The sequence below is a fragment of the Streptomyces sp. NPDC018000 genome, from assembly GCF_044328025.1.
GTDB lineage: Bacteria > Actinomycetota > Actinomycetes > Streptomycetales > Streptomycetaceae > Streptomyces.
This window is the reverse complement of sequence record NZ_JBIRGM010000027.1, coordinates 1-55,869: the sequence shown is the minus strand read 5'-3', so window position 1 is coordinate 55,869 and position 55,869 is coordinate 1. Positions and strand designations below refer to the sequence as shown.

Below are 55,869 nucleotides of genomic sequence, written 5' to 3'. Positions count from 1 at the left end.
GGGGTGCCCAGCATTGGCAGAAACCGCTGGCCACCCCGCACCGCACCATGTCCCGTCACGATGCCGCGGGCATCGCGATCGGACGCCGCGCCCTCGGACACCCGGTCCGGCGTCGGACGGCACCGCCCCCACACGACCGGAGTGATCGTGCAGGGCATCGGACCGTCCAGGCCGAACGAGGTGACCCGGGGCGTGAGGGAACCCGCCTGCCCGCAACGGACCGGCCCCCTGGAGGGCCGTCGCCGCGCGGGAAGCGAAAGCGGGAACCCAGTGCATCCAACACCGTTCGGGATGTGCCCAGTACGCAACAGTGGGTCCAGGACCCACTCATGCACACTGGTTAGGAACGGTGCGTCAGCCAGCGGTTTCGGCGCCGGGGCGCAGGCTCGGGACGTATCAGGATCGGGATGTCTCAGGATCGGGACGAAAGGTATGAATCAGGGACGACGGCGACCGGGCAGGGCGCGTAGTGCAGCATCGCGTGGTTCACCGGGCCCAGATGGAATCCACGCCATCCGCCGGTCCGCCGGGCGCCGACGACCAGCAGTTCCGCACCTGCGGCGGCTTCGATCAATTCCTGGTGCGCCGGTCCCTGCACCACCGATCTGTGGATGGTGACGTCGGAGGAACCGGACCGGTCCAGCGCCGCCAGTACCTCTTCGAGGTGTTCCTCGGCCTGTTGGTGGTGCGCGGAAGCCGGGGTGCCCGAGAGGAGCGGATGGCTCACGACCTCGTGGGCGGGGGAGCGCCAGGCTCGTACGGCGATCAGCTCGCCGTGGCGCGATGCCGCCTGGTCGAGTGCGAAGGCGACGGCTGCCGAGGGTCCTGTGGCGCTGCCGATCCCGACGACGACACGGCCGGACTCCGGCGGGGTGCTCGGCGCCCTTGCCTGGACCACCACGACCGGGCAGTGGGACCGGGCGGCGAGCGCAAGGCTGACGGACCCCAGGAGCATCCCGGCGATCCGGCCCCGGCCGCGGGAGCCGAGGACGACAAGGGCTGCCTCGTGGCTCTCCCTGACGAGTGCGGCCACCGGGTCCTCGGGCTGCACGGAGGTCGCCACACGCATCTCGGGGCCGAGCCGTTGCGCGCGTTCCTGGGCGGCGGCGACGAGCTGCTCGGCGAGGATCTGCTCGGTGGGACGCTCGGTGTCGAAGGTGGGGCGCCTGCCTTCGTAGCGCTCCCACAGCGACGCGTGGACGACACGCAGGGGAAGCCCCGAGCGTGCCGCCTCCGCCGCTGCCCAGTCCAGGGCACGGAGACTGCCGTCCGATCCGTCCACTCCGACGACTACGGGGAGCTGCATTGCCACCACCGCCTTCCGTGCTCGGTCCACCCCGGGTTCGGGCGTATTGCTCGTGCGTATGTACGGGTGTTTCTACGGTTCGATCGTCAGTACCTGGTCCAGGGGGCGGCGTGGCGTACGCGGTCCTGCGGGCCCGTATCCCAGACGGACGATCATCTGCGCGTATCCCGTGCCGAAGACCGGATCGCGCAGGACCCAGCGGAGGTCCGGCCATTCGACGGGCTGGGTCGCGAACGAGGTGGACACATTGTGGAGCGTGGCGGTGAGCAGTACGCGCTCCAGCGCCTGACCTGCGCTCAGCCAGTCCATGGGCTGGTCGCCCCGGGTGCTCAGCAGGGCCAGTTGCGGCCGCTTCTCGAACTGGACGCGTGCCCGGCCCGGGAGGACGCCGGTTCCCGCGAAATCGCGGGTGGCCGCTCGTTCGGAGGCGTCGCGGGGGCCGAAGGCGTAGTCCGGGACTCCATCGACGGGTGCCTCGGCCGTTGTGTCCCGGGTCCAGCGCTCCTGCTCCGCCTTTCGTGCCGGATCCCCGCGGTTGTACGCCTCGGCGTCCCGGATCAGTTCGAGCACGGTCTGCAGATGCGGCGGGGCCAGGAACACGAAGTCCGCGCCCTCGATACGGGCCGCGTCGGCGAACTGCGCGCGGATGTCCTCGGGGATCACCTGCTCGTCGAACGGATAGCGGCTGGTGTGCCGTTCCCGGATCGTAGGGTGGAGAGCGGCGAGCGCTTCATCCGCGGGTTCCCGCGCAGCGCCGGGGCGGACGCCGAGCCGGACGGTGGCCAGTACGGCCGGGGCCGACGGTTCGGGCAGCAGCGCGGTGACCGCGTCCAGGCCGTGGTGGGCGGCGGACACCCGCAGGTTCAGCAGAGCCGCGCCGCAGCCCACGTGCAGTGCACGGGTGGCGGGATCGGCCTCCGGCATCGCGCGGTCGAGGTCCGCCACGAGGGTGAGGGTCCGGCCGGCGCGTGTGTAGCGGAATTGCCAGGGCTGGGCGTTGTGCATGGACGGGGCGGCGGTGGCATCGGCGACGAGGTCGGCCAGCATCGCGTCGTCGAGTGACTGGCTGGTCATCGGAACTCCCGGAGATCGGGAACGGTCGATGGTCTCTTCAGGTCGATGGTCTCTTCAGCATGGAGCAGATGTTGGCCCGGTGGCATGGGCCTTTCGTCCCCCGGTCGCGCCCCGGGGGTCCCGCGCCCCGGGACCGTTCAGGCCTCAGGGGCCTCGGCCTGGGGGCCGTACAACTGCAGCAGCCTTTTCCGTGTCCCGTACAGGCGTTCCGCCACCGTCTCGGCGACGTACTTGTACACCGCCCGGCCCAGTACCGCATCGGCCTCGCACAGCCGGCGGACGGCAGCCGCATCGAATTCCACGGCCTGTCCCGCCCGGATCACGCGCGCACCCATGTGCCACACGTGCGGGGAGAACAGCCAGGACCAGCCCAGCAGATCGTCCTGGCCCAGTGTCTCGATGACCGCCGCACGGCGGCCGGGCACATGGATGTCGACCTCGACCTGTCCGGAGCGGATGATCCAGAAGCGGTCGGCCCGTCTGCCTTCTTCGAATAGGCGTTCGTCGAGGGTCAGAGGCACTTCGGAGGCCGCCTCGTCGAGCAGGCGGGTCCGGCCGTCGGGCGGGATCACGTCGAGCAGACTCCTGGTCGTTGACATGGTTCCTCCGTCCGTGGCGGGTCCCTGGAAGGCTGTGCGGTTGCCGCGTGTGCCGCGTGTGCCCGACTGCGGCTGCCTGCTGTGAACGACGCGACTGCCTGTTCTGAACGACGCGACTGCCTGTTGTGAACGATATGCGCGGTTCCGGGGGGACGCTCGGCCGCGATGTCGTACGCAGCCCACGCCGCGCCCGTACGCCGGAACCGTGCTGCCATGGAGAAGAGCCCCTGACGAAGGGACCGCCCCGGTCATGGCAGCCGCACCGTGCCTGTGGCCAGGCCCTGCGGCCCGAGCGTCCTCTGCAGGTCAGCCATGCTCGGCAGCCCCCAGCGCCTTTTGGGCACGGCTGCGCTCCGTTCGTACCGGAGGCAATCTCCGACTCGACCCGCACCACCCGGTGATCAGCGGCCAGAGCCCACTTCGTCAGCCGGGCGACCTGCCGTTCCAGATCGTCCTTCTGGTCGTGGGACGAAACACGGGCATACAGACCCAGGCCCCGGGCGGCCCCGGGCGTGGTGTTGGCCTCGATGTTCACCAGGATCGTGCGCGGACCGACCCGCTGGTTACGCTCACAAACCCGACTTCGAGGATCAGTAGCTGAAGACCCCACCCGTAGCCAGAGCGACCCGCCCCGCTGACCTCCCGCTTTCCCCGTGTCCCAGGTGACGCCTGCCCGGGGCTGTTCGGCACGCGCACATTCGACCCAGGAGATTCTGTTGTGAGCTTTTCATCCGCCCCCCGGCAGTGCGAACGTTCGCCCGCCCGAACCAGGACCGCTTGCGGACAGCCCCGCGACACCCCGTCACCGAGCACGAGATCCTTCGGCCGGCTGTTCCTCCGGAGGCTGTTCCTCCGGCTCAAGCCCGCCGACCGCGAGGTGCTGTGGCTGTACCTGCTGACCCGCGCAGGCATCTGGATCACTGCCTACTGCACCCGCTGGCTGTTTCCCGACGACCGCCAGACCCGCCACGCCGCCTCATTCTTCTCACCGTGGCAGCGGTGGGACTGGTGGCACTACCTGCACATAGCCCAGGACGGCTACTTCCCGGGCCAGTCCGGCCCCTGGATATCCGGCTGGGACAACAGGGAAGCCTTCTTCCCCGGCTTCCCCCTCGTGCTGCGGGCCGTCCACACCGTCATCCCGAGCTGGCCCGCGGCCGGTGCGCTGATCTCCTTCGTCGCCGGAGGCATCGCGGTACTGGCCCTGGCCCGGATCGCCCGGCTGCACCTGTCGCACGACAGCGCGGGCCGGCGCGCCGCCCTGTTCTTCCTGCTCTCCCCGTGCGCGGTCTTCCTGGCGGCCGGCTACACGGAAGCGCTCTTCCTCGCCCTGGCCCTGCCGGCCTGGCTGGCCGCCCAGCGCCTCAACTGGCCGCTCGCAGCCGTCCTGACGTGCCTGGCCACCACCGTCCGTGTCAGCGGCCTCTTCCTCGCCGCGGCCCTCGCGGTCCACTTCCTGGTCACCGCGCGGACCCCCGCCGACTGGCGCCGTCTTCCCTGGCTGGCCCTGCCCGCCCTCCCGCCGTTGCTCTACAGCTGGTACCTGCACGCGCACACCGGCGACTGGATGGCCTGGAAACACGCCGAGGAACGCGGCTGGTACCGCGACTTCCACGCCCCCTGGGAAGCCTGGCGGAACACCTGGCACGCCGCCTTCGGGCACTCCCAGAGCACCGGGTACGCCCTGATGAGCCAGGCCGAACTCCTCGCCATGCTCGTCGGCATCGTCCTGTGCGGCCTGCTGATCCGACAGCGACGCTGGCCGGAAGCCGTCTACATCGGCGTCAGCCTGTGGGCCCTGGGCACGTCCTACTGGTACACCTCCATCCCCCGCGCGACCCTCCTGTGGTGGCCCCTGTGGACCGGCCTCGCTGCCTGGAGCCTGCGAAACGCCCACGTCAAGACCGCCTACCTCGTCATCGTGGCACCCCTGATGACCGTCTTCGCCGTCACTTTCCTCTCCGGACGATGGGCCGGCTGACCCGCATCCCGCGGAAGCGGCGTCGAGCGGCTTGAGCACCGAGTCGCCCCTGAGCGGGACGACCGGCCAGCAGTTCAACAGCGGGGCCAAGCAGGGGCTGTTCCTGGCCGGCTACGTGGTTGACGGGGAATCGGTGGAGGATGTGGCAGCCGATCTCGAACGTGTGGCGGGCTGGTTCTCGGACAACACCCGGTGGGGGCCCGCCGATTCTTCCGGAGGTACCGCATGAGCGCGACGACATCCCCCGACACCGCTCCCGCCGCGCTTGCCGGCCCGCTCGTCGGGGCCGACCGGCTGGCCGCATGGCGCAGGGAGGGCGTGGTTCTCTTCGACGCCTCGGTCGGCGCCCACCGGGGCGCGGCCGTACGCATCCCCGGGGCCCGCCCCTTCGACCTCGACGGGGAGCTGTCCGACCACACCTCCGCCGTGCCGCACACCATGCCCGGCGCCTGGGAGTTCACCGAGGCTCTGCGCTCGCTCGGGGTGCACGATGCCGACACGGTCGTCGTCTACGACGCACAGGGGATCTACTCCAGCGCCCGTGCCTGGTGGATGCTGCGCGCCATGGGCTTCGGCAAGGTCGCCGTCCTCGACGGCGGCCTGCCTGCCTGGATCGCGGCGGGCCATCCGGTCGAGCTGTCGCCCGCCGCGTACGACGGCCCGCGTGGCACCTTCACCGCCCGGCCCCGGCCAGGACTGATCGTGGACGCCGATGCTGTCGCCGCTGCCCTCGCTGCCCCGGCCGCCGCCGTCCTCGACGCACGCACCAGTGGACGGTACGCCGGCACCGCGCCCGAGCCGCGCCCCGGCCTGCGGAGCGGCCACATGCCGGGTGCCGTCAGCCTCCCCTTCGAGGAGCTTCAGCGGGACGGCGGTGTGATGCGGCCGGCGCACGAGCTGCGCACGGAGTTCGAGGCGGCGGCCGGGGATCGTGACCGGCTGTACTTCAGCTGCGGCTCCGGGGTCACCGCCTGCGTTCTCGCGCTCGGGGCCACCCTGGCCGGCTACCGCGACCTCGCCGTGTACGACGGCTCGTGGAGCGAGTGGGGTCTGCCCTCCGGCCGGCCGGTGGTTACCGGCGAGACCCTCGACGAGAGCAGCCTGCGGTGACCGAACCAGCGCCCGGGGAGCGGCACGGCAGCGTGCCCCGGCCGCCTGAAGGGCTCTCCCCGGCACTGGTGTGGAGGGGGTCCGGAACCCCCACCCAGCCTCCAGAAAACCAGGTCAGGGCCACACCAGGCAGTACGGCTGATGTCCCGCGTCATGCAGCCGATGGCTGAAGTCCTGCCACTCGTGCAGCAGTTGGTAGACGTTGTACGCGTCGCGCGGGCCGCCGCGGTCCGGGACCGTGGACCAGATGAAGGCCGCGGCACCCACCGACTCCTCGCCGACGCCGCGCAGCGGGTCGACAACCGTCATCGGGAGCTTGACCACCGCGTAGTCGGGGTGGAGTACGACCAGTTCCAGCGGGGGGACCCTGTGCAGCGGTATGCCCTGGATGCCGGTGAGGACCATTGCCGCCACCGTCTCCGGCTTGATCTTGGTGAACATGCCGCCCATGCCGAGTTCGTCGCCGCCGAGCTCCTCCGGGCGCATCGAAATGGGCACGCGTGCCGCGGTCGCCCCGTCGGGGGCACCGAAGTACTTGTAGGTCACCCCCACCCGGCCACCACTCCTGCTTCCGGCTCCGACACCCTGCGTCCCACCGGCCTGTATGCCCTGCTTGCGTTCCGCCTTGCGCCGGTGCCGGCCTCGCCGGGAAGGCTCGGGCCCCAGATCGTCGGTCCCTTCGCCCACTTCGCCACCGCGATGCATATCTCATCCACCCGACTACTACTTAGGAGACACAGCCCCCGCCGCGCAACCCGATCATCGTGTCAGTCACCTCCCCCACGGGCGTGCGGTGAAACACCTGTCCGCAAGACCGTCCGTGGCTCCGACACCATGGTTTGTGTGAGCTTTCCCTTTGCCGCCCAGTTTCGCAGACGTGAGGGGGTCGACGCCCGGTCGTCGCGCGACGGATGTGTTCGTGGGGCTTTCGATGGCCGGGATCTTTCGCGCCTGGCTGTACAGGAGCGCTGTCCTACCCTGGGGAGGTCACTAGCCCCCGGAGTCGGAGAAGTCGCAGGTCATGACCGAACTGCCTTATCGATATGAAGCCCCAGTTTCGCAGACGCTTTTCGACCGTGCGTCCCTCGTGACGCCCGGCGGCGTGAACTCTCCCGTCCGTGCCTTCCGGGCCGTGGGCGGTACGCCCCGCTTCATGGTGTCCGGTACCGGTCCGTACCTCACCGATGCCGACGGCCGTGAGTATGTCGACCTCGTGTGCTCGTGGGGACCGATGATCCTCGGCCACTCCCACCCCGAGGTCATCGCCGCAGTCCAGGAAGCTGTCTCCCGCGGCACCTCGTTCGGTACGCCCGGTGAGGGCGAGGTCGCGCTCGCCGAGGAGATCGTGGCCCGGGTCGAGCCCGTGGAGCAGGTGCGGCTGGTGTCGTCCGGCACCGAGGCGACCATGTCCGCGATCCGTCTCGCGCGCGGGTTCACCGGCCGGGCCAAGGTGGTGAAGTTCGCCGGCTGCTACCACGGCCACGTCGACGCGCTGCTCGCCGCCGCCGGGTCCGGCGTCGCGACCTTCGGCCTTCCGGACACCCCGGGGGTCACAGGCGCGCAGGCCGGCGACACGATCGTGCTGCCGTACAACGACCTGGACGCCGTGCGGGAGGCGTTCGCCGCGCAGCCCGGCGAGATCGCCTGTGTGATCACCGAGGCGTCGCCCGGCAACATGGGTGTCGTACCGCCGCTGGACGGTTTCAACGCCGGGCTCAAGGAGATCTGCGCCGCCAACGGCGCGCTCTACATCTCCGACGAGGTCATGACCGGTTTCCGTACCTCGAAGGCCGGCTGGTTCGGCGTCGACGGGGTGCGGCCCGACCTGATGACCTTCGGCAAGGTCATGGGCGGCGGCTTCCCCGCCGCGGCCTTCGGCGGGCGTGCGGACGTGATGGCGCACCTCGCCCCGGCCGGTCCCGTCTACCAGGCGGGCACCCTCTCCGGTAACCCGGTCGCCACCGCCGCCGGTCTCGCCCAGCTGCGGCTGCTCGACGACGCCGCGTACGCGAAGGTGGACGCGGTCTCCGCGGAGATCCGCGGTCTGGTCAGTGAGGCGCTCGCCAAGGAAGGTGTGACACACACCGTGCAGGCGGCGAGCAACATGTTCTCCGTCTTCTTCACCGACCGGCCGGTGAGGAACTACGAGGACGCGAAGCAGCAGGAAGCTTTCCGCTTCACCGCCTTCTTCCACTCGCTGCTGTCGCAGGGCGTCTACCTGCCGCCGTCCGCCTTCGAGTCCTGGTTCGTCTCCACCGCCCACGACACGCAGGCCGTCGAGCGCATCGCCGCCGCCCTGCCCGCCGCTGCCCGCGCCGCATCGGAGGCCACCGCATGAGCGAGAACGGAAGCCGCAAGGACATCACCGTCGTCCATCTGATGCGGCACGGCGAGGTGCACAACCCGGAGGGCGTGCTCTACGGGCGCCGCCCCGGCTACCACCTCTCCAAGCTCGGCCGGCAGATGGCCGACCGGGTCGCCGAGCACCTGGAAGGCCGCGACATCACCCATGTCGTCGCCTCCCCGCTGGAGCGCGCCCAGGAGACGGCCGCACCGATCGCCAAGACGCACGGCCTCGAGCTGGCCACCGACGAGCGGCTCATCGAGGCCGCCAACGTCTTCGAGGGCAAGACCTTCGGGGTCGGTGACGGGGCGCTGCGCAAGCCGGACAACTGGAAGCACCTGACGAATCCGTTCCGGCCGTCGTGGGGTGAGCCGTACATCGAGCAGGTCGTACGGATGATGGCGGCCCTGGACGCCGCGCGTGACGCGGCGCGCGGGCACGAGGCGGTGTGCGTCAGCCATCAGCTGCCGATCTGGATCGTGCGCAGCTTCGTGGAGCGGCGGCGGCTGTGGCACGACCCGCGCAAGCGGCAGTGCACGCTCGCGTCGCTGACCAGCTTCACGTACCAGGGCGACAAGATCGTGTCGGTCGGGTACACGGAGCCGGCGCGGGATCTGGTGCCGGCGCATCTGCGGGCGGGCGCGAAGCCGGTGAAGGGGAATTCGAAGGCGTTCGGCGCGTAAGGGCTGTCCCCGGCGCCCTGCCGTCCGGTCTCCCCGGTCGTCCGGTTGCCAATGTGTCCTCAATCGCCGGACGGGCTTGATTTTCTGCCCGTCCGGCGGCTTTTTGATGCCGCCCCTGGACTGCCGCCCCTGGACTGCCGCCCCTGGACTGCCGTCCCGGGACTGCCGCCCCGGGACCGGCGTCCCGGGACCGGGGTTTGATCCCCGTCCGGCGTCCGGTATGCGCTCGGTCGGAGCCAAGGCCTGGTCGCGCGAAGAAAAATATGCTAATCAGCGGAACTCCTGCGTTGCTTTTCCCATCTAAGCCCTTGTCAGTTTGTAGTGACTTGAGGCAAAACGACCGCAGATGGGGAACTCATGCGAGACATCAGCCGAAGGGGTTTGCTCGGAGCCGGGCTCGGAGCCGCGGCGGCCATCGGTCTGGCGGGGTGCAGTTCCTCCGGTTCGGGCCGGTCGGTGGCGGACGCGGGGACCGCGGGGGAGAAGAATGCCGACGGGCACACCGGGGGGACCGGGTCTGCCAAGAAGGACGTGCGCGAGATAGGGGACGGTTCCACCGCGGACACCGGGAAGCAGCCGCACCAGCCTTCCGCGCCGGTTCCGCTCGAACCCGGGCAGACGCCGCCGCAGTTCGTGATCTTTTCCTGGGACGGAGCGGGCGAGGTCGGCAACGGGCTCTTCCCGCGCTTTCTCGAACTCGCCAAGGACCATGAGGCGGCGATGACCTTCTTCCTCTCCGGCATCTATCTGCTGCCCGAGTCGAAGAAGTCCATGTACCGGCCGCCCAACAATCCGGTCGGTGCTTCCGACATCGGTTATCTCACCGATGGACACATCAAGGAGACGCTGAAATACGTCCGTCAGGCCTGGTTCGACGGGCATGAGATCGGCACCCACTTCAACGGGCATTTCTGCAGCGGTTCCGGATCGGTTGCGAACTGGTCAGCCGCCCAGTGGCGGAGCGAAATCGATCAGGCGGTCTCCTTTGTCACCCAGTGGCGCACCAACACCGGCTGGACCGACCTCGATCCGCTGCCTTTCGACTACCGCAAGGAACTGATCGGCGGACGCGCCCCCTGTCTGCTCGGCCAGGACAATCTGCTGCCCACAGCGAGCAAGCTGGGCTGGCGCTACGATGCCAGCTCGCCCGGCGGCACCCAGGTGTGGCCCCGGAAGCGCCAGGGCATCTGGGACCTGCCGTTGCAGGCCATGCCGTTCCCCGGGCACACCTTCGAAGTCCTTTCGATGGACTACAACATCCTCGCCAACCAGTCGCAGAATTCGACCAAGGGCATGCCGTCGCGTTATCCGGGCTGGCGGAAGCAGGCCACCCAGTCGTATCTCGCCGGTTTCGACCGCGCCTACACGACGAATCGCGCGCCCTTCTACATAGGCAACCACTTCGAGGAGTGGAACGGCGGCATCTATATGGACGCGGTCGAGGAAACGATCAAGAAAATCGCGGGGAAGCCGGATGTGCGGCTCGTCTCCTTCAAGCAGTTCGTCGACTGGCTCGACGTCCAGACCCCGGCCGTGCTCGACAAGCTCCGTACGCTGGGCGTCGGTCAGTCGCCCGAGGGCGGCTGGAACACCTTCTTTAAGCAGGCCTGACAACGGGCTTTACGGGCACCGAGGGGGGCGCCCGAGACCGCCGGAACTGCCATGCGAAACTTTTCACATGAGCTATGGCCGCGCACCACGACGCCGCTTCACCCTGCTCGCCGCCCCCGCAGCGGCCGTCGCACTCGCACTCACGCTGACGGCGTGCGGCGGGGACGGCAACAAGGCCGGCGGTGGTGGCAACACCAACTTCGTCACGGGCAGTGGCGGAATCTCCACCGTCGCCAAGGCGGACCGCGTGGCCGCCCCGAAGCTCGACGGTGAGACCCTCGACGGCAAGCAGCTCGATGTCGCCGACTACAAGGGCAAGGTCGTCGTGCTGAACGTATGGGGCTCGTGGTGCGCGCCCTGCCGTGCGGAGGCCCAGCACTTCGCGAGGGTGGCGAAGGAGACGAAGGACCAGGACGTCCAGTTCGTCGGGATCAACACGCGCGACGCCCAGAAGGGCCCCGCGCAGGCCTTCGAGAAGGAATACGGGATCCCCTACCCGAGCCTTTTCGACCCGAACGGCGAGCTCCTGCTCCGCTTCCCCAAGGGCACGCTCCGTCCGCAGGCCATTCCGTCGACCGTGGTCCTGGACAAGGACGGGAAGATCGCCGCCCGTTACCTGACCGCGCTCGACTCCGAGAAGCTGCACAAGATGATCGACCCGCTGATCGCGGAGAAGTGATTCCGTGCTCACCCTCGCCGCCGTCGCGGACCAGAACGAGACCGTGATGAGCGGGGCGCTGCTCGTCGCCCTGCCCGTCGCCGCGCTCGGCGGACTCGTCTCGTTCTTCTCGCCGTGCGTCCTGCCGCTCGTGCCCGGCTACCTCAGTTACGTCACCGGCGTCAGCGGCACCGACCTGGCGCAGGCCAGACGCGGGCGCATGGTCGCGGGCGCCTCGCTCTTCGTGCTCGGCTTCACCGCCGTGTTCGTCTCCGGCGGCGCGCTCTTCGGCTTCTTCGGCCAGACCCTCCAGCAGTACAGCGGGACGCTCTCCAAGGTCCTCGGTGTGCTGATGATCCTGATGGGGATCTTCTTCATGGGCCTGATGCCGTGGATGACGCAGCGCGAATTCCGTATCCACAAGAGGCCGGTGACCGGGCTGACCGGCGCACCGCTGCTGGGAGCCCTCTTCGGAATCGGCTGGACCCCGTGCCTCGGCCCGACGCTCAGTTCGGTGAGCTTCCTCGCGATGGAGCAGGGCACCGCCTGGCGCGGGGCGATACTGACCGTCGCCTACTGTCTCGGTCTCGGTCTGCCCTTTGTCCTCGCCGCGGTCGCCTTCCGCAAGGCGCTCGGGGCGTTCGGCTGGGTCAAGCGCCACTACGCATGGGTCATGCGGATCGGCGGCGTCATGATGATCACGACCGGGCTGCTCCTGCTGACCGGCGTGTGGGACACCATGATGCAGGAAATGCAGGGCTGGTCCGGCGGCTTCACTGTGGGGATCTGAGTTCCATGAGCAACACCAAGTCCAACCCTGCCCCGGAGCGCGAGCGCCGTGACGAGCGGGAGATCCGGGACGAGCAGGACCGGGAGAACGCCGGCGAACTCGGTGCGGCCGGCTCCCAGCTCTCCACCGCCCCGAGCGAGGAGAGCGCGGCCAATCCGCCGGCCATGGGCGTCGTCGGCTGGGCCCGCTGGTTCTGGCGGCAGCTCACCTCGATGCGGGTCGCGCTGCTCCTGCTCTTCCTGCTGTCGCTCGGCGCCATCCCCGGCTCGCTGATCCCGCAGAACAGCGTGGACGAAATGAAGGTGGAGTCCTTCAAGAAGGCCCACACCACCCTCGCGCCGATCTACGAGAAGCTCCAGCTCTTCGACGTCTACAGCTCGGTGTGGTTCTCCGCGATCTACATACTGCTGTTCATCTCGCTCATCGGCTGCATCGTGCCGCGCACCGGCCAGTTCATCGGCCAGTTGCGCGGCCGCCCGCCGGGTGCCCCGGGGCGCCTGACACGGCTGCCCGCGTACACCACCTGGCGCACCGAGGCCGAGCCCGAGCAGGTCCGCGAGGCCGCGCTCGCCATGATGCGGGGGCGCCGCTACCGCGCGCACATCGCCGGGAACGCGGTCGCCGCCGAGAAGGGCTATCTGCGCGAGGCCGGGAACCTGATCTTCCACATCGCGCTGATCGTGATGCTGGTGGCGTTCGCCTGGGGGCAGCTCTTCAAGTCCGAGGGCGGCAAGCTGGTCGTCGAGGGCGGCGGTTTCTCCAACGCGCTGCCCATGTACGACGACTTCAAGTCCGGTTCGCTGTTCGACAACGACTCGCTCGTCCCGTTCACCTTCGAGCTCGACGAGTTCATCGGTACGTACGAGCGCAGCGGCCCCCAGACCGGTACGCCCAGGACCTTCGAGGCCCATGTGACGTACTCGGAGGGCGCCTACGGCAAGCCGCAGAAGTCCGTCATCAAGGTCAACGAGCCGCTCGACATCGACGGCACCAAGGTCTATCTGAACGCGCACGGCTACGCGCCCGTCGTCTCCGTCAAGGACGGCCGGGGCAAGGAGGTCTACCGCGACGCCGTGCCGCTGCTGCCCTTCGACAACAACGTCACCTCGAACGGTGTGATCAAGGTGATGGACGGCTACCGCGACAAGAACGGCAAGAAGACCCAGCTGGGCTTCCAGGCCTTCTTCGTGCCGACCTTCGCGGGCGAGGGCAAGGGCACGATGTACTCCCAGTTCCCGGCCGCCGACAACCCGCGGCTCGCCCTCAACGGCTACTACGGGAGTCTCGGTGTCGACTCCGGACTGCCGCAGAACGTGTACCAGCTGGACACGTCCAAGATGGAGCAGTTCAAGGACAGCGAGGGCAACCAGCTCAAGCAGCGCCTGGCGGTCGGCGAGACGATGAAGCTGCCCGACGGCGCCGGCTCGATCACCTTCGAGGGCGTCGAGGAGTGGGCCAGCTTCCAGATCTCCGAGCAGCCCGCCAGCGGCTGGGCGCTCACCGGCGCCATCGCCGCGATCGTCGGACTCGCGGGCTCCCTGTTCATCCAGCGGCGCCGCATCTGGGTGCGGGCCGTACGCGGTGCGGACGGCGTCACCGTCGTCGAAATGGCGGGTCTCGGCCGCAGCGAGTCCGCGAAGCTTCCCGAGGAGCTGGCCGATCTCGCGGTCACGCTCAACGACGTGGCGCCCACAGCGCCCGGCCCTGACACCGACCCCGGATCCGAACCCGGCTCCGTCGAAGAATCCTCCGAAGAACCTGCCGAAGGGGCTGAGAAGTGAATCTCGCCGCCGCAACCAACGAGAACCTGGCAAACACCAGCAATGTGCTGATCTATTCGTCGATGGCCGTCTACACCCTGGCCTTCTTCGCGCACATCGCGGAATGGGTGTTCGGCAGCCGCAGCAAGGTCGGCCGCACCGCCGCCGCGCTCACCGGGACCGAGGAAGCCGCGGCCGGCGCCCCGGTGAAGGTGCAGGTCGCGCGGAAGGGCGGCGGCACCGCCGTACTGGACCGCCCGAAGATCATTACACGTTCCGCAGCCGGTACCCGTGACGTCCCGGACGGGCCCGGCGCGGCCGGCGGCACGTTCAAGGGCGACCTGTACGGACGCGTGGCGATCTCCATGACCGTGCTCGCCTTCGTCGTGCAGGCCGGCGGTGTCCTCGCCCGTGCGCTGTCCGTGCAGCGTGCCCCCTGGGGCAACATGTACGAGTTCTCCATCACCTTCTCCACGGTGGCGGTCGGCGCGTACCTGACCCTCCTCGCGCTGAAGAAGAACGTCCGCTGGATGGGGCTGCTCCTGGTCACCACCGTCCTGCTGGACCTCGGCATCGCGACCACGTGGCTCTACACCGACAGCGCCCAGCTGGTGCCCGCACTGCACTCGTACTGGCTGTGGATCCACGTCTCCACCGCCATCCTCTGCGGCGCAGTCTTCTACATCGGCGCGGTCGCCACCCTGCTCTACCTCTTCCGCGACAGCTACGAGAGCAAGCTCGCGAACGGCGGGCAGCCCGGTTCGTTCGCCCAGTCCGTGCTCTCCCGGCTGCCCGCCGCCGCCTCGCTCGACAAGTTCTCGTACCGCATCAACGCCGCCGTCTTCCCGCTGTGGACGTTCACGATCATCGCGGGCGCCATCTGGGCGGGCGACGCATGGGGCCGCTACTGGGGCTGGGACCCCAAGGAGGTCTGGTCCTTCATCACCTGGGTCGCGTACGCCTGCTACCTGCACGCCCGCGCCACCGCAGGCTGGAAGGGCCGCAAGGCCGCCTACCTGGCACTGATCGCCTTCGGCTGCTGGCTCTTCAACTACTACGGCGTCAACATCTTCGTCACCGGCAAGCACTCCTACGCCGGCGTCTGACGGTCCCGCCCCGTAACGACCTGGGGGCGATAGCGAGTGGATCAGGGAGCGTCGCAGGGCGGCGCGAGCCCGCTCTCTATCGGCCCCAGGTCGTAAGGGTGCGGATCGCACACCACCGGGCCACGCTGGAACCATGACCGATGCGACTCCCGTCATCGAGCGTGGCACCAGCGAAACCCACGGTGACCGGCACACTCTGCGGTTCACACTACGGCTGCCCCACCCCGTCCCACGGGTGTGGGCAGCCGTAGCCAGTTCCAGGGGACTGCCCGGCTGGCTCGCCGCCGCCGACGCGTTCGAACCGCGCATCGGCGGAGCGATCACGCTGCGCTGGCTGAACACCGACCGCGACGGGCATGCCACGGTCGCCTCCGGCACCGTCACCGCCTGGGACATCGAACGGGTCGCCGAATACACCCTCGAAGGACCTCACGGCCGCATCCGCTTCCACCTGGAGCCACCGCGCGGCGATCATGTGCTGCTGCGCTTCACCAACGAGTTCCAGGGCGACGACGAGCTGCGCCTGGACTGCCTCGCGGGCTGGCACGACCACTTCCGCTACCTCGTGGACGCGCTCGACGGATACCCCGCCGACTGGTCGAAGTGGACACCGGTCCGGTGGGCGGGGCTCCGCGAGGAGTACGCGGCGGCCGAGCAGTGACGCGGCGTCACGGCGCCGAGGAGGGCGGCAGACACTTCGGGTCCGGCGGCGTTCCTTCCGGCCAGGCGATGGACACGAACCGCTGACGGGCGTCCTCGGGCGCCAGCTCCACCACCGGCACCGCCTTGTTGTACGGGTTCCCGTGGTTGTCCAGACAGATCCAGCCACTGGCCCCCGACACCCGCAGCGACCCCTTCACCCGCGGCCACTGCTCACCCACATCCGCGGGCTGCGGCAGCTTCTTGCCGTCCCCGCTCGCCTGCCGGATGGCGTGCACCGCCAGCATCATCGCGTCGTACGCGATGATGGCGTGGCCGTCGGCCAGCTCCTGGTGACCGGTCGGACCGACCGGGCCCGCAGGCTTCTTCGCCCCTGTGGCCAGCAGGTCCAGGAAGCTCCGGTAGTCAGCCGGGGAACCGCCCGTCGCCGCCCCGCCCTTCTCCTTCGCCGCCGCCCAGGCGTCCGGGTGCGCCAGCGAGGCGTAGCGGACCGTCACCTTGCGGCGCAGCGCGCTCCGGTCGAGCTTCTTGTCCTTGCCGAGGTACGAGCCCTCGTCGCCGGTGAGGATCGTGAACGGGCGGCTCTGGCAGCCGCGGGCCCCCAGGGCGTTGATGAACTGGCGCAGCTGGGTGTGGCGTCCGGCGAAGAACACCGTCTCCGCATCCGTGTCGCAGATGAGGTGAGTGATCTGCTGGAACGTGTTGGCCGTGGTGCCCTCGTCGTTGGGGTCATCGCGCGAGGTGAACAGCTGCGGCTCGTACCGCGTGCCCTTCACCAGCGAGGTGAACGCCGCCCGCAGCGTGTCCGTGTAGTGGTCCCCGGTGCGGGTGTCCTGCACCAGCAGCGCCTTGTCCGCCCTCACTTCCCCGAAGTGCGCCAGCGCACGCGCCTCGTCCCGGTTCGTCGGCGACACTCGCGCCAGACCGGGGAACGGGTCGCCGGCCGGGCCGTTGGCGATGTCGTCGGCGGTGATCGTGGTACCGACGACCGCGATGTGCGCGGCGGTCAGCTCCTTGACCGCCGACCTGACCTGGGTACTGCTGGTGGCGACCCCCGACACGGCCCGCAGATGGTCCGGGGCCCCGGTCATCTTCTTCAGCCGGTCCACCGTCGGCTTCCACAGCAGGTTGTTCTTCCCCGTGTTGGCGAGCACCAGCCGGATCTTCGGCACCTGCTCGTTCGACAGATGGTTGGCCCGGTACTGCTCGGCGAACGCGCCCTGCAGCTCGTGCCGCATCTTCGCCTGCATGGCCTCGTCCGTCGACGTCAGCGGCAGCAGCAGCGCGACCGTCGCGTACCGGCCGGGCTTCAGGGTGTCGTTCTCCCGGCCGATGGCCGCGGCGACCTCGGCCAGCTTCGACTGCCCGAAGTCGTATCCGTCGCCGGAGACGCCTATGCACTCGTCGCTGCCCTGCGGCCGCTCGACCCCCTTCGCGCAGGAGCGGTCCTCGGGGGCGGTGATCCGGCCGATGCCGTACCAGCCGGACGTGACGGCCAGTGCGCCCACCACCACCGTGGTGACGGCCTTCTGCCTCGCCGTGTACCAGACGCGATATCGCAGCGGATTACGCATCCGAGCCTCCGTTTCCCCGCCCCTGCCCGCTTCCGCCCGTGTCCGGTGGTCCGGGCGGCATGGAAAGCGGCCGCCAGGCCCTGATGTCCTGCGGCCAGTACGTCGCCGCGTCCCACAGCACGCTGTTGCCCGTCGGATGCCTGCCGGACAGTTGTCGCAGTTCGTGCGCCATCTTGTCGATCACCTCTTCGTCCGGCAGAGCCAGTGGATCGGACAGCAGCCATACGGCGTGCAGCAGCCGACGCAGCTGCAACTGGAGCTCCACGGCCCGCTCGCCGAGCCCCGCGAGCCCCGTCTCCCCGTCCGGCAGCGAACCGGCCGCCTCCCGGCCGAGCGCGACCGCCTGCCGCGGATCGGGGCCGGCATGACCGGGCGGACGCGGATACGGAGCCGAGGCGATGAACCGCAACGAGCCGAGCCACGCCGTCACATCCCCGTCGGTGAACCGCTCGCGCAGATGTGTCACACAGTCCCTCGTCCTGCCCAGCACCAGCTCCTGGTGCAGCCGGTGCGGGACACTCGGGCAGCGGCCCCCGGGCGCGTACGCCGTGCGCAGCGTCTCGTGCACCGCACGCCACACCGCGTAGTGCGGATGGTCGTCGTCCTGGAACCGGAGCCGGTGCAGAAGCAGCGACCGCAGCAGCGGATCGGCGACGAAGTACTCGGGACCGACCGGCCAGTCCTGCTCTCGCAGCATGTCCCGCACCTGCAGGGCCACATCGCCGTCCAGCGACCGGCCGCGCAGCCGGGCCGTGGCCAGCAGCCGCGCCGAGTCCTCACCGTGCGCGGCGGCCAGCACGCTCAGCACGTCGAGCTGCTGCCCCGGCAGCAGTTGCGCCAGCAGCTCGTCCGCCACCCGCACCGGCGCCCGGCCCTCGCGCAGCTCAACCATGCGGTCCAGCAGCGCCCCAGGCACCAGCGTCGCCTGAGGAGCCTGAGGAGCCTGAGGAGCCTGAGGAGCCTGAGGCCGGGGCGTGCCGGGCTGCGGGGCTCCCGGCACCAACGCCTTGCCGGCCGCCTGCGCGAACAGCGCCACACCCAGCGGGCGCCCACCCGTCAGCCGGTGCACGCCGCGCGCCAGCCCGGCCGGGGTGCGGCCCACCGGATCGTGCCGGTCGAACGCCGCCTGCGCATGCGCCGGGCCGAGCGCGGTCAGCTCCACGGCAAGAATCCCGGACGTCACCTCCGAACCACGCACCCAGTGCGAACCGTGTGCCACCTCGGGCAGCCGCTTGCGCACGGCATGGCTCAGCCCCTCGTGGTCACGGGCACGCGAGGAGGCGAACACGGCGATCTGATCGCGCACCCCGGAGGCCCGCTGCCGCAGCACCGGCTCGACCAGCTGCCTGCCCAGCACCGTGTGCGCGTTGTCCAGCAGCAGCACCGGACGGCCCCGGCGGGCACCGCGCGCCAGCCCCCCGTACGCCCGCACCACATCCGTGACCAGCGCGAGCACCAGATGATCCTCGGCCCGGCGGCGCAGATCGCCGCCGCGCTCGAAATCGACCGCCAGCTGCCTCAGCCCGATCCTGCCGTTGCCGCCCGCGTGCGGATAGCTCCCGTACCAGTCGGCCGAACGCCGCTGGAACCGGCTGAACGTCTCCTCCAGCACCGTTTCGACCGTGGCCTCCGCGACCATTCCGGCCAGCGGCACCACCGAGTCGAAGGCAGCCGAGGCCAGCTTCGCCAGCACCTTGGTGACCCAGCCCGCCGCAGCGTCCCCGCGGGTGTCGACGGTCGCCAGCACAGGGCCCAGCGACTGCAGATCCCGCTGCGCCTGCGTCTCGTCCTCCCGCGTCCAGGAGATCGAGGCAACGGCCACCAGGCCGAGACTCAGCCGGGGAAACTGCACCGGCCGCGCGGCACGTACCTTCGCCGTCAGCTGGGTGGCGAGTTCGGGCAGTGCCCCGGTGACCGGAGTCCAGCCCGGCCCCGGGTCCGCGGGCGGCACGACGGCCTCGCAGTCGACCAGTGCGACAGGGGTGATCTCCCGGTACAGATGGCGCAGTTGCTTGAGCACGGCCGTCTTGCCCATGCCACGGCCCCCGGTCAGCACGGCGACCGGCGGATCGTCACGGTGCTCGTAGGCGACCCGGGCGGAGCCGTACGGAGTGAGACCGGTCAGGCGCGCCGCAAGTCCGTCATTGCCGAAGATCGCCTCGCGCCCGTGCAGCTCTCTCTCCACAGCACCCCCAGCGCCGATGCCCCATCCGATCTGTCACACCGTCAACTCAAGGGTATCGACAGGAAGTTGGAGCATGGTGAAGTTTTTCGAACGATCAGGGGCGCGGAGCGGTAACGGCCTCGTAAACCAGCCGATGCCCCTCAATCGTCGGAGGGGCTCGTGTTTCCCCCGCTCTCGCGGCGCTTGAGCTCCTCCTCGCGGCGGCGCAGATCCGCCTCCCAGTCCTTGAGGAGCGACTCGTCCTTCTTGTTCTCTTCCTTCAGGGACTTCAGGAACTCCGGGTTGTCGTCCGGCGCCACCCACTGCGAGCGGTGACTGCGGTGCCATTCGGACGGTGTACGGCCCCCGGCCGGCGCCCGGCGCATCTTGCCCGCGGCCAGCCAGACGATCGGGCCCACGATCCAGAACAGCAGGATGATGAAGACCCAGGCGATCTTCGGCAGGTGTTTGGCCTCGTCCTCGGGGGTGTTCAGGCAGTCGATGAACGCGTAGATCGTCAGCGCCAGAGGCACGAGGTACATCAGGGCCCGGAACATGATGGAAAGGTCCCCCTGCGGAGAGTTGGCGGGGCTTGTCCCGCCCCGGTTCGGGCCCAGGGTAACCGGTGTCAATGGCGTCCCACGGCTAGCAGGTGGGAACCGGCGGCCAACAGATCGGGGTATGCCTCCGCCATGCGGGCGGCGGCCAGGACGGAGGCGAACATCCGCGATTCGACGAGGGACTCCCCGGTGTGCTGTTCGGTCGCTTTCAGCAGGGCCCAGGAAGGGCCCTCGACGCCGTACACCCGGGTGTCGGCGAGGCCCGCCTCGCGCATTTCGGCCTCCAGCTCGGGGCCGGTGTGGAAGTGCGCCTCGGTGAATCCCTTCCTGCCGTCGTGCGAACCGGTGGCCAGGATGCGGCTGATGCCCTCCTGGAGGGACGGGCGGTCGAGGTGTGCGAGGGCGGTGTGTTCGAACAGCGAGGCGTACCGGTTGATGCCCGCCGCGGCGACCAGCCCGCCCGGCCGGACCACTCGGCGGGCCTCGGCCAGGGCGGCCCGGCGGTCGGCGGGGTCGACGAGGTGGTACAGCGGCCCGAGGAGCAGGACCACGTCGTACGAGTCGTCCCGCGCGGTCAGGGCTCGCGCATCCCCCAGCTCGACACTGCACCCGGCGCTCTCGGCCTCCGCGATGTGACGCGGCACCGGGTCGACGAGGTGCACCCGGTAGCCGTCCTCGGAGAGCCAGCGGGCGTGGGTTCCGGGACCGCCGCCGACATCGAGCACGAATGCCGGTGCGGGCGGGAGGTGGCGGCGCAGGAGCTCCTGGGTGCGGACCATCTCCAGGACGCCGTCGGCGGGTACGGACAGCCGGTCCGCCTCGTTGATGGCCGAGGTGTAGAAGTCGATGATCGCCTGCGGTACTCGGTGAGCTGTCATGAATGCCCGTCCCGTTCGCGGTCGGAGTCCCGGTGGGTGTGCCCGGATCAACCTAACGACTTCACTAGTGAACCCGACCAGGTCGACTTAACTAGCTAACCTGGCCGGTCAACCAGTCCAGTTACCAGGAGGCCGCTGTGCCGCTACTCAAGTACGAGCAGATCGCCGAGACCCTGCGCGTCAGGATCGCGGACGGGGAGTTCGGCCCGGGGGATCTCCTTCCGTCTGGGCGCGACCTGTGCGAGCAGTGGTCGGTGTCGCGGGCCACGGTCATCAAGGCGATGGACGTCCTGCGCGGCGACGGGCTCGTCGTGGCCCGGCAGGGCTCGGGCTTCACGGTCGTCGAGACTCCCGTGGCCCGCCCGGCGGGGCGGCGGACCGCAGGTTCGGCCCGCGTATCCGGCGGCAGCCCGTTCCGCCGTCTCGGCACGCCCGGCAGGGAGGAGCCACCGGCAGGAGTGGCCGAGGCCCTCGGGCTGGGGAGCGGTGCCGTTGCCCTTCGTCGTGATCGGCTGATGCTGCTCGATGACGGCACGCCACTCTCCCTGGTCGCCGCCTGGTTTCCGGAGGAGGTGGCCGACGCCTGCCCCAAGCTCGCCCAGAAGGGGCCGATCGCGGAAGGGACCACGCGCTACGTCGCCCGGATGCTCGGCCGGTTCCCGGCCCGGGGGACGGACGTGCTCTCGGTGCGCCTCGCCACCGAGAGCGAGGCCGGGCAGCTGGGCCTCACGCTGCCGGCCGCCGTCGCGGTCGTCCTCCACGTGGCGATCGACAGCGACGGGCGCGTGCTGGTGTGCGAGGAGGGTGTGACCCCGGCGCACCTCTGGGAGCAGGTCGACAGCTACCCGATGGGTGGAAGCAGCCCCGAATGACTTGACTGGACCGGTCAACCGGTCCAATCTCGACTTCATGAGTCCCTCAGAGCAACTCGACGCCACCTGTGCCCGGTTACTTCCATGGGCCCGGCCGGACGGCGGACCGTGCTACTTGCGTACGGACGGCCATGGGTATGTGTCGCGCGTCGCGGATCAGATGGAAGTCGTACAACTCGGCATGGGGGCAGAGGTCCTCGACTGCGCCAGGCCGATCATTGCCGCCGACGGCGCGACGGCGAAGGAACTCCGGTTCACCGCTGTCCGGTTGGCCGAATGCCTGACCGATGCGCTGCGCATCGCCGAGAGCAGGGGCGGGCGACTTCAACAGGTCCGGTCGGCGGGCCGGGGCACGGAGGCCGATGACGCTCAGGGGTTGTGAACTGCTGTCGGTTTGGTGAGCTGGAGCGAGTCCTGCCGACGGGTTCGCTGGGTGGGAACGGTAGTTCTGGTGCCGAATGGGTGACCTTGGCTGCTGGTGCTCGTTGGACTGGGTGGTGGCTGTCCGGCTTTGAGGGAGGGGGTGTTGTGGTGGGTGGTGTGCGGGAGTTGGCGGCGCCGTTCGTGGTGCCTGGGCCGTGCGGGGTGGCGGTCCGCGACCGTCTCAAGCACCTCACGCCCCAGGACGAGAAGGTTCTGCGTCTGGTGGGCGAGCATCAGGGGCGTCTGGCTTCGCGTGACCTGAAGGCCCGTTGCGCGGATGGTCTGGAGCACGGTGCGGAGTCCTGGGCGTCGCGGAAGCGGGGATTGACTGGGGCGTCGTCGTCGCGGATCGCGGGTGCGATCACCAAGGCCACACACGACCAGTGGGCACTCGCCCGCCGCTGCCAGACCGCCCACATCCAGACACTCGAAGCCGGAATCAGGACCCTGCGGCACCGCCTGTCCCTCCCCATCGGCGCGCCCGGGACGAAACGGTCCCCGGGCGGCTTTCGTTCCCGGGGTGAGTGGTTCCACAAGTCCCGCCGCCTTAAAGCCCTGGAAGCCCGCCACAGTTCGGCGGTTCGTGACCGGCAGACCGGACGGGTCCGGGTCGTGCGGGGCGGCAAGCGTCTCCTGAACACCCGCCACCACCTCGCCCAGGCCCAGCTCACCGAGGAGCAGTGGCGGGAGCGTTGGGAGGCGGAGCGCTGGTTCCTGGCAGCGGACGGTGAGTCGGGGAAGCGGTTCGGGAACGAGACGATCCGCGTCACCGACACCGGCGAAGTGTCGATCAAGCTGCCTGCCCCGCTGGCCCACCTGGCCAATGCCAGGCACGGCCGGTACACCCTCGCCTCCACCGTCGCGTTCGCGCACCGGGGTGTGGAGTGGGCCGACCGCATCGCCGCGAACAGGGCCGTCGCCTACCGCATCCACCACGATGTGGGCCGTGGCCGCTGGTACCTCACCGCGTCCTGGCAGCGCCCCGCCGTCCAGACGGTCCCGCTTGAGACCGCCCAGGCCCGGGGCATGGTCGGTGTGGACACGAACGCCGACCACCTCGCCGCCTACCACCTCGACCCCCACGGCAACCCGGTCGGCGAACCGCGCCGGTTCTTCTACGACCTGTCCGGTACCGCCACGCACCGCGACGCCCAGATCCGCCACGCCCTGACCCGGCTCCTGCACTGGGCCAAACAGACCGGTGCGAGCGCGATCGCCATCGAGGATCTCGACTTCACTGCCGAGAAGACCCGGGAGAAGCACGGCCGCCGGAAACGGTTCCGGCAGCTCATCTCCGGCATCCCGACCGGTAAGCTCAGGGCCCGGCTGGTCTCCATGGCCGCCGAACACGGCCTCGCGGTCGTCGCGGTCGACCCCGCCTACACCAGCGTGTGGGGCGCCCAGCACTGGCAGAAGCCACTGGTCACCCCGCACCGCAGGATGTCCCGTCACGATGCCGCCGGTATCGCGATTGGACGACGCGCCCTCGGACACCCGATCCGGCGACGGACGGCACCGCCCCGTGCACACCAGAGCGATGTGCACGGGCATCGGACCGCCCAGGCCCGACCAGGTGCACGGGGGCGTGAGGGAACCCGCCCACCCGCCACGGACCACGCCCACAGAGGCGTGCCGCCGAACGGGACGCGAAAGCGGGAACCCAGCGCATCCAACACCGTTCGGGATGCGCCTAGCACACATGGGTGGGTCCAGGACCCACTCATGTGTACCGGCTAGGAGCGGTCCCCCGGGTGATCGCTGCGACGGTGATGACAAACTGGACGGCATGGCTTACGACGATCTTCGTTCCCTCCTCCGGGCCCTGGAGCGCGAGGGCGAGCTCAAGCGCATCAAGGCCGAGGTCGACCCCTACCTGGAGGTCGGCGAGATCGTCGACCGGGTGAACAAGGCGGGCGGGCCCGCGCTGCTCTTCGAGAACGTCAAGGGGTCCTCCATGCCCCTGGCCATGAATGTCTTCGGGACCGACAAGCGGCTGCTCAAGGCGCTCGGGCTGAAGTCGTACGCCGACATCGGCGACAAGATCGGCGGGCTGCTCAAGCCTGAGCTGCCGCACGGTTTCGTCGGGGTGCGGGAGGCGTTCGGGAAGCTCGGCTCGATGGTTCATGTGCCGCCGAAGAAGGTGAAGCCGGAAAGCGCGCCCGTGCAGGAGGTCGTGCTCACCGGCGACGACGTGGATCTGGATCAGCTGCCCGCGCTCTTCACCTGGCCCGAGGACGGCGGCTCGTTCTTCAATCTGGGGCTCACGCACACCAAGCACCCGGAGACCGGCGTACGGAATCTGGGGCTGTACCGGCTCCAGCGTCACGACCGGCGCACCATCGGGATGCACTGGCAGATCCACAAGGACAGCCGCAACCACTACCAGGTCGCCGCCAAGCGCGGGGAGCGGCTGCCGGTCGCCATCGCGTTCGGTGCGCCGCCCGCGGTGACGTACGCCTCCACCGCGCCGCTGCCGGGGGACATCGACGAGTACCTCTTCGCCGGGTTCATCCAGGGCAAGCGGATCGAGATGGTCGACTGCAAGACCGTGCCGTTGCAGGTCCCGGCGCAGGCGGAGGTCGTCATCGAGGGGTGGCTGGAGCCCGGGAAGATGCTTCCCGAGGGGCCGTTCGGCGACCACACCGGCTTCTACACGCCGCAGGAGCCGTTCCCCGCACTGACCATCGACTGCGTGACCATGCGGAAGCGTCCGCTGCTGCAGTCGATCGTGGTGGGGCGGCCGCCGACCGAGGACGGGCCGCTGGGACGGGCCACGGAGCGGTTCTTCCTGCCGCTCCTCAAGATCATCGTGCCGGACATCGTGGACTACCACCTGCCGGAGGCGGGCGGCTTCCACAACTGTGCGATCGTCTCGATCGACAAGAAGTACCCGAAGCATGCCCAGAAGGTGATGAGCGCCATCTGGGGTGCGCACATGATGTCGCTGACCAAGCTGATCGTCGTCGTGGACTCCGACTGCGACGTCCATGATCTGCACGAGGTGGCGTGGCGGGCGCTCGGCAACACCGACTACGCACGGGATCTGACGGTCACCGAAGGGCCCGTCGATCATCTCGACCATGCTTCCTACCAGCAGTTCTGGGGCGGCAAGGCGGGTATCGACGCGACGAAGAAGTGGCCCGAGGAGGGTTACACCCGGGACGGGGGCTGGCCGGACATGGTCGAGTCCGACCCGAAGACGGCGGCGAAGGTCGACCGCCGGTGGAAGGAATACGGACTGTGAGCGCCGCTGAAGCAGCACTGGGCTCAGGGCCCGTACAACCGAACAGCAAGGTCAAGGCGTTTCTGCGGCTCGTGATGATCGAGCACTCGGTCTTCGCGCTGCCCTTCGCGTACATCGCCGCCCTGACCGCGATGTTCCAGGCGGACAAGTCCATCCACTGGGTCACGCTGCTGCTCGTCACCATCGCGATGGTGGGGCTGCGGACGTTCGCGATGGCCTGCAACCGGATCATCGACCGGGAGATCGACGCCCGTAATCCGCGCACCGCGAGCCGGGAACTGGTCACCGGCGCGGTCTCGGTGAAGTCGGCGTGGACCGGGGCGCTCGTCGCCGTGGTGGCCTTCCTCGGGGCGGCCGCGCTGCTCAACCCGCTGTGTCTGGCGCTCGCGCCGGTCGCCGTGATCCCGATGGTCGTCTACCCGTACGGGAAGCGGTTCACCAACTATCCGCACGCCATACTCGGGATCGCGCAGGCCATAGGGCCGATCGGTGCCTGGCTGGCCGTGACCGGCAGCTGGTCGTGGGACGCGGTGATTCTCGGTCTCGCGGTCGGGATCTGGATCGGTGGCTTCGACCTGATCTTCGGCTGCCAGGACGTCCAGGCGGACAGGGCGCACGGGGTGCTGTCGGTGCCGGCCCGGTTCGGGATCCCGGCCGCGCTGTGGGGGGCGCGGGTCTGCCATGTGGTGACGACCGGGCTGCTGGTCTGGTTCGGGCTGGCTACGGAGGCGGGCCAGTTCTACTGGGTCGGCATGGTGATCGTCGCCGTCGCCTTCGTGTACGAGCACCGCGTGGTGCGGCCGCACGATCTGTCCCGGCTGAACCGGGCGTTCTTCTCGGTCAACGGGTTCATCGGAATAGCGCTGTTCGCGTGTGCGCTGCTGGATCTGCTGGTGCGCGGCCTGACGGTCTGAGCCGGGACGGCGGGACACAGGGACGCCGGGGCAAGCGGAACTACGGCATCAGCGGGGCGCGTGCGGGCGTGCTCCCGCGGCGGCCTTCGCGCGGTCGCCCGTGCGCCATGCCGGCGCGAATCGATCCGACGATGCGGCCACCGATGCCCCCTGACGTTCCGTGTCGCCTTTGTATCCACCCCAGAAACGTCTGAGGCACCTTACTCGGTTCCGGGTTCGGGCAGCCGGATAGGCTCGGGTGTGTGGATTCCGGGACTTCAGTGAGTCAGCACCAGCGGCAGCCTTGGATTGTCGGGGTTTCAGGTGCTTCGGGCACCCCATTCGCCGCCGCCGTGCTGCGCGGTCTGCTGGCCGCGGGAGAGAACGTCGATCTCGTGGTGAGCCGGGCGTCGCGGCTGACGCTGCTGGACGAGACCGGGATCGCGTTCCGCGATGCGCACTGGCAGGAGGATCTGCGCAGCTGGCTGGCGCGCGGGGCGGACGGGAAGCCGCACGCCTTCGATGTGGACGTCGAGGGCGTACGGCACTGGGCGGCCGGTGATCTCGGAGCGGGGCCGTCCTCGGGGTCGTACCCGGCGAAGGGGATGCTGATCGTCCCGGCTTCGACGGCGTGTGTGGCCGGGGTGGCGCTCGGACTCTCGAAGGATCTGCTCCAGCGGGCCGCGAGCGTGACGCTCAAGGAGCGGCGGAAACTGGTCGTCGCGGTGCGGGAGACACCGCTGAACGGGCAGACGCTGAAGCATCTGGTGAGCCTGGACGAGGCGGGCGCCGTCGTACTGCCCGCCTCTCCGGCGTTCTATGCGGGGGCGACGCACATCCAGGATCTGGTGGACTTCGTCGCGGGGCGGGTGCTGGACGCGGCGGGGGTGCCGCACGACCTGTACCGCCGATGGGAGGGAGAGCTCGGTGGTGGCTCTCGCGACTGAGGCGGGCCCCAGGGGGACTGAGCCTGTGGTCAGCGCTTCTTCTTGGCGCGCGGGGCGCGGGTCCGGTCGACCCGTTGCGCGGCGGCGGGCTGGTGGGCACGCGAGCGGTTGGCCAGGTCCTGCAGCTCGCGCATTCGGGCGTAGGCCATCTCGATCGAGTACACGGTGTTCTCACTCCTGAAGATTCGAAAGCATTTTTTGGATGCTCGGGAAGATTTGCAGGCGTTGTGGCCTGCATGCCTTAGATTCTACACATAGACTCGCGATACTGCTGAACAATGGAAGGTTTCAGTCATATGGACGCGGTGGACAGGCAGCTCATCCAGGCCCTCAGGGAGAACGGCAGGGCCTCGTATGCCGAGCTGGGGCGGCTCGTCGGGCTCTCCGGGCCCAGCGTCACCGACCGCATCAACCGGCTGGAAACCGCCGGTGTCATCACCGGCTACCGCGCCACCGTCGACGCCGCGTCCCTGGGGCTCGGGGTCACGGCCCTGATCGGCATCTCGCTCTCCGACGCCGCCGACCACGAGGACGTGGCGCGCCGGCTGAAGGACCTCGCGGAGATCGAGGACGCCTGGTTCATCGCGGGCGACGACTCGTACATGCTCAAGGTGCGGGTCGGTGACGTGGACGGGCTGGAGAGGACCATTCGCCGGCTCAGCGGTACGCGGGGCGTCTCGCGCACGCGTACCACGATCGTGCTCTCCACCAAGTGGGAGAACCGGGTCGGGGAACTGCCCGAGGAGGTGTAGGCGTAACGTGGTGGAACCCCCGGGGGGACCGGGGGTTTTGCCCGGTACCGACCGGGAGAGGCACAGCACGTCGACAACTGGGAGGCAGCCGCATGGACGTTGGGCTCAAGCGCGAGCTGGAGGAGAAGGTCCGCGCAGGGGAGCGACTGACCCGTGAGGACGGCATCGCCCTCTACGAGTCGGACGACCTGGCCTGGCTCGGCGGCCTCGCCCATGAGGTGCGTACGCGCAAGAACGGCGACGTCGTGCACTTCAACGTCAACCGGCACCTCAACATGACCAATGTGTGCACCGCGTCGTGCGCGTACTGCTCGTTCCAGCGCAAGCCGGGCGAGAAGGACGCGTACACCATGCGCATCGAGGAGGCCGTCCGGCTCGCGAAGGCGATGGAGGGCGAGAACCTCACCGAGCTGCACATCGTCAACGGGCTGCACCCCACCCTCCCTTGGCGTTACTACCCGCGCTCGCTCAGCGCGCTGAAGGAGGCCCTGCCGCAGGTCTCCCTCAAGGCGTTCACCGCCACCGAGATTCACCACTTCGAGACCATTTCCGGGCTCTCGGCCTCCGAGATCCTCGACGAGCTGATCGAGGCCGGTCTGGAGTCGCTGACCGGTGGCGGAGCGGAGATCTTCGACTGGGAGGTCCGCCAGCACATCGTGGACCACAACACCCACTGGGAAGACTGGTCACGCATTCACCGCCTCGCCCACGAGAAGGGTCTGAAGACCCCGGCGACGATGCTGTACGGGCACATCGAGGAGCCGCGTCACCGCGTCGACCATGTGCTGCGACTGCGTGAACTCCAGGACGAGACCGGTGGTTTCCAGGTCTTCATCCCGCTGCGCTACCAGCACGACTTCGTGGACATGAAGGACGGCAAGGTCCGCAACAAGCTCCAGGCGCGGACGACGATGGCGACCGGTGCCGAGGCGCTGAAGACCTTCGCGGTCTCGCGGCTCCTCTTCGACAACGTCCCGCACGTCAAGGTCTTCTGGGTGATGCACGGGGTGCAGACCGCCCAGCTCGCGCTGCAGCACGGCGCAGACGACATGGACGGCTCGGTCGTCGAGTACAAGATCACGCACGACGCGGACAACTACGGCACGCCGAACAAGCTCGGCCGTGAGGATCTGCTGGACCTGATCCGTGACGCGGGCTTCCGGCCCGTCGAGCGCAACACCCGGTACGAGATCATCCGCGAGTACCCGGGGCCGGACGCCGAGCGGCGCGAGTCGCCGCAGCCGATGCGCGTCTGACCCACCCCGATCCGCCGGAGGGGCCCGTGGTGCCGTCGGAGACCGTTTGGTGCAGCCCTCCGAAGTGATCGAATCCCGGGCATGCTTCACTGGTCGGGCAGGATCGCAGGACTGCCGTACGTAGAGAGGGGCCAACTGTGTCCGCTGCCAAGCCGGGTGCGACGATTCGGTACACCGCGATGCGCCTCAGCATCTTCGTCGGCTGCCTCGTCGTCACAGCGGTGGCCGTCCACTTCGGCCTGTTTCCCTCGGGTGCGAATGACTCCGATTTCGTCTGGGTGATCCTGCTCGCGCTGGTCCTGTCCGCACCGCTCAGCTTTGTGCTGCTGCGCAAGCAGCGTGACGAGATGTCCGCGCAGATCGTGGCCAGGGTCGACCGCACAAAGGCGCGGCTCGACGCGAACCGGACCCGCGAGGACCACGTCGCCCAGTGATGTCCCGGTGAGGATGACCCAAGGGTCACGTAAGGTTCCTCACACCCCGCACAGTTTCCGTACGAAACCCCGGTGCCGGAGCAAGCGCTCCTGTACTGGGGTTTCGTCGTTTCCGCATGCATGCCGGACACTCCGGCATCCGCGTTGTCGCCCGAAGAAGACCAAAGAAGAACTTTGAGGTTCTCAAAGTTCAAGTGTTAACGTGTTCGGCATGAAGACAGCAGCGCGCCATCGATTCGCCGCGAGCGTCGCGCTCGTGGAGCGCCTGCATGTCGATCTATGCCGCTGTATGTCCGCGGTCTGTTGCCGCAACGTCTGAACCGGCACCATGCAGCGGCGCCGCCCCTGACGCGGGCGCCGCACCCCGTCTCCCCGCACGGCGCACCCGTGCGCCCCGATGCGTCACATCTGGAGTGTGTCCGTGTCCGCGAATCCCGCGTCCGCCGCCGCGACCGACAGCCCGTCCGGCTCCGGCTCCGGCTCCGGTTTCCGTATACCCAAGGTCCCGTTCTGGGCCCAGATAATCGCCGGTCTCGTCCTCGGTGTCGTACTCGGGTGGCTTGCCCGTGCGTACGACATCAACTGGCTCTACGCCACGCTCGACCAGGTCGGCCACACCTTCGTCCAGCTGCTGAAGCTGGCCGTCGGGCCGCTCGTCTTCTTCGCGATCCTGGTGTCGATCACCAACCTGCGCAAGGTCAACAACGCCGCCCGGCTGGCCACCCGCACTCTGCTCTGGTTCATGATCACCTCGCTGATCGCGGTCGCCATCGGCCTCGCGATCGGCCTGATCACCAACCCGGGTGCCGGTACGGGACTGACCCCGAAGGACGGCAAGCTGCCGGAGCAGGCGGGCTCCTGGCTCGACTTCCTCACCGGCATCATTCCGGACAACGTGATCACCCCGTTCACCGAGCTGAACGTGCTCCAGATCGTCTTCATGGCCGCCGTCGCCGGTGTCGCCGCTCTCCAGCTCGGTGAGAAGGCCCAGCCGATCCTCACCCTCAGCGAGTCCGTCCTGGAGCTTCTCCAGAAGGCCCTGTGGTGGGTCATCCGCCTCGCCCCCATCGGCACCATCGGCCTCATCGGCTACGCGATCGCCGACTACGGCTGGGAGCTGATCGGCAAGTACGCGACGTTCACCGCCGACGTCTACATCGGCTGCGCCCTGGTGCTGTTCGGTGTGTACCCGCTGCTGCTCGTCACCGCCGCCAAGCTCAGCCCGCTGCAGTTCTTCAAGGGCGCCTGGCCGGCGATCCAGCTGGCCTTCGTCTCCCGCTCCTCGGTCGGCACGATGCCGGTCACCCAGAAGGTCACCGAGCGCCTCGGTGTCCCGAAGGAGTACGCCTCCTTCTCGGTCCCGTTCGGCGCCACCACCAAGATGGACGGCTGCGCCGCGATCTACCCGGCGCTGGCGGCGATCTTCATCGCGCAGATCTTCGATGTCCAGCTGGGTGTCGGTGACTACGTCCTCATCGCGTTCGTCTCGGTGATCGGTTCCGCGGCCACTGCCGGTCTCACCGGTGCGACGGTCATGCTGACCCTCACGCTGTCGACGCTGGGCCTCCCGCTGGAGGGCGTCGGTCTGCTCATGGCCATCGACCCGATCCTGGACATGATGCGTACGGCCACGAACGTGGCGGGCCAGGCGCTGGTCCCGGTGATCGTCTCGGCGCGCGAGAAGATCCTCGACCACGACGCGTACAACTCGGCCTCGTCCTCCCCGGTCGACGACGCCGAGGTGAGCGACGCCGAGGTGAGCGACGCCGAGGTGAGCGACGCCGAGCCGAAGCGCGTGCCGGTCCCCGCGTAGTCGGGAACAAGCGCTACGACGGACGGGGCAGACGCTGCGGTGCCCCGTCCGTCACATATGGGTCTCTCCTCCATGGGCCTCTCCTCCAGCCGGGGGAGGGGCCCGCGGCGCGGCGGCCCGCCGCCGATACGACGACAACCGGCCATCTGAGCCCTGCGGCCTCCTGCTCCGTACGAGGACGAGGAGACCCGCGCCGTACTCTTGCCGAGGAGTGGCACAGCGGGGGTGGGAGGAAGTCGACGTGGGTGCTGTGAAGAGCAAACGGATGCCGCGTGCCGTGCGTGAGCAGCAGATGATGGACGCTGCCGTGCAGACCTTCGGGCGGCGCGGATACCGCGCCGCCTCGATGGACGAGATCGCCGAGCTGGCCGGAGTTTCCAAGCCACTGGTCTACCTGTACCTCAACTCCAAGGAAGAACTTTTCACCGCTTGTATCCGGCGCGAGGCGAAGGCGCTGGTCGACGCGGTGCGGGCGGGGGCGGTGCCGGGCCTTCCGGCCGATCGGCAACTGTGGGCCGGGCTGCGCGCGTTCTTCGCACACACGGCGGAGCACCCGGACGGCTGGACGGTGCTGCACCGCCAGGCGCGCACGCACGGGGAGCCCTTCGCTACCGAGGTCACGGTGATGCGGGACGAGATCGTTGCGTTTGTGACCGGTCTGATCGGGGCGGCCGCACGCGAGGTGCACCATGATCCGGCGCTGCCCGACCGCGATGTGTCGGGGCTGGCGCAGGCGCTCGTGGGGGCCGCGGAGTCGCTTGCCGGGTGGGCGAACGAGACCCCGGGCGTCTCGGCGAAGGAGGCCGCGGCCACCCTGATGAACTTCTCCTGGGCGGGTCTGGAGAACCTTATGAACGGTCATCCGTGGCAGCCGCCGACCCTGTCCGGGGGCCGGGCGCGCTGACCGTCCCGCGCGTTGTTATGCGGTCTTCGCGCAGGAAAAGGTGGCGGGTGCTGACCGGCTGGAGCGCGCGGCGACAAGATCGGCCGCAAATTTACGGTTGCTGATGGTCTGTTCGCGGTGGGTGTCCGGAAGGTCGGGCAGGGCGAGGAGACGATCGCAGGAGGCCAGCGATCCGCGCGCGTCGCCGGTCCAGTAGGAGGTGATGGAGTGCTCGAAGAGCAGACCCCAGCTGTAGATCCAGGGCTCCATGAACAGCCAGTCCTCGGGGAGGGGCCGGTTGAGGCCGGCGACGGCAACCGCGTTGGCCGCTTGATAGCGACCCATCTTCCTCAGCCGGGAGGCCAGTTCGTAGCAGGCCTCCAACCGCTGCGGCCGGCTCTCCCATGCGCGGGTGAGGCCGTCCATGGCGCCGGGCCAGTCACCGCTGTCGGCCTTGAGCACTCCCACTTGCAGCAGGGCGTAGTACACCTCCTCTTCCCATCCGCCCATACCGGCCCGACGCTCGTACATCGCGATCGCTTCCCGGGTCTCGCCCATGTCACGGAGGGTCTGGGCGAGGTAGAAGACCGTGCGGGGATTGTTCGGATTGCGCTTGAGATCCTCGCGCAGCAGACGGGCGTCCCGGGTGAACTTGTCCCCGCGCGAGCCGCCGTCGGCGAAATGCTCGATGCTGAGAGCTGAGAGATCGGCAACGGTGTGCTGCTGGGCGGTGGCCAGGAATTCGTGGGTCGCGCCCTCGTAGCGCCACGGGATGTCCCCTTTGACCAGCCGAGGAATGCGATATTCGAGGGTGCCGAGATGACGCAACATATAAGAGTCGGCGCTCAGTTCGGAAAGTTCGGACAGCGGGCCTTCCCGTCGGACGGCCATGTCGGCGTCGATGAGCAGGAGATAGTCGGCCTTGCCGCGTGCGCGCTGGATGTTCAGGGTGCGGTTGTGGCCGAAGTTGGCCCAGAGGTCCTCGTGGAGTTCCCCCGGAATCCCTTTCATCGTGGCGCGGATCAGTTCCTGTGTTCCGTCACGTGAGCCGGTGTCGGAGATGACCCATGTGTCCACCAGGTCGCGCACGGAGTTCAGGCATCGCTCGATGACCTGCGCCTCGTCCTTGACGATCATGCATAGGCAGATTGTCGGCTTGCGGTGCAGCGTGGTTGGCATTTCTTCGGCAGGACGGTCGATCAGATTTGTCATATAACTCTTCCAATCTGGCTTCTACGGAGTAACGCTCCACGGTGAATTGGTGCGGTGTACGGGATCGGCCGATCCGGTCACCGAGGAAAGCGACGCTAGTGGGCCGCAATCCGGCGGTCGCGACGCGACACGGAGTTCTCGAGGGCGCGCAGGCAGACGGGACGGAATGGGTAATTGGTCCAACTAATATGCGAATGGGGGCAGATAGCTCAGGCTTCCCTCACCCACAAGGGGAACTGTTCGTACTCGGACGGTAGATAAACGGCGTGGCGCATATGCCCTGGTGCTGTTGCGGCTGTCACAGTCACGGCTCCGATCCACGCAGACCCGGTAAGGAATCCGAGATGCACAAATCGAGAAGCTGGGACATCCTGTCCCGTTCAACCTTGGGTGCCATGTCGTTGGGAATGACCCTGGCGCTGTGCCCCATGGACATCGCTCACGGAGCCCCTCACCCCATGGGTTCGCAGGCGGTCAACCGAGTGATGGCCGGCCGGGTGGCGGCCAGCGTGTCCGGGACGGTCATTTCCCAGACCTCTCAGAACATCCGCAGCGCTCCCACCCTCCAGTCGGCGATCGTGGGCAACGTACCCTCCGGCGGAACGGTTTCCATCGCCTGCCAGGTGGTCGGCCAGAACGTCGGCGGGAACTCGCTGTGGTACCTGCTCTCCAATGGCAGCGGCTGGATGAGCGCCCGCTTCATCTCGACGCAGGGCCCCGTGCCGTTCTGTGACGACTTCCCGGGGAATGGCCCCACCGGTCCGACGGGACCCATGGGTCCGACAGGTCCGACGGGACCGACGGGTTCTGACGGGGATACTGGGCCTGCCGGTCCGACGGGTGCGACGGGTCAGCAGGGCGCGACGGGTGCCACGGGTGCGTCCGGTGCCAACGGTGCCACGGGTGCTACTGGGCCTGCCGGTCCGACGGGTGCGACGGGTCAGCAGGGCGCGACGGGTGCCACGGGTGCGTCCGGTGCCAACGGTGCCACGGGTGCTACTGGGCCTGCCGGCCCGACGGGCGCGACGGGTCAGCAGGGCGCCACCGGTGCCACCGGTGCCACGGGTGCCACCGGCGCGTCCGGCGCTAATGGCGCCACCGGTCCGACCGGGCCTGCCGGTCCGACGGGTGCGACGGGTCAGCAGGGCGCCACCGGTGCCACGGGTGCGTCCGGTGCTGTTGGTGCCCACGGTCCGACCGGGCCTGCCGGTCCGACGGGCGCGACGGGTCAGCAGGGCGCCACCGGCGCCACTGGCGCGTCCGGCGCCAACGGTGCCCCAGGTGCGACCGGTCCGGTTGGTCCGACGGGTGCCACTGGTGCCACGGGCGCCACCGGCGCGACGGGTGCGCCCGGTACTAACGGTGCTGATGGTGCGACGGGTGCGACGGGTCCGGTTGGTCCGACGGGTGCAGCTGGTACTAACGGTGCCGATGGTGCTACCGGTCCGGTTGGCCCGACGGGTGCCACCGGCGCGACGGGTGCGGCTGGTACCAACGGTGCTGATGGTGCGACTGGTGCGACGGGTCCGGTTGGTCCGACGGGTGCGGCTGGTACCAACGGTGCTGATGGCGCGACTGGTGCGACCGGTCCGGTTGGTCCGACGGGCGCCACTGGTGCCACGGGTGCCACCGGCGCGACGGGTGCGCCCGGTACTAACGGTGCTGATGGTGCGACTGGTGCGACGGGTCCGGTTGGTCCGACGGGTGCGGCCGGTACCAACGGTGCCGATGGCGCGACCGGTGCGACCGGTCCGGTTGGCCCGACGGGCGCCACCGGCGCGACGGGTGCGGCCGGTACCAACGGTGCTGATGGTGCGACTGGCCCGACGGGTCCGGTTGGTCCGACGGGTGCGGCCGGTGCCAACGGTACCAACGGTGCCGACGGTGCCACCGGTCCTACTGGCCCGACGGGTGCCACCGGCGCGACGGGTGCCACCGGTCCGGCCGGAGTGGTTGGCCCGGCCCAGACTGCCACCAGCGCCGTCCAGCTCGTGCCCGCTGGGGGCAGCGTCCAGGACATCACGGCTGTGTGCCCGGCCGGGACCATTGTGACCGGCGGAGGTGCCGTGAACCAGCTGCAGAACGAGGACATCCACTGGACCCAGAGTGCTCCGGACACCGTGACCAACACCTGGCACGTCTCCGCGTACAACAGCGGTATCACCCCGCAGACCGTCCAGTCGTATGCGGTCTGCCTCCCCGCCAGCACTGCGTGAGATGACCAGCTCCAAGGGGACTGGACGGAAACCCGCTTAGGTTTCGGGACAGCTCCCGCGGCCGCTGCCGCAGCAGATGAAGGTCTTCTGCTGCGGCAGCTTCATGCCGTCTCCGTCGAGTTCCACAGCCCTCCCGACTTCCCATCCGGTGCGACCGCACCGGTGCACGCCGGCCGCACTTCTCCGGAGCGGTCTGCTCGGTTTTCTCGGGGCTTTTGGGTCTAGTGGGGCAGCTGAACTTCGTGCACTCTTAAGTCCGTTCAACCCGTATTGCTGTCCCCTTGTACCCCGGCACTCCACTCATTCGACTCGGAGGTTGATCACGCATGCGCTCGATACGCATTGCCCTACTGGGCCTGTTGGCCCTCGTCGCAGGACTGCTGACCGCGACCCCCGCCGCCGCGGCACCGATCTTCAAGGCGCCGTTCCCCTGCGGCCAGACCTGGACCTACGGTCACCACTCGGCGGAAGTAAGACAGGCCCTCGACTTCATCCGCACCGACGGCGGCGCCACGGCGGGTACCCCCGTCCTCGCCTCGTCCAGCGGGACCGCCTACCGGTACTCCCAGCCCAGCGGTGCGGGCAACTACATCGCCATCGACCACGGCGGCGGCTGGAAGACCTACTACTTCCACCTCGCCTCGTACTCCGTCGCCAACGGCGCTTCCGTCTCCCAGGGCCAGCAGATCGGTGTCACCGGCTCGACCGGTAACAGCAGCGGCGCCCACATTCACTACGAGCAGTTGTACAACGGCGTCGGTCAGACCATCGCGATCAACGGCCAGTCGCTCGCCCCGTACCCCGGCTCGTACCACAGCAAGTACCTGACCAGCGACAACGGCTGCAGCGGTGGCGGTGGCAGCAAGTACTGGGTCGACACCTTCTCCGATGCCACGGGCTACGCGACGGCCGGGACGGGCGACGCGCAGGGCATTCTCAAGGCCGGCACGAACTACGTCTACTGCAAGGTGTGGGGCGCCCAGGTCGGCTCCGGCTCCAGCTACAACCACTGGTGGCTGAAGACGGACCTGGACACGGTGTACGCGGGCAAGAACGGGCGCGGCGCGTATGTCTCGGCGTACTACTTGTCCCGCTGGGGCAACGATGAGGCCCGGGACAACAACGGGACCGTGATCCCGAACTGCTGACCGGCACGCCTGGCTGAGGCCCCTCCCGTCCGCCGGTCGGGGTGCGGAAGGGAGGGGATCCGGCGTCACGGCCGCCTGTGAAGGAGGCGGCTGCTTCCTTTACATGCCGTGCCGCTTCCGATGCAGGAGCCCGCGTCGGAAGCGGCAGCGTCCGCTACGCCTTGCTGTTGTAGTGCGTGATGTCCCAGTGGTTGCCTTCCCGTGCGTAGACGTTGCCGGCGGGGGACTTGTACAGAGCGGCCCCGTCGCCACGCTTGCCCGCCTTGGCGAACTTGCGCGTGATGTAGTCGTTGACACACGAGACGGTGGTGGAGATATCCGTCTTGTACCCGTTGCGATGGCTGTACGTGCCGGAGCTGTGGCCCACCTCGGTGCCGCCGGTGACGATCACCTTGCAGCCGCTGACCTTCTTGAAGTCGATCGTGCCCGCGATGGTCGCCTTGTTGATCCGGGTGAATGACGTGCACGACTTCTTGTTCCAGTCGGAGCAATTGCCGCTGGATGTCCAGGTGATGCCCGCCTTCTTCAACTCTGCGGCGGCATCCGCGTGCCGCGCGTACTTCGCCGGTGCGGCCTGCGCGGCACCGGCCGCCAACAGGACGGAAGCGGTGGCGGCGATCACCGTGCGGGCGGATAGAAGTCCCATGCGCTTCAAGGCATGCTCCTTGTCTGTCTTGCGAGTTCGAACGCTGCTCGGCCGTGGTGCTCCAAGCGCGGGAAGCCTGCCCAGCGGCGCGGGACCTGCGTATCCACCCTTCAGGTGAAAACGACGCGTCGAAATGGACCTGGTGCCGCGACCGGCAAGGGTTTGCCCGGGGGACAGCTTCCCGGAGGGGGTGCCGCTTCCTCTTGTCTGATGGCGTGTCAGGTATGACGATGGCCTCGCTAGCTGATGTGACGATGCGTCAGATTCGCTTTCGAGACTAGGAGGCACCTCGGTGCCGATACTCACCACCGGGCCGCTGTCGTACGGGATGCAGCTCCCGATCCAGTCGCAGAGCACCATTTACGCGGAGGGGTGGGAGGCCGCGGCCACCCCCGCCGACCTCGCCGAGGTCGCCCGCACCGCCGACCGCACCGGCTTCGCCTATGTCGCGAGCTGCGACCATGTCGCGATCCCGCGGCGGCTCGCCGGGGCCATGGGCACCGTCTGGTACGACCCGGTCGCCACCCTCGCCTTTCTCGCCGGGGTCACCGAGCGCGTCCTGCTGATGAGCCATGTCGCCGTCGTCGGCCTGCGGCACCCGCTGGCCACCGCCAAGCAGTACGCCACCCTCGACCACCTCTGCGGCGGCCGGCTGGTCCTCGGGGTCGGGGCCGGGCACGTACCGGAGGAATTCCAGGTGCTCGGGGCGGACTTCGAGGGGCGGGGCGGGGTCCTCGACGAGACCATCGACGCACTGAAGGCGGCGCTCGGCTCCGAGGAGTACCCGGAGTTCGAGGGGGAGCGGTTCTCCTTCGCCGGGCTCGCGCAGCTGCCGCGCCCGGCCCAGGAAAGGGTGCCGGTCTGGGTTGGGGGCTCCTCGCCCGCCGCTGTGCGCCGGGCCGCGGTGCGGGGGGACGGCTGGCTGCCGCAGGGTGATCCGCGAGGGAAGCTGCCCGCGCAGATCGCCCGGCTGAAGGAGCTGCGCGAGGCGGCGGGCGTCGAGGAACCGATCGTCATCGGTGCGATCACCGAGCCGCTGTACATCGGTGAGCCGGGGTGGTCCGTCGGGCGGCGCACCCTCACCGGAAAGCCGGAGGCCGTCGCCGAGTCGCTGCGCGAGTACGGGGCCATGGGCGTCCACCAGATCCAGGTGCGGTTCCGCAGCCGGAGCCGTAGCGAACTGACCGACCAGATGGCGGCGTTCGCCGCCGAGGTCGCACCCCATCTCGACAGGTAGGAGTCAGGTCATGGGCAAGCTGGACGGGCGGGTCGTGCTGATCAGCGGTGCGGCGCGCGGACAGGGCGAGCAGGAGGCGCGGCTCTTCGTCGCGGAGGGCGCGCGGGTGGTGATCGCCGATGTACTCGACGAGCAGGGCGAGGCGCTGGCCAAGGAGCTGGGGCAGGACGTCGCCCGGTTCGTTCATCTGGATGTGAGCCGGGAGGAGGAGTGGCAGGCCGCCGTCGCCGCCGCGAAGGAAGCCTTCGGAAGGATCGACGGGCTGGTCAACAACGCGGGGATCCTCCGGTTCAACGAGCTGGTGAGCACCCCGCTGGAGGAGTTCCAGCAGGTGGTGCAGGTCAACCAGGTGGGTGCGTTCCTCGGGATCAAGAACGTCGCGCCCGAGATCGAGGCCGCGGGCGGTGGGACCATCGTGAACACCGCCTCGTACACGGGGCTCACGGGCATGGCGTTCGTGGGCGCGTACGCCGCCACCAAGCATGCGGTGCTCGGGCTGACCAGGGTGGCGGCGATGGAGCTGGCCGCGAAGGGGATACGGGTCAACGCCGTCTGCCCCGGGGCTGTGGACACCGCGATGACCAACCCGGCCGCGCTGGATCCGACTGCGGACCCGGAGGAGTCCAAGGCGGCGGTGGCCGAGCTGTACAAGAAGCTCGTACCGCTGGGGCGGATCGGGCGGCCGGAGGAGGTGGCGGCGCTGGCGCTCTTCCTGACCTCGGACGACTCCTCGTACATCACCGGGCAGCCGTTCGTCATCGACGGGGGGTGGCTGGCGGGTGTCAGCCTGTTCTGAGTGAGCTGACGACGCGTCAGGTGTTGACGGGCGCGAGTGCCGGTGGAACAGTCGGACGCATCGAAATCTGACGGTGCGTCAGAAATGAATGAGGACGGTGAACACCTTGGAATTCGGGCTCTTTGTACAGGGGTACGTGCCCGCCGCGCGGGCCAAGGCCGACCCCGGGGCAGAGCACAAGGCGCTGATCGAGGAGACCGAGTACGTCATCCAGGCGGACAAGTCCGGCTTCAAGTACGCCTGGGCCTCCGAGCACCACTTCCTGGAGGAGTACTCGCATATCTCGGCCAACGATGTGTACCTGGGCTACCTCGCACACGCCACCGACCGCATCCACCTCGGGTCCGGCATCTTCAACCCGCTCGCCCCCGTCAATCACCCGGTGAAGGTGGCCGAGAAGGTCGCCATGCTCGACCATCTGTCGGAGGGCCGGTTCGAGTTCGGCTCCGGGCGCGGGGCCGGCAGCCACGAGATCCTGGGCTTCATGCCGGGCATCACCGACATGAACCACACCAAGGAGCTCTGGGAAGAGACCATCGCCGAGTTCCCGAAGATGTGGCTCCAGGACGAGTACGTCGGCTTCCAGGGAAAGCACTGGTCGCTGCCGCCGCGCAAGGTCCTGCCCAAGCCGTACGGGAAGTCGCACCCGGCGATGTGGTACGCGGCCGGATCGCCGTCCTCGTACGCGATGGCGGGGAAGAAGGGGCTCGGTGTGCTGGGCTTCAGCGTGCAGAAGGTCTCCGACATGGAGTGGGTCGTCGAGTCCTACAAGACGGCCGTCAAGGAGGCCGAACCCGTCGGGGACTTCGTCAACGACAACGTCATGGTGACCTCCACGGCCATCTGCGCCGAGACGCACGCGAAGGCCGTCGAGATCGCGGTGGGCGGCGGGCTGAACTATCTGCAGTCGCTGCTGTTCCGCTACCACGACACATTCCCACGCCCCGAGGGCATCCCGGAGTGGCCCGAGCTGCTGCCGGAGTACTCCGAGGAGATCATCGAGCTCCTGATCGCCGAGGAGCTGATGATCTGCGGTGATCCGGACGAGGTGCTGCGGCAGTGCAAGCGGTGGGAGCAGGCGGGCGCGGATCAGCTGAGCTTCGGGATGCCGATCGGGATCAGCCGTGAGGACACGCTGAACTCGATCAGGCTGATCGGTGAGCACGTGATCCCGAAGATCGACACGGACCCGGTGCACCGGACCTCGCGGTTCCGGGGGGCGGCGCATTCAAGCCCCTCCGGCAACTGAGGAGCGCGGACCCGGGGGCGCGGCCCCCGGTCACGACAGCGGCGTCTTCCCGGACCGCCGCTCCGTGGAGCCGGGGTGCGTACCGCGGCCGTGCGCACCCCGGCTGCACACCCACGTACCCGCGCCCACCAGGGATTACGGGACAGCCCTCAGGAAACACGGAAGGGAACACCGTCATGCTCGACCACCTCATCCGCGGAGCGACCGTCGTGGACGGCACCGGCGGACCCTCGTACCCTGCCGACGTCGGCATCCGAGACGGCCGCATCGCGGTCATCGCCGAACCGGGCACGCCGACCGAGGAGGCCGTCACCACCGAGGACGCCACCGGCCTCGTCCTCGCCCCCGGCTTCGTCGACCCGCACACCCACTACGACGCCCAGCTCTTCTGGGACCCGTACGCCACACCGTCCATGAACCACGGCGTCACCACCGTCGCCGGAGGCAACTGCGGATTCACCCTCGCCCCGCTCCACCCGGAACGCCCCGAGGACGCCGACTACACCCGCCGCATGATGTCGCGGGTGGAGGGCATGGCCCTCAAAGCCCTGGAGGAGGGCGTCGACTGGACCTGGTCCAGCTTCCGCGAATACCTCGACGCCCTGGAAGGGCGGATCGCCGTCAACGCCGGGTTCATGGTCGGCCACTGCGCCCTGCGCAGACATGTCATGGGCGCCGACGCGATCGGCGGACAGCCCACCCCCGCCCAGCTCGACGCCATGCTCGCGCTCTTCCACGACGCGATGGACGCCGGAGCCTGGGGGCTGTCCACCACCCAGTCCGCCACCCACTCCGACGGCGACGGACAGCCGGTCGCCTCCCGGCACGCGCTCCCCGAGGAGCTCCTCGCACTCTCCCGCGCCGTCGGCGAACACGAAGGCACCCAGCTCGAAGCGATCGTCGCGGGCTGCCTCGACCAGTTCTCCGACGAGGAGATCGAGCTCCTGGTCGACATGACCGCCACCGCGGGACGCCCGCTGAACTGGAACGTCCTCACCATCGATGCCGCCGTCCCCGAACGCGTGCCCCGCCAGCTCGTCCCCAGCGAACGGGCCCGCCGGGCGGGCGGCCGGATCGTCGCACTCACCATGCCGATCCTCACCCCCATGAACATGTCGCTCGGCACCTTCTGCGCCCTCAACCTCATCCCCGGCTGGGGCGACATCCTCGCCCTCCCCGTCCCCGAACGCATCGAACGGCTCCGCGACGCGGGCACCCGCGCCGAAATGCTCCGCCGCGCCGACAGCAAGGAGGCCGGCGTCTTCCGCCGCCTCGCCGACTTCGGCCGGTACGTCATCGGTGACACGTACAGCGCGGCCAATGAAGGGCTGAGCGGCCGCGTCGTGGGCGACATAGCCGCCGAACGCGGGCAGGACCCCTTCCACTGCCTCGTCGAGATCTGCGCCGAGGACGAGTTGCGTACGGTGCTGTGGCCCATGCCCACCGACAACGACCCCGACTCCTGGGCGCTGCGACGGCAGACCTGGGAGCACGAGGACGTCATGCTCGGAGGCTCCGACGCGGGCGCGCACCTGGACCGGATGTGCGGCGCCCCGTACACCACCCGCTTCCTCGGCGACTGCCTGCGCCGACGCAAACTCCTCCCCCTGGAACAGGCCGTCAGGATGCTCACCGACGATCCGGCACGGCTCTTCGGGCTCCGCGACCGCGGCCGCATCGAGGAGGGCTTCCACGCCGACCTCGTCCTCTTCGACCCCGAACGCATCGACGCCGGGCCCGCCACCCTCGTACACGATCTGCCCGGCGACAGCCCGCGCCTCGACTCCAAGGCCATCGGCATCGTGTCGGTCCGCGTCAACGGCGTGGAGACGCTGCGGGACGACAAGGTGACCGGCGCGGTCCCCGGTACGGTGCTCCGCTCCGGCCGCGACACCAGGACGGTGAGCACCGTATGAGCGACACGAACCAGCGCCTCTTCATCGGCGGCGAGTGGACCGCACCCGATCACGGCCACTACGAGGTGATCAACCCGGCCACCGAGGAGGTCGTCGGCCTCGCACCCGAGGCCAGCCGCGAGCAGGTGTACGCGGCAGCGGCAGCGGCCCGCGAGGCCTTCGCCACCTGGTCCCGCACCCGCCCCGAGGAGCGGGCGGCGATCCTCGACCGGGCCGCCGACCTGATGCAGCGCGACCTCGTCGGCAACGCCGCTCTCGCCCAGGCGGAGAGCGGTGCCACCACGGGAACGGCCAGGGGCATGCAGGTCGCCGTCGGCGCGGCCCGCTTCCGCCGGTACGCCAGGGGCGCCCTGGAACCGGTCGAGGAGGCGATCGCACCGCAGATCAACGAGGCCGGTCCGATGGGGCGGGCCGGTGTCTTCGGGGCGCTCGCCGTACGCCAGCCGGTCGGCGTCGTCACCTGCATCACCTCGTACAACAACCCCTGGGCCAACCCGGCCGGCAAGGTCGCCCCCGCACTCGCCATGGGCAACACGGTCGTCGTGAAACCCGCACCGCAGGACCCGCTCTCCGTGTACCGGATGGCCGAGGCGCTCGAAGAGGCGGGCGTTCCGGCGGGCGTCGTCAACGTCGTCACCGGGTCCGGCCCCGAGGCGGGCGAGGCCGCCGTGGACTGCGACGACGTCGACATGGTCAGCTTCACCGGCTCCACGGCCGTCGGGCAGCGCATCGCCGAGGTGTGCGGGCGCGGAATGAAGCGGCAGCTGATGGAGCTGGGCGGGAAGGGGGCGGCCGTCGTCCTCGACGACGCGGACCTCGACTCCGCGGCGGCGGGCATCGGCACCACGTTCTCCTTCTACAGCGGCCAGATCTGTACGGCCCCGACCCGCGTCCTTGTCCAGCGCGCAGCCCACGACGCCCTGATCGAGAAACTCACCGCGTACGCGGGTTACCTGAAGGTGGGCGACCCGACGGACCGGGGCACGGTCGTCGGCCCGGTCATCTCCGCCGCACACCGCGACCGCATCGAGTCGTACATCGAACTCGGCCGGAAGGAGGGCGCGAGGGTCGTCACGGGCGGTGAACGCCCGGCCGGACTCGACCGGGGCTTCTACGTCGCGCCCACCCTCCTCGTCGACTGCACCAACGACATGCGCGTCGTCCGGGAGGAGGTCTTCGGCCCGGTCGTCGTGGTCGTCCCCTTCGACGACGAGGACGAGGGCATCGCACTCGCCAACGACAGCGACTACGGACTGATCGATTACGTCTGGTCCTCGGACGTGGCACGCGCCTTCCGGGTGGCCCGGCAGCTGCGCGCCGGCGGAATCGGCGTGAACACCATCGGGCGGAACATGGAGGCCCCGTTCGGCGGGTTCAAGAAGAGTGGCGTCGGGCGCGATGTCGGCTCGTACGCGCTGCACGCGTACAGCGAACTCCAGGCGATCGTCTGGCCGGGCTGAGACCGACCCCCATTTTCCGGTCGGTCCGTACCGGTGAGACCCCATGAGTGTCCGCTCAGCGGACACTCATGGGAAAATTTTGAATCCCCACAAAACGGACAGTGCTGCGATTCCCGTACATTGCTGCGATCGGGTATCGGCCTCTCATTGGTAGGCGCCTCTCGCTGATCGCCTTCGATTAACTCTCGCGTCTCCGACCTGTCTCATGAAATTCAAGGTTGAAGCGCCGGAGTCTCAGCCTCCGGATATGGAAATCGCATCGCTTAACGTCCTTTTCATGACACAGCTGGACGCGCGGCCGCGGGCCGGAGACACGGTAAGGGGTGCCGACCCGGCCGACGGCGGTGTACGCGGCAAGGGCCTCGGCGGGAACTCCGTCGGCCTGATGGGCAGTGCCGTCATCGGCATCTCCACCGTCGCCCCCGTCTACTGCCTCACCTCCACCCTCGGGTCCACCGCGGGTGAGGTCGGCCTGCAGATGCCCGCCGTCTTCCTGGCCGGCTTCCTGCCGATGCTGCTCGTCGCATTCGCGTACCGCGAACTCAACAAGGCCATGCCGGACTGCGGCACGTCCTTCACCTGGACGGTGAAGGCATTCGGCCCGCGCGTCGGCTGGATGTGCGGCTGGGGCCTGGTCATCGCGACGATCATCGTCCTGTCGAACCTGGCGGGCGTCGCCACCTCCTACTTCTGGCTCCTCGCGGGCGAGGTCACCGGCAGCGATTCGATCGCCGCACTGGACGACAACAAGGCCGTCCACATCCTGACCTGTCTGAGCCTCATCGCGATCGCCACGGCGATCAGCTACCGGGGGATGACGGCCACCAAGGGCGTCCAGTACGCCTTGGTGGGGCTTCAACTCGTCGTCCTCGCGCTGTTCGTGGCGATGGCCGTGCAGAAGGCGAACAGCGGGGAGTTCGCCTCGTCGCTGGACTTCTCCTGGTCCTGGCTGAACCCGTTCGAGGTCGATTCGTTCGCGACGTTCACGGCCGGCCTGTCGCTGTCGATCTTCATGTTCTGGGGATGGGACGCCTGTCTGACCGCCAACGAGGAGACCGTCGGCAGCGAGAAGACCCCCGGGCGCGCCGCGCTCATCGCGATGGTCGTGCTTGTCGGCTCCTACCTGGCGACCGGTGTCGCCGCCCAGATGGCCGTCGGCTCCGGCGAATCGGGCCTCGGCCTCGCCAACCCGGAAACCTCCGACAACGTCTTCGCCGCACTCGCCGGTCCGATCATGGGCCCCGGCCTCGGCGTCCTGCTCTTCGTCGCCGTCCTGGCCTCCGCCGCCGCGAGCCTGCAGACCACCTTCATCCCGGTGGCCCGCACGGTCCTGGCGATGTCCACGTACGAGGCCCTGCCCCCCTCGTACGCCCGCGTCCACCCGCGCTTCAAAACCCCGGGCAAGGCCACCGTCATGGCGGGCGTGGCGACCGGCATCTTCTACGCGGTCATGACCCTGGTCAGTGAGCACGTCCTGGTCGACACGATCTACGCGCTCGGCCTCATGATCTGCTTCTACTACGCGCTGACGGCCTTCGCCTGCGCCTGGTACTTCCGCGCCGACCTGACCCGCTCCGTCCGCGATCTGGTCTTCAAGGGCCTCTTCCCGGTCCTCGGCGGCATCCTGCTCACCGCGGTCTTCGGCAAGACCCTCTACGACATGTGGGATCCGGCGTACGGCTCCGGCTCGGCGGTCTTCGGGGTCGGCTCGGTGTTCGTGATCGGTGTCGGGCTGCTGCTGCTCGGTCTGGTGCTGATGCTGGTGATGCAGCGTCGCAGCCCGGCGTTCTTCCGCGGCGAGGTGCTGACGAAGGAGACTCCGGCGCTGATCGTGGAGGACTGAGGACTGAGGACTGAGGGCTGAGGTCTGAGGGCCGGGGTCCTCCTGCGTGCCCGCCACCTCGGCAGAGCCTGTCGGATGACCTTCGACAGGCTCTCTCTCAGGCCCGCGCTCCGACGTCGTCCACGACGTGCTTGTCCAGCGCGGCGCGCACCAGGGCCGCCGCGAGCACCGCGGGCCCGCGGTCGTCGGCCTGCTCGGCCTGCTCCGCCAGTTGCACAAGCTTCGCCGGCGAGGCGGGCAGCCCCAGTTTCTCGGCGCCCTGGAGGGCCTTCCCGTCAAGGAACGGTCCCGCCTCCGGCCACACGGCCTGCACCTCGCGTACGAAGATGTCCGCACCGGCCGGGCCCATGCCCGGGGTTCTGCGCAGCCCGGACCGAAGAATGTCCAGGTCGCCGTCGGCCTCCTTGCGCAGCCGACGCAGATCGCCCCCGTACTCGACCAGCAGGAGCTCTGCCCCGTCGCCGAGTTGGGTGGCGGTCCGTTCGTCGTAGCGCCGGTAGCCGCCCTCGCCCAGCGCGTCGACGCGCTGCTGCCATGTCGTCCCGATCATCCGGTCCGGGGAGCGCATGCCGTGGGCGAACAGCGCGCGTGCCGCCGCCACCGCCACGGACGCCCGGATGCGTGCGCTCAACAGATCGCTGAGCACCAGGAGTTGGTACAGGGGCTGCGGAGTGTTCCGCAGAGTGATGCCGGCCTCGGCGGCATAGGTGGTGCCGTAGCGGCTGAGGAGGACTTCCACGGTCCTGCGGGCGGTCACGAAAGCCCGCCCCCTTCCTCGGCGGCGACCTGCGCCAGGGTGCGCCCCGTACGGGCCGAACGTGCCAGGTACGGGTCCGGTGTTTCCGGCCCGTCATGGGTGGCGCGCCCGTCCTTGGCCTTGATCAGCAGCCATATCTCCCCGCCCGGGGCGTCGCTCCCACCGCCTTTCTTGAAGCGGGTGAGGGCGAACTCGCCGTGCAGCTTGATGCCGTCGAGCCAGAAGGTCGCGTGCCCGTCCTCCAGGGACTGCTCGAACGGCACGGGTGCGCCCCAGCGGTCGTGGCTGAGCGGCCGGTAGGTGCCCTGATCCCAGACGATCACCGTGCCGCCGCCGTACTCGCCCTTCGTGATGACTCCCTCGAACGTGCGGTACTCCAGCGGGTGGTCCTCCGTGGGGACGGCCAGCCGCCGCTCGCGCGGGTTCTCCGAAGGCCCGCGCGGCACCGCCCATGACTTCAGGACGCCGCCCACCTCCAGCCGGAAGTCGAAATGCATCCGCCGCGCCTGGTGGATCTGTACGACGAAACAGGGCGCCGCACCCGTCACATCCATCCGGACACCTCCTCCGGCAGGCCCGCCCGGTGCTCCTCCTTCCACTGTGACGCTCCCGGCCGTGAAGCGCACAGGGACGGGGTGCGTCGGCACGGACGACAGGTACGTAGACATCAAGCATCTTGACGTCGAGATGAGTCAAAGAGCGCCGGGAGGCACGAGCGGGCCCCGTACTGCGCGACACTCGGCATTCCGCACCGCACGGCATACGTTGGGGCCGTCACCGGACCACGACGGAGGTGTCCTCGTATGCGGATCGCCACAACGATCTTCCTCACCGATCAGACGATCACGCCGCTGCGGCTCGCCCGCGAGCTCGAACAGCGCGGTTTCGCCGGGCTCTATCTGCCCGAACACACCCATATCCCGGCGAGCAGGGACACCCCCTACCCGGCGGGCGGCGAACTCCCGCCCGAGTACGGCCGCACCCTCGACCCCTTCGTCGCCCTCGCGCAGGCCGCCGCCGTCACCGAACGCCTCACCCTCGGCACCGGTATCACGCTCGTCGCCCAGCACGACCCGATCGACCTGGCGAAGCGGATCGCCACCCTCGACCACCTCTCCGGCGGCCGGTTCACACTGGGCCTCGGCTACGGCTGGAACGTCGAGGAAGCCGCCGACCACGGGGTGAACTGGTCGACGCGCCGGGACCTCGTCCGCGACCGGATGGCCCTGATGCGCGCCCTTTGGTCGGCCGAACCGAAGGCGTACGAGGGCGAGTTCGGGTCGGTGAGGGCCAGCCACGCCTACCCGAAGCCGGTCCAGGAACCCCGCGGCCCGGTGAACGGCCCCCGCACCCTGATCGGCGGCGCGGCGGGCCCGAAGCTGTTCGCCCACATCGCGCAGTACGCGGACGGCTGGCTCCCGATCGGCGGCCACGGCCTGGCGGAGTCCGTACCGAAGCTGCGCGAGGCCTGGGAGTCGGCCGGCCGCGACCCGAAGCAACTCCAGGTGGTGCCGTACGCGGTGCTCCCCAGCACGGGGAAGCTGGCGCACTACGCGGACCTGGGCATCGAGGAGGTCGTCCTGCAACTGCCCCCGGCGGGGGAGGCGGAGGTGCTGCGGGCACTGGACGCGTACGCGGCGCATCTGTAGACCCTCGAAGCGACCGGCCGGCCGGGTCGGTTCTGGACACGTCGGCAACGAAGTACGGCCGACCTGGGGCAAACCTTGTGAGAAACCTTGAGGGGCAGGTCACAGTGATGCTCTCTGGGCTGTACTGGCGCAAAAGGGGATCGCGGCATGGTGGAGTTCCGATTACTGACCACTCTTCAGGCACGGGCCGACGATGGGCCGGTGCCTCTGGGGCACCCGCGGCAGCAGTGCGTTCTCGCGGTTCTGCTGATCGACGCGAACCGTCCCGTCTCCGCCGACCAGCTGCTCCACCGCGTATGGGACGACCGCGCACCCCTCCGGGCCCGGGACACGCTCTACACCTACGTATCCCGTTTGCGTCGTGAGCTGGAGCCGCACGGTATCCGGCTGGCCCGCCGGTCCGGCGGCTACGCGCTCGACATCGACGAGACCACGGTGGATCTGCACCGCTTCCGCCACCTGATCGCGCGGGCCAGGAAGGTCCCGGACGACCGGTCCGCCCTGAGCCTGTTCGAGGAGGGGCTCGGGCTTTGGCAGGGCGAACCGCTGGCGGGCCTGGACTCCCTGTGGGTGGACACCGTGCGCGAGCAACTGCGGACAGAGCGATGGGCGGCGGAGCTGGACCGGACCGACGCCATGCTGCGTACCGGCCGCCACAGCGAGTGCCTGGCCGATCTGTCGGCACGGGCCGTCGCCCACCCCCTGGACGAGAGGGTGGCCGGCCAGTTCATGCTCGCCCTGCACCGTGAGGGCCGTCCCGCCGACGCCCTGGCCCACTACCAGCGCGTCCGAGGGCAGCTGGCCGAGGAGCTGGGAGTCGATCCCGGCCAAGCCCTGCGACAGCTTCACCAGCAGATGCTCACCTCCGACCCCGTGCTCGACGTGCCCTCCCGCCTTTCCGCCACCGCCTCCGCACCAGCACGCGTCCCGTCCCCTCAGCGGGCCGCATCAGCGGCGATCCCGCAAGCGGCGAGCCCGCAAGCGGCGGCTTCGGACCGGCCGGACGACGCCACCAGGAGCGGTCACGAGGACCGGGCCGGAGCGAACGCACAGCAACCGCGCCCCCGCCTGCTTCCACCGGCCCCGTCCTTGTTCGTCGGCAGGGAGGACGAGTTGGCCGAGGCCTGCCGACTGCTCGGTCAGGAGACGGCCGGGCCGGTGACCCTCCTGGTCACCGGTTCGGCCGGGGTCGGCAAGACGGCCTTCGCCGTGCGCACGGGGCATGTACTGGCCTCCCGGTTTCCGGACGGCCAGCTCTACGTGGACCTGCGGGGTTTCGGTGACGAGCCGGCCGAGCCGTTCACGGTTCTGGGCGCCTTCCTGCGGGCGCTCGGCGTACACGGCGGTGCGATGCCCCCGGACGCGACCGGGCGAATCAATCTCTACCGCACCTTGCTGGCCCAGCGCAGGACACTCGTCGTGCTGGACAACGCGGCCGACGCAACTCTGGTGGACGACCTTCTGCCCAGCGGTGAACACTGCGCCGCCATTGTCACCAGCCGGACCACGCTGGCGAGCCTGGGCGGCGTCCGCCTCCCCCTGAGAGTCCTCGACTCCGCAACGGGGCTGGCTCTGTTGCGCGAGATGGTGGGCGCGGACCGGACCGTCGCGGAGTCCGAATCGGCCCGGTCCATCGTGGAAACGTGCGGCGGTCTTCCCCTCGCGGTATGGGTCACCGGAGCGCGACTGGCCGCACGACCGCACTGGCCGCTGGCCAGGGTCGCCCGTGCGCTCGCCGACGAGCAACGCAAGCTCGACGAGCTGGCCGTCGGTCACATCGCCGTGCGGGCCAGCCTGGAGCTGACCTACCGGGGCATGGCCCCCGTGATCCGGCACGCCCTGCGGCTGCTCTCCCTGCTGCCCGGACCGGACTTCGCCGTCTGGGCCCTGGCCGCGCTGCTGGACATGGACCTGGGCCGCGCGGAGGCCGTGCTCGACGAGCTGGTGGATGTGCATGTGGTGGAGGTCGCGGCGGCCGGTGCCACCGGAGTGCGCTACCGGCTGCACGACCTGGTGCGACTGGTGGGCCGGGAACGGGCGGAGCGAGAGGTCCCGCCGCAGGGCCGCTCGGCCGCGCTGACACGGCTGCTGGGCGCGAGCCTGCACCTGGCCGACCAGGCCGCGGACACCCTCAGCGTCGACTTCCAGGGCATCTCGCAGGCCGGCCTGGCGTCCTGGCGGCCCTCCCCGGCGGACACCACCCAGATCCTCGCGGACCCCCTGGCCTGGTTCAACGACGAGCGCCAGCTCCTCGTCGACGTGGTGGACCAGGCGCTCGACAGAACGGAGATCGAGCCGGCCGCCGGGCTGGCCACCGCGCTGACGACGCTCTTCCAGATCGGCAGCCACTTCGACGACTGGGAACGGCTCCAGAACCGGGCGCTCAAAGCGGCACTGAGCTGCGGCAGCCGGCGCAGTGCCACCCAACTCCACCGCTGCCTGGGCGAACTCACCACCATCCTCGACCGGTATCCGGAAGCTCTGGACCACTTCGAGCAGGCTCTGCGCTTCGCCGACGGCGAAGGCCCGGCCTACCGAGCCAGCGCCACAGCCGGACTGGCGTACGTACACCGCCTGTTGGGCCAGTACTCCTCGGCCGTGCACCACTTCGAACGGGCGGCCGAACTGGCCCTGACGGCAGAGAACGTCAACTGCCTCGTCTACGCCACCAACGGCATCGGCGTCATCCACCTTGAGCAGGGACGTGCCGAAGCGGCCATGGAGCGGTTCACGCAGTGCCTGAGCGCGAGCAGAGAAGCGGGCTACCGGCCAGGAGAGGCCCAGGCGTTGAGATGCCTGGGACAGAGCCACCGCGCACGTGGCGCCTACCCCGCCGCCGCCGAATGCTTCCGGCAGGCGGCCTCGATCAGCGAGAGCCTGGGCGACCGGCTCACCACCGCGCATGCCACCTGCTGGCTGGGAGACGTCCTGGTGCGACAGGGAGCTCACGCGGAGGGGCGTCGCATACTGGCCGGCACCCTCTGGACCTACCGGGAGTTCGGCAACCTGTGGGGCGAGGCGGCGACGCTCTACGCACTCGCCGAGGCACAACTCGCAGCGGACCGGCCGGGTCCGGCCCGCCGACGCGCCGAAGCAGCCATCAGGCTGTGGCGGCAGATCGGGTCCCGGACCTGGCTGGCCGTGGGCCTCGACACCCTGGCCAAGGCCCAGACCATGGCCGGTGACCTCGCAGCCGCCGCCCGCACCCAGGAAGAGGCCTCATCGGTGCGGGCGGCCTCGGACACCTGAGGGCTGCGGGCATGCCCGGGCGAGGGCGTTGTCCTGCGCATGGAACGGGTCTTTCCGGCTCGCTCGCCCCGGGTGATGTGCGCCGCTCCGCGCACCCGTCACCCGGCAGAAATACAAGCCCGTTCGATAGGTCATGTGTGCGATCATCGGGTGCGCTCTTTACGAGTCGCACACATGTTGCTTGCACCCCGGGCCGTGCCGCGTTCGCGAACCGTTCGCGAAGTCCAAGTCCCGGCGGAAAGCCTTCACTTCACCGGTCCGGGGGAAACGGAATGCCCAGCCACCATCATCCAGGTACGGCCGCGAGATCCGGGGCGTACACCGCGTCGCTGCTCACACTGTCGGTCCTGCTCTCGCTGCTGATCCCCTTGGGCGGCGGCCGGGCGTACGCCGCCGAGGCGGCCCACGCATCTGCGGCAGCCGCCCCGGCCGACGAGAACTGTGACGCGCTGCCGCTCTCCGCCTTCGGTGAAGCCGCCCCGGCGGAAGGCGCGGTGACCATCCCCGCGAACGGGACGGCCTGCCTCACCCTCACGGCCGAAGCGCCCGGCCTGCACAAGGTCGTGCTCGTCGGCGGCAACAGCGGAAACACATACGCCCAGGTCTTCGACGGCGAGACGGAGATCGACTGCTACGACCCCGAATGGGGTGCCGGCTGGTGCGAGTTGCCCCGTGCGGGCGCCTTCACGCTCCGGCTGGTGAACAACTGGCCCGAGCCGAGCAAGCCCACCGTCGCCGTCGTTCCCCTCGGCTCCACCAAGGGCTGCGCACCGGAGATCAGCACCGCCTGGGACACCGCACCCGTCGTCGGCTCGGCGACCGGGGCGAACGCCATCCAGTGCCAGCCGTTCACGGGCAAGCCGGGTGAGCGGATCACCAACACCATCAAGACGACCGTGAGCGGCCAGAGCCTGTCCTGGATCACCGACGAGACCGGCGCCCGGATCTGCCCGCACTTCAACGAGGACGACAGCGAGGGCTGCGTACTGCCCGGCGACGGCCCGTACCGGGTGCTCTCCCAGGTCACCGACGCGGAGCGGGGCTTCCCCGCCGAGTACACCCTCACCGTCCGCCGCATCTCCGACCCGGCCGGCTGCACCCACGTCCCCCTGAGCGCATACAACTCCGCGCCCACGACCGCGGTCCCGGCCAGCGGCTGCAAGACCTTCACCGCCCCGGCCGCCGGACGCTACAACGTGTACGCCGTCCACGACGGCGCCCGTTCGGCGCTCGCCGTGTACGACCGGGACGGCAAGACCGTCTGCACCACCTGGAACGGCTGCAACCTTCCCGCCGCCGGTGACTACACCGTCTTCACCGACCACCCGACCCTCATCCTCGACGGCTCCGCCACCACCGGCTGCGAGCCCGTCGAACTCGGCCTGTACCGATCCGAGTTCACCGCCGCCGGTGAGATCGACTGCCTGTCCCTGCCGCTTCCGGCGGACGCCCGGCTGGCGGTGCTGAAGGCCCTCGGCGGCCCCGCGCCGCGCCCCGAAGCGACCGTCGTCGACGCCGACGGCGTACAGCGCTGCGACTGGACCCACCTCTCGGCCGGTACGTGCGCACTCACCGGCAAGGCCCCGTTCCGTGCCCTGGTCTCCACCGACGACTCGTCGGAGCCGACCGGCCCATACGCTCTCGCCCTGCACCGCACCGACGCGGCGAGCAACTGTCCCGCCATCCCGGCAGGGGACTTCACCGCGAAGAGCCCGGCGGCCCGGATTTCCACCGGCGACGGTGTCTTCTCGCACTGCCTGAGCATTCCGGCCGACGACCACGGTGCCCGGGAGAACCTCCAGCTCCAGGCAGCCCCCGGCACCACGTCCACCGCCGCCTTCACCGTCCTGGACCCCCACGGCAAGCAGGTCTGCTCGATCTACTCGTCCCTCTCCAGTTGGACGACCTGCGACCTGGCCCCGGGCGTCGCCCACACCGTGCTGGTCACCGGCCGTGACACCGCCGCCGACTACACCCTGACCCGCCGCGACGTCACCGCGACCGCGAAGGGCTGCATCCCGAACCCGGCGACGAAGGTCGGCGGTCCGTCCACCGGTGACGTCATGGGCTCACCCGGCGAGCTGCGCTGCCGTCAGGTGACCACATCCGACGCCAGGGACACTCTGCACATCAATGTCCGTGACTCGCTCGGCACCGCGAACGTGGTGGTGTACGACGCGGACGGCACCGCCCTCTGCAACAAGAACCAGGCGTGCGCCGTCACCGGCTCCACCCACTACCAGGTCCTGGTCACCGTCCGATCGGGGCTGAAGGCCGCCGACTCGTACCGTTTCGACGCCCTTCGCATCGCCGGCTCCGATGGACCGGCCGCCGAGTGCGAGAAGGTTCCCAGCGTCGCCTACGGATACGGCCCGGTCACCGGCACCCTCGACGAGCAGCACACCGCCGTCTGCGCCGCGCTGCCCACCGCGTACCGCGACCGCTTCGACATGAAGATCAGCGACACGACGGGCGCCACCGAAACGGCGGTGCCCGCGCTGTACGACCCGAGCCTCGACAACGGCTGCATGCGCTTCATCCCCACCGGCTACGAATGCGCCGTGAACGAGCCGTACACCAAGGAGACCACCCCGAGCATCCTCGTCCTCTCGCTCCCGGAGACGGCATCCAAGACCTCGTACGAGGCCGAGGCGGTCTGCACGTCCAACCTCTGCGGCACGGAGCAGGTGACCATCGGGCAGATCACCCCGACCACCGGGACCACCGGCACCAAGGTGACGGTCCAGCTGACCGGCACGTCCCTGCACAAGGACGACGAGGTCACGCTGTCGCTCAACGGCAAGCAGATCACCTCGACCACCACCGCGGTCTCGGCGGACCGGAGGACCTTGACGGCCGTCCTCGACCTGACCGGGGCCGCCGTCGGCACCTGGAACGTCGGCGTCAGCACCCACAACGGCTGGGGGTACCAGCGCGGCAGCTTCACCGTCACCGGGGCCCCGCTCAAGAACAGCACACCCCCGGCCATCACCGGCACCGCGAAGGTGGGTGAGCGGCTCACCGCCTCCACCGGCACCTGGACACCCGCCCCGACCTCGTACACCTACCAGTGGAACGCCGACGGCAAGGCGGTGACCGGCGCGACCGCGTCCACGTACACCGTCCCCGCGTCGCTGCTCGGCAAGAAGCTCACCGTCACGGTCACGGCCCACACCACCGGCATCCCGGACGGCCGGGCCACCTCGGCGGCGGTCACGGCCGCCCAGGGTGCGGCGCCCAGGGCCACCACGGCCCCGAAGGTCACCGGAACCGCGAAGGTGGGCGCCAAGCTGACGGCCGCGCCCGGCAGTTGGACACCGTCCGCCACCTCGTACGCCTATCAGTGGAAGGCCGACGGCAAGGCGATCAAGGGCGCGACGGCCGGCACGTACACCGTCCCCGCGTCGCTGCTCGGCAAGAAGGTCACGGTCACCGTCACGGCCCGCCGTACCGGTCACGCCGACGGCTCCGCGACGACCGCCTCGGTGAAGATCGCCACGGGCAGCGCACCCAAGGCCACCAAGCAGCCGACGATCTCCGGCACGGCGAAGGTGGGCCGCACCCTCAAGGCCGCCCACGGCACCTGGACGCCGACCCCGACCTCGTACGGCTACCAGTGGTACGCGAACGGCAAGGCGATCTCCGGCGCGACCAAGTCCTCGCTGACGCTCAAGTCCGCCCAGCGCGGCAAGAAGATCACCGTCAAGGTCACCGCCCGCCGCACGGGCCACAGCAGTGGTGCCGCCATCAGCAAGGCGACCAAGGCGGTCGCCCGCTGACGGTGGTGAGGTGAACGCAAGGGCCGGGCGACCCGCACCAGACATGCGACGCCCGGCCACAACCTCCCCGGCCCGACGCGGAATCGGGGTTCGGCCTGCATCTGGTCGGGGTGGTGGCGACGTCGTGGGGCGTGAAGGACCGGGTCGTGGGCAAGACGGTCTGGGCCGAGTTGGCCACGACCCCGTGACGGTCAGCCGACGCGGCCGAGGTGGATCACGATAATAGTGACCTGGGCTTCTTAGGACGCCCCGCTTCAGCGGGGTGGGGAATCGCTTCTTTGGATTGCTCTGACATCAACTGTCTCAACGATCTGCACTGTTGAGCTGAGCCACGGAC

General features: G+C 69.3%; 47 protein-coding genes and 3 pseudogenes. 35 read left to right on the top strand and 15 right to left on the bottom strand.

Annotated elements, in window-relative coordinates; translation table 11 throughout:
* Positions 1-344 (top strand): annotated as a pseudogene (locus tag ACH4EW_RS29605) (IS200/IS605 family accessory protein TnpB-related protein); the annotation flags it as partial.
* Positions 345-412: 68 nt separating this feature from the next.
* Here the strand turns inward: ACH4EW_RS29605 and ACH4EW_RS29600 are convergent.
* The 4 genes and pseudogenes from ACH4EW_RS29600 to ACH4EW_RS29585 form a co-directional block, all read right to left on the bottom strand.
* Entirely contained in the window at positions 413-1,306 is an 894-nt protein-coding gene (locus tag ACH4EW_RS29600) for a universal stress protein (protein WP_398262129.1), read from the bottom strand.
* Between the two features lie 72 nt (positions 1,307-1,378).
* Positions 1,379-2,380 (bottom strand): Acg family FMN-binding oxidoreductase, encoded by a 1,002-nt coding sequence (locus ACH4EW_RS29595; RefSeq protein ID WP_398262127.1) that lies wholly within the window; start codon positions 2,378-2,380, stop codon positions 1,379-1,381.
* A gap of 137 nt (positions 2,381-2,517) precedes the next feature.
* Entirely contained in the window at positions 2,518-2,979 is a 462-nt protein-coding gene (locus tag ACH4EW_RS29590; RefSeq protein WP_398262125.1) for a cyclic nucleotide-binding domain-containing protein, read from the bottom strand.
* 361 nt (positions 2,980-3,340) lie between these two features.
* A pseudogene (locus tag ACH4EW_RS29585) lies at positions 3,341-3,514 on the bottom strand (recombinase family protein); the annotation flags it as partial.
* A 183-nt stretch (positions 3,515-3,697) separates the two neighbouring features.
* On the opposite strand from ACH4EW_RS29585, the gene ACH4EW_RS29580 reads away from it, so the two are divergent.
* Genes ACH4EW_RS29580 through ACH4EW_RS29570 form a run of 3 tightly spaced genes read left to right on the top strand, consistent with a single transcriptional unit; the run spans position 3,698 to position 6,070 of the window.
* Positions 3,698-4,960 carry a mannosyltransferase family protein gene (locus tag ACH4EW_RS29580; protein ID WP_398262123.1) on the top strand — a complete coding sequence of 421 codons (1,263 nt, stop codon included), beginning with the start codon at positions 3,698-3,700 and terminating at the stop codon, positions 4,958-4,960.
* Between the two features lie 31 nt (positions 4,961-4,991).
* Positions 4,992-5,189: a hypothetical protein gene (locus ACH4EW_RS29575; RefSeq protein ID WP_398262121.1), complete on the top strand. Its 198-nt coding sequence runs from the start codon at positions 4,992-4,994 to the stop codon at positions 5,187-5,189.
* On the top strand, positions 5,186-6,070 hold the full coding sequence (locus ACH4EW_RS29570; RefSeq protein WP_398262119.1) for a sulfurtransferase: 885 nt from the start codon (positions 5,186-5,188) through the stop codon (positions 6,068-6,070). Before ACH4EW_RS29575 ends, ACH4EW_RS29570 begins: the two co-directional genes overlap by 4 nt.
* 114 nt (positions 6,071-6,184) lie before the next feature.
* Here the strand turns inward: ACH4EW_RS29570 and ACH4EW_RS29565 are convergent, their stop codons facing one another.
* A complete protein-coding gene (locus tag ACH4EW_RS29565) occupies positions 6,185-6,775 on the bottom strand; it encodes a hypothetical protein (RefSeq protein WP_398262117.1) in 591 nt (196 codons plus the stop codon).
* A gap of 325 nt (positions 6,776-7,100) precedes the next feature.
* On the opposite strand from ACH4EW_RS29565, the gene hemL reads away from it, so the two are divergent.
* The 8 genes from hemL to ACH4EW_RS29525 all read left to right on the top strand — a co-directional run bounded on the left by hemL (position 7,101) and on the right by ACH4EW_RS29525 (position 15,683).
* Positions 7,101-8,408, top strand: a complete 1,308-nt coding sequence (gene hemL / locus ACH4EW_RS29560; RefSeq protein ID WP_398262143.1) for a glutamate-1-semialdehyde 2,1-aminomutase — start codon at positions 7,101-7,103, stop codon at positions 8,406-8,408.
* On the top strand, positions 8,405-9,097 hold the full coding sequence (locus ACH4EW_RS29555) for a histidine phosphatase family protein (RefSeq protein ID WP_398262115.1): 693 nt from the start codon (positions 8,405-8,407) through the stop codon (positions 9,095-9,097). Before hemL ends, ACH4EW_RS29555 begins: the two co-directional genes overlap by 4 nt.
* 357 nt (positions 9,098-9,454) lie before the next feature.
* Entirely contained in the window at positions 9,455-10,708 is a 1,254-nt protein-coding gene (locus ACH4EW_RS29550; RefSeq protein WP_398262113.1) for a hypothetical protein, read from the top strand.
* A 67-nt stretch (positions 10,709-10,775) separates the two neighbouring features.
* Positions 10,776-11,387: a TlpA family protein disulfide reductase gene (locus tag ACH4EW_RS29545; protein ID WP_398262111.1), complete on the top strand. Its 612-nt coding sequence runs from the start codon at positions 10,776-10,778 to the stop codon at positions 11,385-11,387.
* A 46-nt stretch (positions 11,388-11,433) separates the two neighbouring features.
* Positions 11,434-12,156 carry a cytochrome c biogenesis CcdA family protein gene (locus ACH4EW_RS29540; RefSeq protein WP_398262141.1) on the top strand — a complete coding sequence of 241 codons (723 nt, stop codon included), beginning with the start codon at positions 11,434-11,436 and terminating at the stop codon, positions 12,154-12,156.
* A 5-nt stretch (positions 12,157-12,161) separates the two neighbouring features.
* Positions 12,162-13,937 carry a cytochrome c biogenesis protein ResB gene (locus ACH4EW_RS29535; protein ID WP_398262109.1) on the top strand — a complete coding sequence of 592 codons (1,776 nt, stop codon included), beginning with the start codon at positions 12,162-12,164 and terminating at the stop codon, positions 13,935-13,937.
* Positions 13,934-15,022, top strand: a complete 1,089-nt coding sequence (gene ccsB, locus ACH4EW_RS29530; protein ID WP_398262107.1) for a c-type cytochrome biogenesis protein CcsB — start codon at positions 13,934-13,936, stop codon at positions 15,020-15,022. Before ACH4EW_RS29535 ends, ccsB begins: the two co-directional genes overlap by 4 nt.
* A gap of 133 nt (positions 15,023-15,155) precedes the next feature.
* A complete protein-coding gene (locus ACH4EW_RS29525; protein WP_398262105.1) occupies positions 15,156-15,683 on the top strand; it encodes an SRPBCC domain-containing protein in 528 nt (175 codons plus the stop codon).
* A 7-nt stretch (positions 15,684-15,690) separates the two neighbouring features.
* On the opposite strand, the gene ACH4EW_RS29520 is transcribed toward ACH4EW_RS29525, so the two are convergent.
* The 4 genes from ACH4EW_RS29520 to ACH4EW_RS29505 form a co-directional block, all read right to left on the bottom strand.
* Positions 15,691-17,256, bottom strand: a complete 1,566-nt coding sequence (locus ACH4EW_RS29520; protein WP_398262103.1) for a hypothetical protein — start codon at positions 17,254-17,256, stop codon at positions 15,691-15,693.
* The gene (locus ACH4EW_RS29515; RefSeq protein ID WP_398262101.1) at positions 17,249-19,441 is read right to left on the bottom strand and encodes a hypothetical protein; all 2,193 of its coding nucleotides are present in this window, start codon (positions 19,439-19,441) and stop codon (positions 17,249-17,251) included. Before ACH4EW_RS29515 ends, ACH4EW_RS29520 begins: the two co-directional genes overlap by 8 nt.
* A gap of 140 nt (positions 19,442-19,581) precedes the next feature.
* Positions 19,582-19,977, bottom strand: coding sequence for a PLD nuclease N-terminal domain-containing protein (locus ACH4EW_RS29510; RefSeq protein ID WP_398262099.1), 396 nt, complete (start codon positions 19,975-19,977; stop codon positions 19,582-19,584).
* Between the two features lie 71 nt (positions 19,978-20,048).
* On the bottom strand, positions 20,049-20,858 hold the full coding sequence (locus ACH4EW_RS29505) for a class I SAM-dependent methyltransferase (RefSeq protein ID WP_398262097.1): 810 nt from the start codon (positions 20,856-20,858) through the stop codon (positions 20,049-20,051).
* Between the two features lie 137 nt (positions 20,859-20,995).
* On the opposite strand from ACH4EW_RS29505, the gene ACH4EW_RS29500 reads away from it, so the two are divergent.
* The 6 genes from ACH4EW_RS29500 to ACH4EW_RS29475 all read left to right on the top strand — a co-directional run bounded on the left by ACH4EW_RS29500 (position 20,996) and on the right by ACH4EW_RS29475 (position 27,237).
* Positions 20,996-21,730 carry a GntR family transcriptional regulator gene (locus tag ACH4EW_RS29500; RefSeq protein WP_398262095.1) on the top strand — a complete coding sequence of 245 codons (735 nt, stop codon included), beginning with the start codon at positions 20,996-20,998 and terminating at the stop codon, positions 21,728-21,730.
* Between the two features lie 37 nt (positions 21,731-21,767).
* The gene (locus tag ACH4EW_RS29495; RefSeq protein ID WP_398262093.1) at positions 21,768-22,112 is read left to right on the top strand and encodes a hypothetical protein; all 345 of its coding nucleotides are present in this window, start codon (positions 21,768-21,770) and stop codon (positions 22,110-22,112) included.
* Between the two features lie 149 nt (positions 22,113-22,261).
* Positions 22,262-23,890, top strand: coding sequence for an IS200/IS605 family accessory protein TnpB-related protein (locus ACH4EW_RS29490; protein ID WP_398262139.1), 1,629 nt, complete (start codon positions 22,262-22,264; stop codon positions 23,888-23,890).
* Between the two features lie 49 nt (positions 23,891-23,939).
* Complete coding sequence (locus ACH4EW_RS29485) at positions 23,940-25,397, top strand: menaquinone biosynthesis decarboxylase (protein WP_398262091.1); 1,458 nt, start codon at positions 23,940-23,942, stop codon at positions 25,395-25,397.
* A complete protein-coding gene (gene mqnP, locus ACH4EW_RS29480; protein WP_398262089.1) occupies positions 25,394-26,311 on the top strand; it encodes a menaquinone biosynthesis prenyltransferase MqnP in 918 nt (305 codons plus the stop codon). Before ACH4EW_RS29485 ends, mqnP begins: the two co-directional genes overlap by 4 nt.
* A 260-nt stretch (positions 26,312-26,571) precedes the next feature.
* Positions 26,572-27,237 carry a UbiX family flavin prenyltransferase gene (locus tag ACH4EW_RS29475; protein WP_398262137.1) on the top strand — a complete coding sequence of 222 codons (666 nt, stop codon included), beginning with the start codon at positions 26,572-26,574 and terminating at the stop codon, positions 27,235-27,237.
* A gap of 29 nt (positions 27,238-27,266) precedes the next feature.
* Here ACH4EW_RS29475 and ACH4EW_RS29470 read toward each other — a convergent pair whose 3' ends face one another.
* Positions 27,267-27,401, bottom strand: a complete 135-nt coding sequence (locus ACH4EW_RS29470) for a hypothetical protein (protein WP_398262087.1) — start codon at positions 27,399-27,401, stop codon at positions 27,267-27,269.
* Positions 27,402-27,533: 132 nt separating this feature from the next.
* Between ACH4EW_RS29470 and ACH4EW_RS29465 the strand changes: the two genes are divergently transcribed.
* From ACH4EW_RS29465 to ACH4EW_RS29445, 5 genes are all read left to right on the top strand, one after another.
* Positions 27,534-27,989, top strand: coding sequence for an Lrp/AsnC family transcriptional regulator (locus ACH4EW_RS29465; RefSeq protein ID WP_351198473.1), 456 nt, complete (start codon positions 27,534-27,536; stop codon positions 27,987-27,989).
* Positions 27,990-28,081: 92 nt separating this feature from the next.
* Positions 28,082-29,245 (top strand): aminofutalosine synthase MqnE, encoded by a 1,164-nt coding sequence (mqnE, locus tag ACH4EW_RS29460; RefSeq protein WP_266360700.1) that lies wholly within the window; start codon positions 28,082-28,084, stop codon positions 29,243-29,245.
* Between the two features lie 137 nt (positions 29,246-29,382).
* Positions 29,383-29,679 (top strand): DUF4229 domain-containing protein, encoded by a 297-nt coding sequence (locus ACH4EW_RS29455; protein WP_398262085.1) that lies wholly within the window; start codon positions 29,383-29,385, stop codon positions 29,677-29,679.
* Positions 29,680-30,100: 421 nt separating this feature from the next.
* Entirely contained in the window at positions 30,101-31,492 is a 1,392-nt protein-coding gene (locus tag ACH4EW_RS29450) for a dicarboxylate/amino acid:cation symporter (RefSeq protein ID WP_398262083.1), read from the top strand.
* A 265-nt stretch (positions 31,493-31,757) separates the two neighbouring features.
* Complete coding sequence (locus ACH4EW_RS29445; protein ID WP_398262135.1) at positions 31,758-32,396, top strand: TetR/AcrR family transcriptional regulator; 639 nt, start codon at positions 31,758-31,760, stop codon at positions 32,394-32,396.
* Between the two features lie 15 nt (positions 32,397-32,411).
* Here ACH4EW_RS29445 and ACH4EW_RS29440 read toward each other — a convergent pair whose 3' ends face one another.
* Positions 32,412-33,512 (bottom strand): glycosyltransferase, encoded by a 1,101-nt coding sequence (locus ACH4EW_RS29440; protein WP_398262081.1) that lies wholly within the window; start codon positions 33,510-33,512, stop codon positions 32,412-32,414.
* 350 nt (positions 33,513-33,862) lie between these two features.
* Here ACH4EW_RS29440 and ACH4EW_RS29435 point away from each other — a divergent pair.
* Positions 33,863-34,234, top strand: a pseudogene (locus ACH4EW_RS29435) (hypothetical protein); the annotation flags it as partial.
* Here the strand turns inward: ACH4EW_RS29435 and ACH4EW_RS29430 are convergent.
* Positions 34,126-34,344, bottom strand: a complete 219-nt coding sequence (locus ACH4EW_RS29430) for a hypothetical protein (RefSeq protein WP_398262147.1) — start codon at positions 34,342-34,344, stop codon at positions 34,126-34,128. The pseudogene ACH4EW_RS29435 and the gene ACH4EW_RS29430 sit on opposite strands and share 109 nt — an antisense overlap.
* Before the next feature lie 1,309 nt (positions 34,345-35,653).
* Between ACH4EW_RS29430 and ACH4EW_RS29425 the strand changes: the two genes are divergently transcribed.
* On the top strand, positions 35,654-35,803 hold the full coding sequence (locus ACH4EW_RS29425) for a hypothetical protein (RefSeq protein WP_398262145.1): 150 nt from the start codon (positions 35,654-35,656) through the stop codon (positions 35,801-35,803).
* Positions 35,804-36,129: 326 nt separating this feature from the next.
* The gene (locus ACH4EW_RS29420; protein ID WP_398262079.1) at positions 36,130-36,951 is read left to right on the top strand and encodes a M23 family metallopeptidase; all 822 of its coding nucleotides are present in this window, start codon (positions 36,130-36,132) and stop codon (positions 36,949-36,951) included.
* 154 nt (positions 36,952-37,105) lie between these two features.
* On the opposite strand, the gene ACH4EW_RS29415 is transcribed toward ACH4EW_RS29420, so the two are convergent.
* The gene (locus tag ACH4EW_RS29415; protein WP_398262077.1) at positions 37,106-37,597 is read right to left on the bottom strand and encodes a hypothetical protein; all 492 of its coding nucleotides are present in this window, start codon (positions 37,595-37,597) and stop codon (positions 37,106-37,108) included.
* 328 nt (positions 37,598-37,925) lie between these two features.
* Here ACH4EW_RS29415 and ACH4EW_RS29410 point away from each other — a divergent pair, with 328 nt between their 5' ends.
* From ACH4EW_RS29410 to ACH4EW_RS29385, 6 genes are all read left to right on the top strand, one after another.
* On the top strand, positions 37,926-38,834 hold the full coding sequence (locus ACH4EW_RS29410) for a TIGR03619 family F420-dependent LLM class oxidoreductase (RefSeq protein WP_398262133.1): 909 nt from the start codon (positions 37,926-37,928) through the stop codon (positions 38,832-38,834).
* Between the two features lie 10 nt (positions 38,835-38,844).
* Positions 38,845-39,630, top strand: a complete 786-nt coding sequence (locus ACH4EW_RS29405; RefSeq protein WP_398262075.1) for an SDR family NAD(P)-dependent oxidoreductase — start codon at positions 38,845-38,847, stop codon at positions 39,628-39,630.
* 106 nt (positions 39,631-39,736) lie between these two features.
* Positions 39,737-40,879: an LLM class flavin-dependent oxidoreductase gene (locus tag ACH4EW_RS29400; RefSeq protein WP_398262131.1), complete on the top strand. Its 1,143-nt coding sequence runs from the start codon at positions 39,737-39,739 to the stop codon at positions 40,877-40,879.
* 176 nt (positions 40,880-41,055) lie between these two features.
* The gene (locus ACH4EW_RS29395) at positions 41,056-42,795 is read left to right on the top strand and encodes an amidohydrolase family protein (RefSeq protein WP_398262073.1); all 1,740 of its coding nucleotides are present in this window, start codon (positions 41,056-41,058) and stop codon (positions 42,793-42,795) included.
* The gene (locus ACH4EW_RS29390; RefSeq protein ID WP_398262071.1) at positions 42,792-44,255 is read left to right on the top strand and encodes an aldehyde dehydrogenase family protein; all 1,464 of its coding nucleotides are present in this window, start codon (positions 42,792-42,794) and stop codon (positions 44,253-44,255) included. Before ACH4EW_RS29395 ends, ACH4EW_RS29390 begins: the two co-directional genes overlap by 4 nt.
* A 277-nt stretch (positions 44,256-44,532) precedes the next feature.
* Entirely contained in the window at positions 44,533-46,098 is a 1,566-nt protein-coding gene (locus ACH4EW_RS29385; protein WP_398262069.1) for an APC family permease, read from the top strand.
* A gap of 97 nt (positions 46,099-46,195) precedes the next feature.
* Here ACH4EW_RS29385 and ACH4EW_RS29380 read toward each other — a convergent pair whose 3' ends face one another.
* Together ACH4EW_RS29380 and ACH4EW_RS29375 are read right to left on the bottom strand one after the other, a co-directional pair.
* Positions 46,196-46,855 carry an endonuclease gene (locus ACH4EW_RS29380; RefSeq protein ID WP_398262067.1) on the bottom strand — a complete coding sequence of 220 codons (660 nt, stop codon included), beginning with the start codon at positions 46,853-46,855 and terminating at the stop codon, positions 46,196-46,198.
* Complete coding sequence (locus ACH4EW_RS29375; protein ID WP_398262065.1) at positions 46,852-47,409, bottom strand: DNA polymerase ligase N-terminal domain-containing protein; 558 nt, start codon at positions 47,407-47,409, stop codon at positions 46,852-46,854. The genes ACH4EW_RS29380 and ACH4EW_RS29375 overlap by 4 nt, the downstream gene beginning before the upstream one ends.
* A gap of 249 nt (positions 47,410-47,658) precedes the next feature.
* Between ACH4EW_RS29375 and ACH4EW_RS29370 the strand changes: the two genes are divergently transcribed.
* The 3 genes from ACH4EW_RS29370 to ACH4EW_RS29360 all read left to right on the top strand — a co-directional run bounded on the left by ACH4EW_RS29370 (position 47,659) and on the right by ACH4EW_RS29360 (position 55,532).
* Positions 47,659-48,504: an LLM class F420-dependent oxidoreductase gene (locus ACH4EW_RS29370; RefSeq protein WP_398262063.1), complete on the top strand. Its 846-nt coding sequence runs from the start codon at positions 47,659-47,661 to the stop codon at positions 48,502-48,504.
* A gap of 201 nt (positions 48,505-48,705) precedes the next feature.
* Complete coding sequence (locus tag ACH4EW_RS29365) at positions 48,706-51,753, top strand: AfsR/SARP family transcriptional regulator (RefSeq protein ID WP_398262061.1); 3,048 nt, start codon at positions 48,706-48,708, stop codon at positions 51,751-51,753.
* Between the two features lie 272 nt (positions 51,754-52,025).
* Positions 52,026-55,532 carry a hypothetical protein gene (locus tag ACH4EW_RS29360; protein WP_398262059.1) on the top strand — a complete coding sequence of 1,169 codons (3,507 nt, stop codon included), beginning with the start codon at positions 52,026-52,028 and terminating at the stop codon, positions 55,530-55,532.
* Positions 55,533-55,869: the final 337 nt, after the last annotated feature.

What these genes read in the sequence shown, in the direction of transcription:
- ACH4EW_RS29390 (WP_398262071.1), top strand. Translation starts at nt 42,792, where the DNA reads ATGAGCGACACGAACCAGCGCCTCTTCATCGGCGGCGAGTGGACCGCA.
- ACH4EW_RS29545 (WP_398262111.1), top strand. Translation starts at nt 10,776, where the DNA reads ATGAGCTATGGCCGCGCACCACGACGCCGCTTCACCCTGCTCGCCGCC.
- ACH4EW_RS29565 (WP_398262117.1), bottom strand. Translation starts at nt 6,775, where the DNA reads ATGCATCGCGGTGGCGAAGTGGGCGAAGGGACCGACGATCTGGGGCCC.
- ACH4EW_RS29540 (WP_398262141.1), top strand. Translation starts at nt 11,434, where the DNA reads ATGAGCGGGGCGCTGCTCGTCGCCCTGCCCGTCGCCGCGCTCGGCGGA.
- ACH4EW_RS29535 (WP_398262109.1), top strand. Translation starts at nt 12,162, where the DNA reads ATGAGCAACACCAAGTCCAACCCTGCCCCGGAGCGCGAGCGCCGTGAC.
- ACH4EW_RS29445 (WP_398262135.1), top strand. Translation starts at nt 31,758, where the DNA reads ATGCCGCGTGCCGTGCGTGAGCAGCAGATGATGGACGCTGCCGTGCAG.
- ACH4EW_RS29405 (WP_398262075.1), top strand. Translation starts at nt 38,845, where the DNA reads ATGGGCAAGCTGGACGGGCGGGTCGTGCTGATCAGCGGTGCGGCGCGC.
- ACH4EW_RS29375 (WP_398262065.1), bottom strand. Translation starts at nt 47,409, where the DNA reads ATGGATGTGACGGGTGCGGCGCCCTGTTTCGTCGTACAGATCCACCAG.
- mqnE (WP_266360700.1), top strand. Translation starts at nt 28,082, where the DNA reads ATGGACGTTGGGCTCAAGCGCGAGCTGGAGGAGAAGGTCCGCGCAGGG.
- ACH4EW_RS29410 (WP_398262133.1), top strand. Translation starts at nt 37,926, where the DNA reads ATGCAGCTCCCGATCCAGTCGCAGAGCACCATTTACGCGGAGGGGTGG.
- ACH4EW_RS29360 (WP_398262059.1), top strand. Translation starts at nt 52,026, where the DNA reads ATGCCCAGCCACCATCATCCAGGTACGGCCGCGAGATCCGGGGCGTAC.
- ACH4EW_RS29465 (WP_351198473.1), top strand. Translation starts at nt 27,534, where the DNA reads ATGGACGCGGTGGACAGGCAGCTCATCCAGGCCCTCAGGGAGAACGGC.
- ACH4EW_RS29385 (WP_398262069.1), top strand. Translation starts at nt 44,533, where the DNA reads ATGACACAGCTGGACGCGCGGCCGCGGGCCGGAGACACGGTAAGGGGT.
- ACH4EW_RS29415 (WP_398262077.1), bottom strand. Translation starts at nt 37,597, where the DNA reads ATGGGACTTCTATCCGCCCGCACGGTGATCGCCGCCACCGCTTCCGTC.
- ACH4EW_RS29485 (WP_398262091.1), top strand. Translation starts at nt 23,940, where the DNA reads ATGGCTTACGACGATCTTCGTTCCCTCCTCCGGGCCCTGGAGCGCGAG.
- ACH4EW_RS29440 (WP_398262081.1), bottom strand. Translation starts at nt 33,512, where the DNA reads ATGATCGTCAAGGACGAGGCGCAGGTCATCGAGCGATGCCTGAACTCC.
- ACH4EW_RS29590 (WP_398262125.1), bottom strand. Translation starts at nt 2,979, where the DNA reads ATGTCAACGACCAGGAGTCTGCTCGACGTGATCCCGCCCGACGGCCGG.
- ACH4EW_RS29570 (WP_398262119.1), top strand. Translation starts at nt 5,186, where the DNA reads ATGAGCGCGACGACATCCCCCGACACCGCTCCCGCCGCGCTTGCCGGC.
- ACH4EW_RS29555 (WP_398262115.1), top strand. Translation starts at nt 8,405, where the DNA reads ATGAGCGAGAACGGAAGCCGCAAGGACATCACCGTCGTCCATCTGATG.
- ACH4EW_RS29370 (WP_398262063.1), top strand. Translation starts at nt 47,659, where the DNA reads ATGCGGATCGCCACAACGATCTTCCTCACCGATCAGACGATCACGCCG.
- ACH4EW_RS29550 (WP_398262113.1), top strand. Translation starts at nt 9,455, where the DNA reads ATGCGAGACATCAGCCGAAGGGGTTTGCTCGGAGCCGGGCTCGGAGCC.
- ACH4EW_RS29510 (WP_398262099.1), bottom strand. Translation starts at nt 19,977, where the DNA reads ATGTTCCGGGCCCTGATGTACCTCGTGCCTCTGGCGCTGACGATCTAC.
- ACH4EW_RS29395 (WP_398262073.1), top strand. Translation starts at nt 41,056, where the DNA reads ATGCTCGACCACCTCATCCGCGGAGCGACCGTCGTGGACGGCACCGGC.
- ACH4EW_RS29495 (WP_398262093.1), top strand. Translation starts at nt 21,768, where the DNA reads ATGAGTCCCTCAGAGCAACTCGACGCCACCTGTGCCCGGTTACTTCCA.
- ACH4EW_RS29520 (WP_398262103.1), bottom strand. Translation starts at nt 17,256, where the DNA reads ATGCGTAATCCGCTGCGATATCGCGTCTGGTACACGGCGAGGCAGAAG.
- ACH4EW_RS29595 (WP_398262127.1), bottom strand. Translation starts at nt 2,380, where the DNA reads ATGACCAGCCAGTCACTCGACGACGCGATGCTGGCCGACCTCGTCGCC.
- ACH4EW_RS29600 (WP_398262129.1), bottom strand. Translation starts at nt 1,306, where the DNA reads ATGCAGCTCCCCGTAGTCGTCGGAGTGGACGGATCGGACGGCAGTCTC.
- ACH4EW_RS29525 (WP_398262105.1), top strand. Translation starts at nt 15,156, where the DNA reads ATGACCGATGCGACTCCCGTCATCGAGCGTGGCACCAGCGAAACCCAC.
- ACH4EW_RS29420 (WP_398262079.1), top strand. Translation starts at nt 36,130, where the DNA reads ATGCGCTCGATACGCATTGCCCTACTGGGCCTGTTGGCCCTCGTCGCA.
- ACH4EW_RS29505 (WP_398262097.1), bottom strand. Translation starts at nt 20,858, where the DNA reads ATGACAGCTCACCGAGTACCGCAGGCGATCATCGACTTCTACACCTCG.